This is a genomic window from Leptospira mtsangambouensis (genome assembly GCF_004770475.1).
GTDB classification, from domain to species: Bacteria; Spirochaetota; Leptospiria; order Leptospirales; family Leptospiraceae; genus Leptospira_A; species Leptospira_A mtsangambouensis.
Map to the genome: position 1 here is coordinate 1 of NZ_RQHK01000008.1, position 57,671 is coordinate 57,671.

The following is a 57,671-nucleotide window of genomic DNA, read 5'->3' on the forward strand; positions in this document are numbered from 1 at the left end:
TACACTTGTTTTGTTTGTCAAACCTTTCAGGGACCTACATCGACTTTTTGAAAGAAGCGGCTGGGCATTCTGATTCAGAGTTAAACGTTCATATCTACCAATTTCATAATGGCAAAACCATTGGAAAAAATCCGGAGAAAACAAAAAACTTTTTATCTAAATTTTCCAAACCACAATCTTTTTTGGCAAAAGAATTTTCAAAAGAAATTTATAACAAACAAAAATCAAAATTTGTGAGCGGAGGAATGCTTTCCAAATTAAAAGCCATTTTGTTAGAAGAATCTTTGAAAGAAGAGAACTATTTGGAAGACCAAACCGTCCGCGTATGGAACGCACCTTCTGTATATCGAGAAATTGAATCAATAGTTCACGACATTTTAAATAAAATTAATTCAAACAAAGGAAATCTGAACTTACTTGATTTTGCAATTTTAGTTCCCAACATGAATGAATATCGATCTGCCGTTGAATGGGTGTTTGATGGCGGAATTTATACAACGGATAAAGAAAAAAACCTACCTAATCTCATCAAAATACCATATTCTATTACTGATTTAGTGGCAAAAGACACTTCGCAACTTTATTTAGCATTATCAACATTGTTCCGCTGCATCAAAAACGATCGATTCGAAAAAGAAGACATTCATACTTTATTTAAAAATCCACTCATCACCGGGCCAAACGATTTAAATGAAGATGAAACTTCTATAAAAGTTCTGGAATTGATTGATTCGTTAGGTTCAATTTATGAAGAAGAAAACGAATACAATCCATATACAATTTCTTTTGGTCTCAAAAGAGCAGTTGTCTCTATGGTTGCTGATGAAGAATCTGCTTGGACTGAAACACAAATTGTAACAAAACAAATATCCTCAGAAAAAACAATCATTCAATTTGTGGAAATATGGAATCGAATCAAAGAAATTCGCATTGAACTAAAAGAAAAAATATTAAAGGCGCCAAAAGAAAAACGTTATTCCATACTTGAGAACTTATTCCAAAAATTATTTTTTTTCGAAGCAGGATGGGAAAGAGAAAGAATTTATTTTAACCAATGGTTACGTTCCATCCAATCCTGGTGTGAATCGGATTGGGAAGAAACAAACGATTTTTTAGAAATGATCTCCTTATTGACGGAAGAAATTTTTTCTGATATCCCCATGCAACGTGGTAATTATTTAACAGAAGGAGTCACCGTTTCTCTTTTACAACCAATGCGACCTATTCCTTTTTTGCATGTTTACATTGCAGGCCTTGGAGAAGGAAAGTTCCCTGGTTCGATTGATCGATCTCGATTTAACTTAAGAAGGTATGATTCCAAACCATGGGATCTTAATCGAAGGGAAATCCAAGAATCACTTTTTTGGGAATCAATCTTATCAGCTGAAGAAAGTATCACTTTTTCTTATGTTGGTAAAAATACGTTGGAAGATAAAGAATTTGAGCCTTGTTCTACTCTTTTTGAAGTAATGAGTGCAATGAAGATCAAAGAAGCAGTGGAATTACCACTAACATCCTACAGTCGGTTCTATGATGAAAATCCTTTCCCTTCATTTGATTATATTAGAAACTTAGAAAGGTTTATAGGAGAAGGTTACGAATTTCCAAATCCTAATTTTACAAACCCAAAAGATTTAATCTTCGAAGAAACCTCTTCTAGAATAACAAATGAACTTTCTATTCAACAACTTACGAATGGATTGAAGAATCCCATCTTAGGATCCTTATCAGAAAACATGGGAAAAATTTCGGACGACGAAGAAGATTCCAAAGAAGAACCTTTCCGACTCAACCAGTTAGAAATTTTTACCATCAAGTCCATCTTCATCCCGATTTTTACAGAATCTTTAGTCTCCGAAAAAGAATGGACCTGGAATAGAAATAAAATTCAAACCCATCTCCAAGAGTTCACTCTCAAAGCGGAACAAAATGCAGAGTTTCCTTATGGCGCATTTTATATCGTTTCATCAGAAAAACTTTTAGACGAACTAGAAATCGTTGCAGAAAGATTTTCTGTCATCAAAGAATCACTTTTCCACACTGAAGATCGGTTAGTTTACCATAGTGCTGTTTCTATTGGTGATACAGGGCTAAGAGATTGTAAAAAACTGAGCTCCTACCAAGTTTCGGAAACACATACACTTGTTGGGGAATGGGAAAATATAATTGAAAAAGATGGAGTTTACTATTGGTTTTATTCAGGTAGTATCTATGATAAACCAAAACATCCTAACGAGTATTTAAAAGATTATTTCGGAAAAATGGCCTATGTATTGATGAGTGCTTGTTTGTTTCGAGTGACAGGAAATCGTTTGGTCATCATTCCCGCCAATTCTAAAGACTTCAAAAATAATGTTTGGATCGACATGACTCGGCTTTCAGAAGCTGATTGCAAGATGTATTTGGAATCGATATTCCAATTGGTCACAGATAAAAATCCAAAATATATACCCATTTCTGGGCTCAATTTATTTTTCGCCAAACATAGTTTAGAAGAAATTGAAACAGACTTAACGAAGATTGAACAACTCTGGAATGATTTTTTAAATGAGGAGTCAGAAACGATCCTTGAATTTGAAAACCGGTTGATGAAACTTTCTCCATACACGCAAGTATTGCTTAATGAATTTTCGATCCAGACAGTGATTCATATTTTTTTACCACTATTAAGGAAGGGGTTTTCGTAAATGGATCATCCCCTACTTCATAAACCAAAATTCATAGAAGCTTCTGCTGGAACGGGCAAAACTTACCTCATCATGGAAATGTTAGGCGACATCATGAAATATGATGTAGAGAACAATATCCAAGAAAATAGAATCTTAAATACATTGATTCTCACTTTTACGGAAAAGGCAGCGGGAGAGCTAAAAGCAAGACTCAAAGCAAAAATATTAGAATTATCAGATAATGGCAACAAACCTGGCTTTTATCGGTATTTACGTGACTTAGACCAAGTAACAATCTCAACCATTCACGGATTTTGTAATATGGTATTAAAGGAATACCCAATTGAAACCCAAAACAATCCAAATGTTCGTTTGGTGAGTACAGATGAATTAATAAACAAAAATTTTTATCTTTTGAAACGAAATCATTGGGGTGGAAAAGAATCAGACTTATTGGCAAAAGATCTAATTGAATCTAAAACTTTAGAGAACGAACAGAGTATTACGATCGCAGTATCAAAAATTCTTTCCAATACAAAAAATTATCACTTCCCGAAAGCGATAACAATAGATTCTATCCTTGGTTCATCAAAAATTGAAACAATTGTCACTTCCCTAACCCAAATCATTGTCTCCTTGCGAGGTTCTGTCGGTCAATCCATCCAAACCCAAGGTAACAAAGTTACCATTGAAAAATGGATGGAAAACTGGCTTTTATTTGAAAGTTTTCTCTCTGCTATCAAATCAAAGGATCCTGAACTTCTCAAAATAGAATTACAACGAATTGTTGGATTAAAAAGAAGTTCCGAGGGAGCAACCTACCAAGGATTCGCCTATTTTTTATTAGTCGGCAAAACAGTTGCAAAAAATTTGGATGCGAAAGCTTTACAACTCCAATCTAACATAGAATCTGTAGTTTCTCTGTTAGAAGAAACATTCCCTATCGATCAAATTGATATGAATGGAGTGTGGTTTCTGCAAGAAACAGCGCTCCAATTAGTTGAAGACACAAAACAACAATTAAAAACGGGGGAATCTTTAACATATGATCAAATGATATTAAAAGTTCATGAGACTCTTGTGAAAGTCCCAAACCATACTTTAATCCAATCATTAAAAGAACGATACCAAGTTTGTATTCTGGATGAATTCCAAGACACCGACAAAAACCAATACCAAATTTTTAAATCTCTTTTTGTAGACCCCAAAGACAAAACAAGAATGTTATTTTGTATTGGAGATCCAAAACAAAGTATCTATGGGTTTCGTGGCGCTGATATTGGGATTTACTTAGAAGCAGCATCGGACTTTAACAATTCCAGAGGGAGTCTAACTACAAATTATCGATCCACCAAAGAAATCATCAATGGCTTAAATCTACTCTTCCATAACCAAGAGAAAGATTTGGGAGAAACTAACTTTTTCCCAATTGAAGAACCAGGGTCAAAAAAAGAAGATTACCAATACCATCCTGTATCTTATCCCGAACCTTCAGAAATAAAATACCAGTATATTGATCCGAATGAATTTGGAATCCATGTGATCCAATACGAAGAAAACATCCAGAACGTTAGCTCAGCAAAAAATATTTGGGCTGAGTCAATCAAAAACGAAATCCTATCCTTCCAGCAAAATGAACAAACTCTATCCTATAGAAAAAAAGGAGCTGTCCCTGCTCAAAAAGTTAAATTAAAAGACATAGCAGTGTTATGTGGCAGTAAAAAAGACACAGAATTAATTGAAAGAACTCTTTCGAAAGCTGGAATCCCCTGCTCTATTTACAAACAAAGAGGAATTTTCCAATCAAGAGAAGCGGAACAAATTGAAAATCTATTAGAGTGTTTAGAAGAATCAAATAGTTCCCGCTCTTATAAACGAATTTTATTCTCCGATCTTTTTGGTGTAAAACCAGAAGACTTACCACGATACAACGAACATTCAATTGATTCTTATGAAAAATCCCTAATGGATGTTTGGTTAAAACTCATTCGGGACAACCGTTATGCAGCTTTTTTTCGTTCTGTGATGGATGAAACAAAAGTTCTTTGGAACCATGATTTAAAGAACTTAGAATGGGAAAGAAAACGAACCAATTACAGACAAATTTTTCAAAGATTATTAGAATATCAAATTAGATCTAACGCAAATCTAACTGAATTACTTGCTGAACTAAGAAAACTCAAACAAACCAAATCTTCACCAGAGGAAGAACCACTATATGACCGCGAAACAGAAGACGATGCCGTTCAAATCCTAACCATTCACGCCTCCAAAGGATTGGAATGGCCTATTGTTTTTTTATATTATTTTGGAACCAGAGCACAAAGTATTTCAAATTACGAATACCCTACCCTAATCGAAGAAAACAAAAAAAACGAAAGAAAGTGGATACTAAGCCTCTGGGATTCAAAAATTGGAAAACAAAATGAATTCAAACATTTTCTAAACGAACAAAAACGATTACTTTACGTTGCCTTAACAAGGCCTAACCTTAGATTGTATCTACCAAAGTTATCTTGGGGAAAAGATTCTTTTCAAAAATCAGGATATGGAAATATTTTATTCAACGAACTGCAAAGGATTCAGGATTCGCTTTCAGAACATCCTAACTCTCAATATAGTTTTCAATTCCGAAATCAAGCTCACACCGATTTTATTAAAAATAAAAATACGACTAAAGAAATAATTGAAAACAAAAAAAAGAAAACAAAGCCAGTTGTCCTTCCGATTGAAGTCAAAGCAGGAAGAATTTTATTGCAACATAGTTATACAAGCTTACAAAGCTCTCAAATTCATCCGATAAAACAGAACAATGAAACACCAAAAGAGATCGAAGAACCTCTTGAATCGGAACCTTATCAAACAAAATCGAAACTCCCTTCCAGCTCCAAAGTTGGAAATTTTTTACATCGTATACTTGAGTTATGTGAATTTTCAATTTTTGATTTAGAAGTAGAAAAAATTTCAAAACACCCTTCATGGATTTGGGCATACTCACAATCCTTTCGCCAGTATCCGATTAAATTACAACAAACATCGGCTGAATCTTTAGAGAAAAATGTTTTGGATCTTTTAAAACAAGCAATGACTGCAGAAATCACTTTGGCGGATGGATCCACTTTTTGTTTGAGTCACTTAGAACCAGAAGAAAAATCTTCCGAATTAAAATTTCATCTGTATGTACAAAAAATGTTAGAAAAATCCGGCACTCCGCTGTCTCCGGGATTTGAGAATTACCTCAAAGGAGCCATCGACTTAGTATTTTGTAAAAATGGGAAGTACTACATTGCCGATTATAAATCAAATCTTTTGCCAAATGATCTTTATGATACCACTGCGGTCACTGCAGCCGTCGTTGAAAAAGGATACATGATCCAAAAATCGGTTTACGCCCTCATCCTTTTTGACTACTTAGCTTCTCTTTATGGAGAGGAGTTGGCTTTAGACCGTTTTGGTGGCGTTTACTATTTATTTTTACGCGGTATGGGTACTTTTCAAAATGCAGGAATCTATTCTGATCTAAAAACATCAGAAGACCAATGGACTTTAGAAACATTCGGAGAAATTCGAAAAGAAATTTTGTCTTATATCCAAGAAGCTTCCGTTAGTTTGGAGAGACACTATTTATGAAACAAACTGACTCATCCTATTTGGAAATGGCAAAAGAGATCATCCATTGTTTTCCACATCTCTCGGTGGAACATACAGAACTAATAACAAACTTAATCGAAGCAACACAAAATGGAGATCTTTATCTTTCGATTACAAACCAAAAATCCATAACAAATTTCGAAAATAGATTTCCTTTTTATTTAGAATCTTTCGGAAATGAATCTAGGTTATTCTTTCAAAAAACATATAAAGAAAAAAAACAATTTGAAAAAAATATTACCGCCTTAGTTTCAAACCTATCAAATGAGGAAATAACATCCCAAAAACAATCAACAGAAATTGAATCCATAATCTCCCATTTAGAAACGAACTTTCAAAATCCACTCGCAAGAGAACAAAAACAAGCTGTAATCGAATCAGTCACTTCTTCTTTTCGAATAGTTGCGGGTGGGCCAGGGACAGGAAAAACAACTGTGGTTTCCTTCATCTTAAAGGTGTTAGATGAAATCAAGAGTCTACCAAATCCGAACCGGATTGCACTTGTAGCACCCACGGGGCGAGCCGCACAAAGGCTTACCGAATCTATTCAAAAAAATTTAAGTTTTTTCCCAAATACAAAAGAACTTGTTTCTTCGCTTCGAGGACAAACTATCCATAACCTATTAAAAATCTTCCCCAATATAACCAAACCTTATTACGGAGAAAAAAGATACTTACCCTACGATTTAATCATTATGGATGAAACTTCTATGGTGGACATAGAAGTAATGAATTTACTTCTACAATCAATCGGGGAATCAACCAAATTAATTTTGTTAGGTGATCCGAACCAATTACCTTCAGTTGGACAAGGAGAAGTATTATCAGACCTTTTGACTGAATTCAAAAAACAAGGAAAATTTGTTTCAGAATTAAAGGCTAATCATAGATCATCTAATACTTCCATGTTCAGTCAGTTTGCAGAATTGGTAAAAAATTCATTTGATCATACAGACAAAAAACAAAATTTCCCAAACCCAATTGCGCTAGAGTACAACCAAATCGCAGATGAAGCTGATTTTATTTGGTTACAAAAAGAAAAATCGAACCAAGAAGAAGACTTTTCATTTAAAGATTGGAAACAAAATGACCTCATCCATTTTTTATGGACAGACTACTTTTTACCGACTGCCATCAAGGCCACTGCCTTAGATTGGAAAAAAGAAGACTTAACCTTAAAACTAAACAAGGAAATACTAGATGGACTAATTTCGGAATATCGGTGTTTGACAATTTTAAGAAACGGTTTTTTTGGGATCGAATCGATTCACAACCGAATCCTTGATTTAGCAAAAAAACATTTAACTTCCTTTCATTCTAATTCACAAAAGATCGAATACCGCCACTTAGCAAAATCCTTTTACTTCGAAGGAATGCCAATCATCATCAAAAGAAATGATCAGATTCGAAAACTTTTTAATGGAGACATTGGGCTCGTATTAAGAATTGATTCTGAATTAAGGGCGGTCTTCCCCATTGAAAACCGTCTGTATTCTTTTGCATTGGACACTCTACCCGAACATGAACCTGCTTTTTTTCTGACAATTCATAAAAGCCAAGGTTCAGAATACAATACCATCCTACTCTACTTGCCACCTATTTCCTCTTATCAATCAGAAGATCTAAATGAAGTTCCTATTCTCAACCGAAGAATTTTATACACAGCAGTAACAAGAGCAAAAAAGAAGGTAATCCTAATGGGAGATCATTCTACTTGGAACTTAGGTTTAGAAACATTTCGAAAACGAAACACAGGTTTTACTTTAGCCTAAAGTTTGGATTAATTTCAACACAGTCTCCAAATTCCCAAGAACCAAACTTCCGCCTGAATCCAAGATAGAGAATTCTAACATTAAGTTTATACTGTTGCCAAAGTCTTCGTTTAATAAATATCCGTCTTGATCAATCGCATAACCAGAATCATGTTTATTGGTTGAAATATTGGACATTACTATTTCCGGCAAACTTCGATTATCCTTTAGGTAACCAAAAACCCGTTTCCCTTTTCCATATGCGTATCCAATTTCAAAAGCAGTCCCATCATCAACGCAAGCTCCTCGAAATGGGTTACAATTGGCGATTATAATATCCGATCTCTGGATCAGTAAAATATTTTCTTTAAAAATTTGATTTGCTTTGGCAAGTTTGACTTGATCTGTCACTGCACCATCAAAAGGAGTGAGAGCATCAAATCCAAATTTCTCACAAAGTTTTTTTGCATCGGCAAGAACCTCCAAAGCATTTGGTAAAAAAACTTCGGGTCCCGCAAGATAGATTGTTTGCATACTGAATTCTAGCGGGAACCAAGAAAAGATTGAAAGGATTTTTTAATTCACTTGAGGTTCTACCGGAGTCATTTTCACTTCGCTAAAAGCAAATTTGCCATCCAATCCAAAATAATAGAAGCGAGGCCTTTGTGGATTATACTGTAAATCCCAAGCATCCAATGCATTATCAACACCTACAAACCACTGGAAGTGTCCAAAAAATCTTTGAGACAAACGTAAGTTTAGATTTGTATGAGGATTCACCATTCGATAACCATAAGTTGGGTTTGTTGTGCAATAAGACAAATTATTTTCCGAACAATAATCCGATACTGCTGCAGGAAGGGCACTGAGCGAATTGCTTATGTTAGTTTGTGCTTGGTTATTTAACAACGCCTCCAATCCATCAAAGTTGGATGGAAGATCAGGATTACACCAAAAAGGATTTTTTACACAATAGTATGGTTGTTTTCCGAATACTACAGCAAATACAGACAAAGACAATCCACTTGATTTTTCATCCAATCGAACGCTGAAGTTCCAACGATGTGGGCCTCTGCCTTCTAGTGGAAGATTTGTTAATTCATCTTTTGTATTTGTATAGGTGTATCCGACACTTGTGGTAACTATTTCGGAAATTCTAATGTTGAGAGAAGACTCAATTCCTTGTGTTGTTGCCTTCTGATAATTTGATGTTTGGTAAACCATCAGTCCAGAAGAATCTCTTATCGGATTGGTTCTAAATCCAATTAAATTGTCTACGTTGTTATGAAACAAATTGGAGCTATACCAAATCCTTTTTGTGATATCCCACTCCCAACCAAAATTATAACTTCTCGAAAGTTCTGGTTTTAAATTTGAACTCCCAACAACTCGATACCCTACTCCAGGATTTAAAAAATTAAAATATAAATCTTGGAAACTTGGTGCTCTATATCCAAGTCCATTGGCTGCTCTAAATCGAAACTGATCCGTGACATCGTAGCGAACTGCAAGTTTAGGAAGCCATTCCCCACCATAAATTGAATCATGATCATAACGAACTCCAGGAACAATTTGTATTCTTGGTTTATCTGATACTCGCCATTCATCTTGTACATAAAATGCATTTCGGAAACGATAGGCATTCCCATTGATTGTCTGTCCCTTGGTTAACTCTGGATTAAAATCTTCATAACAGACATTAGGATAAGTTCTTCGACAATCTGGCGCAATTCGGGCAGATGAAATTTGATCTTGTAGGTTCTCTGCTCCAACTGAAGTCACATGATTTTCAGAAATTTTATAATCAACTCTTGACCGAAACTCAGTGACTGCATTGTCAGTCCGTTGTTGTGAATCTAAATCGTCCGCTTTTCTTTGGTCCGTTGTATATAAATCCTGAAACCTTGAATAGTTAGCATTAAGATTTACATTTATCTTTTTGTTTGCAACCCAATCTACATTAAATGCACCCATAAAATCATGAGTTTTATTTCTGCGATCATATACAGTTCGAGGTGGTGATGCATCCACCGCCGACTGGTCTAAATGTCGATAATAAAACTGACTTGTCAAAGTTAAGTTATCCGTTGCATGATAAACAGTTTTATTCGATAGGTTCATATCATTAAAGGCACTGCCAGATGTAGATTCAAGAGGAGGAGTATAACCAGGTAATCTTGTAGCAAATAAATAGGAATTAACAATAGACGTATTTGCAGGATACGGATTGTAACCTAGGGCTAGTGAGGCATACCGACCGTTCCTTGGTCCCGGAGTAGCATCAGGTGTTAAATCATATCCTTCCCCTTTATGCCAACCCACTGTAATCAAAGTTGATAGTTTCTCAGTTTTTGCACCAACAGATGCATAATTTCGAAATTCCGTATAGGGACCATAGTACTTTTCACTGCCAGATCCACCTAAAGTTCGGAACTCCGCATACAATGGATCTTGCGCTTCCTTAGTGATGATATTAATAACTCCAGCAATCGCATCGGACCCATATATCGCCGAAGAAGCTCCTTTTACAATTTCAATACGTTCGATGTCCTCTGCTTTAAATCTTGTTAAATCAATTGATCCACTAAACCTTCCCGTTGTTCTTTGTCCATCCACCAGTATCAATACGTTTTGCGCAGATAATCCTTGCAACCGAACAGTTTGTCCCCTTTCTCCTGTTTGCGCTGGCCTTACTTCAATTCCAGGAACATTCCCTAAAGTTTGAGATAGATCTCTTGCTCCCATCGCATCAATATCTTTTCGAGTAATCACTTCTGTTGTGATCGTTGAATCTTTAAGCAAATTCCTACGCCTTGTTCCAGTGACTGTGATTATATTAGATCGATCCCCGTTAACCTCATTTGGTTGAACCCCAGACTCTCCATGTTTTTGTTGTTTGGTAGTTTCCTTGTTGTTTGTTGGCCCAGGATTTTCTGCATCTTCCTTGGGCGAAACGGTTTGTGAGAATAAATGAAACGGCACGATCATAAATAAAAAAATTACCCAACAAAAATACATGAAACCTTTTTTGTTGGACTTTTGGTTACAGATAAATTGAGACATCATTAGCACCAAACAGCAATTCGCAAGGAAGGATCATAACTTCTTCCAACGAAATTTTGGATACCCAGAGGTGCCAGCTACACTATAATAATCCAACATTTGTATTGCATATTTAGAACCCTCACTACCTGTAACGATATATACATTCAATTTTGCCGTCAAAATTGTATCTGCATACGTATACCAAGTACCATAACCAGCAGGCATTGGAGTTAAATCAAGCGGTGCAGCCATAACCGGGTTGATACTTTCCGAAGAAGCAGACACAGGACCTCCTCCTGCTGAGGATAACTTTACATCTACCACTGCCGTACATTCAGAACCATCAAAGGTAGCGGAAAAATTTGTTGATCCTGAATTACAAGCTCCCCCACTTCCTGAGCCACTTGTGCCGCTATTGGTTTCTATATTATATCTTTTGAAAGCAAGGTCCCATTGTGCAGAAGAATCGACAAGCGCTCCATCTAACTTTAAGCTAACATATACCCAAGCACATGCGGAAGATGCATTCACAATAGTATTATAAGATCCTGTAGTATTCACAGCGTTTGCCGGGATGCTACAAGGTAAGTTGTTTGAATTCCCACCTGTAAGAAGAAACAAAAGTGCAGCAGAATCATCTTCTGCCTTCGGTTTCATCGAACAATTTATTAAAAAAATATTAAAAAAGACAAAGTACCCAAAAACCGTAACTCGTTTCACCGATTGTATTATTTGATTCATAAAAACTCACTTTTTGTTAGTTGCCGAATCATCTTCGGCAACCAGTTCTTTTCGTTATAAGATGCTTTCCGAAGAAACAACAATTTTAGCTCCAGTTAACAATGTAACATTTGAGAAACGGAAGTAAGCTTGGGTTCCAGAAGGAATGACGTTCCCAGAAGAAGGCCATGCAGAATAATTTATAACTGCATTTTCTTTCTGAAGTGTATTTGTTAGTTTACAGTTTGCACCACTGACACCAGTTACCCAAAGGTAAGTTGTGGGAGCAGTCGTTGTTCCGGAAAAACTTACACATAGTTCTTGGTCAGTCGATAAGCTAAAGTTAGTTGGATTTGCACCACTTGCCGCCTGTCCACCTTGGTAGTTTCCATATTCTAAATTTCGAAACCAAACATAGGGATTAGGACTTGATACCGACTTCCCTGCAACAAATGAGTATTGGCCTGTTGCCGCAGGAGTTGCACTTGTTGGTGCTGCTGAGTAACCGAGAAACAAATAAAAATACCCATTATCTCCTAAAGCTTTCATTCCTTCGATACGGAAGAAACGTCCCTGCCCAGCTGTTGGTGTACACAAAGCAGCATAAGTACCAGAAATGTAATTACCATCAATCGTAGTCTCACAGCGCTTAGTTGCATCTGTCATTGCTTGTGAAACTGTTAAGAGTCCCAAAAAGGTAGTATTGTTATCAGCATTCTCTTCTTGTTCGCAGGAAATGAAGGTCATAGCAAGGCAAGAGGCCAAGGTGAAGGTAAGGAATTTTTTGAGCTTGTTCATAGGTGCTCTCCCATTTTTAATTGATTCTGATTCTCAAATTCTTTTTAGTCCGATTCTTGTCAATTCTTATATTGAGACTCATTATCGTTTATGGTTGACAGATGGCTCTTCCCTCCAATCCTGGGCCCATGAATCAATTCCAAACAGCCATCACGAAGGGATCTCTTGTCTTGTTGTCCCTCTCCCTTTTCACTTTATCTCTGTTTGCAGAGACAAACAGTCGTATCATCTCTGTCAACGGGACAGTGACTGAAATTCTTTACGCACTGAAATTAGAAAGTCAGTTGGTTGCCGTTGACACTACCTCCTACTTTCCTAAACAAGCCACTTCCCTTCCCAGTGTCGGATACCAACGGACTTTAACTACAGAAGGAATTTTAAACTTAAAACCAACTCAAATCATCGGATTGGAATCAGCAGGCCCTCCAACAACAATCCAAAATTTAAAAGATGCAGGTATCCCTCTTCATCTTTTCCCTGATGAATTTACTTTGGAAACTCCAGCCAAACGTGTATTAGAAATTGGAAAACTTTTTGGAAAAGAAAAAGAAGCAGACGTTTTAGCCAAAAACATTAAAGACCAAATTCAGAAACTAAAAATTAATAAAACAAAAGCAAAGGTTCTCTTTATTTATTCAAGAAATCCGAGTTCTATTTTTATTTCAGGGACAGGAACTGCTGCGGACGCAATGATTCATCTTTCTGGTGCAACAAATGTTATCCATGAATTTTCCGAATACAAACCTCTCACTAGTGAAGCTCTTGCAAAAGCAAATCCAGACATCATTCTTATGCCAGAAAAATCAGCTCTAGGTTTTGGAGGAGAAAAAGCAATTTGGGAAATTAGCGGAATGGAATTTACAAGAGCGGGAAAAGAAAAGAACCTCATAGTTGTAGACGACCTCCTTTTATTAGGTTTTGGGCCAAGGTTACCTTTAACATTAAAAACATTAAATGAGAAATGGAAACAAATGGAATGAAGAAAAAATTTATCTTCATCCTTGGTTGTGCCATTTTTACAATTCTTTCAGCTATTTCATCTTCATTACTTGGAGCAATGAGTATCAGCTGGGAGAATCTATTTCAAAAAGAAAGTTTAGAATCAAGAGTTTTTTTTGAACTAAGAATTCCGCGGATCCTACTTGGTCTGATGGTCGGAGGGTCCTTGGCTTGGTCTGGTTCTTTAGCACAAGGGCTCTTTCGAAACCCAATCATAGATCCTGGCCTCATTGGAATCACAGCTGGATGTTCTTTGTTTGCTGCGATCGCAATTGTCCTTGGAGCATCTATTCCATTTTTACATTCTATATGGAGCGTGGTTTTATTTTCTTTTATCGGCGGGATTCTTTCTTCTTTTTTAATTTTCTTTTTTGCAAAATCAAAAGGAAGAACCGATATTTTTTCCTTACTTTTGTCAGGTATCGCAGTAAATGCGATTTGTTATTCTGCCATCGGAATTTTAAGTTACATCGCAAATGAATCCCAACTAAGAAACCTATCACTTTGGAATATGGGAAGTCTTGGTGGAGGTTCTTGGCCCAACTTAAAATCTTTTTCCATTTTCTTAATTTTCCCAATCTTTGTCAGTCCATTCATAGCAAACCAGTTAAACGTCTTCATATTAGGCGAAAGGGAAGCAAGTCACCTTGGAGTATCTACTGAACTGCTAAAAACAATCGCAATTCTTTTTGTAGGGGTGAGCACAGGAGCCTGCATTTCACTAGTAGGAAACATCGGGTTTGTTGGCCTCGCTGTTCCGCATATAGTCCGACTCGCAATAGGCCAGGATTATCGATACTTACTTGTCACCTCGTATCTATTAGGTGGTGGATTGTTATGTTTTGCAGATGGAATTTGTAGAGTCATCATCGCTCCTTCCGAAATTCCTGTCGGGATCGCTACCGCCCTCCTCGGATCTCCATTTTTCCTTAGTCTGATTCGCAAAAGGATGCCCCATGTATGACAATTGAAGCAATTGACTTAGACTATCAGATTGGTTCCAAACAAATTCTCTCTAAAATTGAATTAGAAATCAAACCGGGAGAACTACATGTTCTTATTGGAAGAAATGGTGCTGGGAAATCAACCCTCTTCCATGCGTTATGTGGTGACCTAGTCCTAAAAAACGGGAATGTTTATTTGGATGGAATCGATTTAAAAAATTATCCCAAAAGTGAGCTGGCAAAAAAAAGAGCAGTCCTTACCCAAGAAACGGCAATTACTTTTCCCATTACCTCAGAAGAAGTCATCGAACTTGGACGACACCCTCATGAAAAAAACACAAAAAGAGACAAAGAAATTGTTCAAACTTGTTTAAAGATCACAAATTCCTTGGACAAAAAAGAACAAAACTACTCTACTCTGTCTGGTGGCGAACGACAAAAAATCAACTTTGGAAGAATCTTAGCACAGGTCTGGGAAACACCTCCTCGGTATATTTTTCTTGATGAACCTGTTTCCGCTTTAGACATTCCCAATCAATATAAAACCTTAAACGTCTGTCGCCACATGGCAAATCAAGGTTATGCGATCTTCATGATTCTACACGATTTGAATTTAGCAGCTCTTTATGCAGATACCATCACCTTACTTCACAAAGGAACAATCATAAAGTCTGGCAAACCCAATGAGGTTCTTACTTTAGAAAATTTAGAAACAGCATTTGGCATGAAAGCAAGGATCTTAACATCACCAGAAGGAAATTTTATCATTCCAGAAATCATAGGAGAAGCAATATGAATGAAAACTTAAAACAAGAATGGGAAAATCTTACCAAAGAAATGCCCAAACTGAGAATTCGAGATGCCGCCAAACATTTAAAAGTAAGCGAAGCGGAACTTCTTGCTACAAAGCTTGGCCCATCAGTCAAACTTATGAAGCCGGATTGGGCAAATTTTTTGCTGAATACACCAAACCTAGGCTATGTGATGGCTCTGACCAGGAACGAATCTTGTGTACATGAAAGAAAAGGAATCTACAAAAATGTTTCCGTCAATGGGCAAACAGCTCTCGCAGTAGGAGAAGATATCGATTTAAGAATTTTCTTAAAAGATTGGAAGTATGGGTTTTATGTAGAAGAACCAAGAGAAAACAATCTAATGCGTAGTTTCCAGTTTTTTGACTCGAAAGGTGAAGCAGTTCATAAAATTTATCAAACAGAAAAATCAGAACTCGATGGCTGGAAATTCATAATGACTCAATTCGTAGATGAAACACAAACCTTTACCAAACCATCTGCCGAAACAATCATCAAACTAGAGACCAACGATCCAAAAGACATACCCGAGTTTCTGAAAGCTTGGAGCCAACTTGAAGACACACATGATTTTTTTTCTTTACTCCGCAGATTTAGCTACTCAAGAGAATTTTCTCTAAAAGCCGCAAATGGGAAATTTGCTTTTCAAATCCTAACGAATGATTTCCTAAACCTAATGGAAAAAACAAGCAAACTGGAATTGGACATTATGATTTTTGTTGGAAATCCCGGAATGATTCAAATCCACACAGGTAAAATACAAAAACTAGAGCCCATGGGACCTTGGTTCAATGTTCTTGATCCTGAATTTAACCTTCACTTAAGAACGGATCAAATAGAATCAGTTTGGATTGTTGACAAACCTACCAAAGATGGACTTGTCACTTCAGTGGAAGTCTTTGGCAATGAAGGCAATTTGATTCTACAAATGTTTGGAAAAAGAAAACCTGGCATTCCACAATCAGAAACCTGGTTCCAACTAACTCGAGAATATCTAAATCATACTACCGAGGAGTTAGACCCTTCTCTTGTATAAATCACTTGGGAAGTTAAGTTTCAATTGAAAACCTTGGGTACCATCGATACTCAAGGTTCCTCCCATTTGTTTTTCCGCAATAATCTTTGCCAAACTCAAACCCAATTTCTTTTGTTTTTCTAAATTAAATCCATCTGGTAACCCAACACCATTGTCTCTATATTCGAAATGACAAACATTCCCTTCAAAAGAAAAACGAACCAAAACTTCACCTAACTTTTGATTTCGGAATGCATATTTAAAACTATTGGATAATATCTCTGTAAAAATTAGCCCAAGCGGAACAGCTGTGTCCAAAAGCAAGGCCCCTTCTACAACCTGAAAATTAATTTTAACATCTGTTCCGACGGGGGGATAGGCTTGTTTGACCATCTCAGCCAATGACTCTAAATAAGCAGACACTTTGATCTCACTTAAATCCTGATTTGCATACAAGTGATCATGAACCAAGGACATGGTTTGGATTTTGATCGAAGTGTCTTCCACTATAGATTGGATATTCTTATCATCCGGAAAATCAGAAGCTTGGATCATTAAAATCGAACGTACCAGCTGAATGGAATTTTTCGTTCTGTGAAAAATTTCTGCGATTAAGTTTTCCTTTTCTCGCAAAGATTTTTTAATCATTTCCGAATACGTTTTATTTTCTTCGATTTCCTCAGAAAGGAGTTGGTTCGTTTCTATTAATTTCTCATAAGGATCATTGATTGCTGCAATAAAAACAGCTTTGTATATTAGATAAAAGGCAACTATTTTATAGAGATGCCCAACAACATTATAAACATCATATACACTTGTATAAAAAGCAAAAACCATTTCACTAAAAATACAAACAATGAACGCAGATAAATAATACTGTAGCTGTCTCTTGGAAGTATAGAAACTAGCCCTACGGTAAAGCAGAAGAGAGAGAAATAAAATTCCAATGATAACAAACTCTGTATTTTTTTTGAATGGAGTTAAACCCTTCCCTTGTACATAAGTATCCGGAATCCATTCATTGAAAAAAATAACCAAAAGAAAAATAACTCCGACAATGAAGAAGGCAAATAAGACAAGAACCCTTTCCTTTACTAATTTGTACTTCGTATTTGGCTGTATGTATATGGCACAAAGCAATACAATTGCCGTAACCATCCGAGAAAAAATCCAAAACTGAGAAGATTTGTTTCCCGAGTTTGGAGTCACAAAATCAGGCATCCCTTTATAACCTAAGGTATGCATAAAATCAACAAGTCCCACTGCAAGAAATCCAACTCCGAGAAACAAAGTATGAGCATTACGACTTTGAGAATAAGAATAATAACCTAGACCAAAAATAGAAAATGAAACGATAACGCTAAATATTTCCGTAACATTATGGAATACTAAAAAAAACCCAATTTCGAACTCACGATAAAAGTATTCAGGAAAAGTACCAACAAGAGCCAAAGGCAAAAAACAAAAAAATAAAACCAATAAGTAGAAACGATTCTTCTTTATTGTATTGAAATAAAAATCGGATGTAGACATTCGTTAGCAGGCAATTGCACAAAAAATAACAATTTATGCAAGAATTATTTAAATGGGAAGAAAATGTATCGTCAATAAAGGCATTATTTTCGAGTGATATCGAGAGAAATGAGAGTGATGTCGTCTCTAGAAACTTGCCTCATCCGAGAAAGGCGATTTAAAAGATTTTGATGAAACAACTCTTGAGAATAGCCTACAATCGGTATGATTTCAGGAAACAAAATAGCCTCAGGTTCTTCATCAGGTTTTAAATTTTCGTACAATCCGTCCGTAAAAACCAAAATTCGATCGCCCTCCTGCAATTTAATTTCTCGTTCCTCATATTGATAATTTGGACGAACACCGAGCAACAGGCCAGGACATTCGAATGATTCTATTTCTCCATTTCGAATGATTACAAATGGAGGGTTCCCTGCAGAACTAAAACTCAATTTCTTTTTTTCATAATCGATATAGAGATAAGCGGCGCTGACAAAACGAGCATGAAGGCTTGTACATAAAAACCGATTCATTGCTCCGATTAATTCTTTGGGAGACTTGTTATATTCTTTGGCGTTTCGAAATGCGATTTTGACAGTAGATGAATCCAAAGCTGCACTTACACCATGACCAGTCACATCTGCAATGAATAAACCCAAACCATCATTGAACTCAAAAAAATCGTAAAAATCTCCACCTACATCATAAAGTGGGGAATAGGAAACAACCACGGAAAGATTTTCATTCTCTGGCAATTGGTCAGGAAGGATCCGCATTTGAATTTTTCTTGCTGTTTCTAAATCTTTTTTAATCGTTGTTAGCTCATTTTTTGCCAAAAGATTTTCTTCTAATAAAAAACGTAGGCGACGACCCAAAGCTAAAGAGAATAAAATCACTTCAAAAGCAGTCCCAATTTGAACTCCATACCTACCAAAAGTAGAAAACGGAATCAGCGAAGCCTTTGTTAAAGAATCAACAATGACTCCGACAAACAAAGTAAACCATGCCAAAAGAAAAAACAAAGACGACTTTACTCCTTTTTTATAGGAATAAGCTCCTGCAGACATAAGTAGTAAAAACATATAAGGAAACGTATATATAAAAGAAACTTCCATCCAATTATGCGGGAGAAAAAATGCAAGGACCGACATAAATCCGAAGGCCAGCACACTCAAACGTATGACCCGGTCCAACCAAGGATTGACCTTTTTTAGGTTCAGAAAGGAGAGAGAAAACAAACCAACAAAGGTCAAAGAAGCATTCACGGATACATAAAGATAAGGTTTGATGGATATACCTAAGTCAGGCACCAACAACTGTTTAAAAAAACCGCCTAGTAAGGAATAATTAATTCCTAAAGTTGTCAGATAAAAACAGTAATAAACATAGGCTCTTTCTCTTACGCTAACATAAATTAATAGATTATATAATAGAAGTGCAAATATAATCCCAAAATAAATTCCATTTGCAACATAATCTCTTTCAATCCTATCAAAAAAAGAATTTATCTTCCAAATACGAAATGGTGCATTGAGTATCCCTGAGTTTTTTATATGAGCATAAATGGTTCTCGTTTCCAAAGGTTCCAAGGCCAATTGGTAAGTTGGATTTCTGTGTTGCAGTTCTCTTGAAGAAAAAGCAGCAGAACCATCAAATCGTTTCTCAATCACTTTTCCATTTTCTTTCCAAACCAATAAAACGGAATCAACCCAAGGAGATTCTAATTCGAGGATATAGTCCTTCGTGGATTCTTCCGGATTCACCAGATCAAATTTTACCCAGACGGATGGTTTCCAATACCCAAAATGATACTTCATTTCGTGAACCTTGGACCAAAGAACCTCCCCCATCAAGATCTGTTCTGTTGTTTTGGATTCGAATGTAAATTGGATAGGAGGGCGTTCCGGGAACTTGTTACCGCAGGAAATAAAAACCAGCAGGAATAGAAATAATTTAATTCTGCAAACGGGGATCATGGGACTGTAACGGTTCTAAGGACAGTGTTTGAAAGGATGACACTAGCTGGAATTCAAAATCGAGTCCAGAAAGAAAACGTATTGCCAAAATCTCCAAACAATCGATAGTTTTGGCAAATCAAGGAGAAAGGTTTATGTCAGCAAAATTTGAAATTTACAAAGACAAAGCAGGAGAATTCCGCTTCCGCCTGAAAGCTGCCAATGGAGAAATCATCGCATCTAGCGAAGGTTATTCTTCAAAACAAGCTTGCGAAAGTGGCATCAATTCTGTTAAGAACAATGCCCCAACTGCGGAAATTGTAGATCAAACGTAAGAGCAACAATAGTCTGTTACAGTTTCAATTTTCAATTTAAACTTGGATCCAGCAGGGACTTCAAACACGGATTGACCGTCGATTTGTAGCCATGTTTCGGATCCTGGTAATAAAACGGAAAGTTTTCCTGATTGGATTTCCATAATTTCTTTTTGGTCGGTTCCAAATTCATAATCACCAGGCATCATGATTCCCAAGGTTTTCTTTTCCCCATTAGGAAAAAGGACCGTCCGACTGGTAACGTTTCCATTGAAATAGATATTGGCTGGTTTTAGTACTGTTACGGATGCAAATGAACTCATACAGACCAAAAACTGGATGGCCTCGAGTCTTCCAAGTGAATTCTAACCCCCCTTTCTCTTCGAATTGGGATTAAAAAGTGTTTGCGAAATTCGAAAGAACCAGAACGGTGAAGTCAGTGCCCATTAAGACATCTCAAAAATCGGAGAACAAAAAGCAGCAAGCAAGGGAGAAGTCCATAGAAAGGATTCTTGCCTCGGCGATTGTTTTGTTCGCAAAACATGGGTTCTCTCAAACCACCATGGAAATGATCGCAAACCATGCAAAAATTTCCAAGGGTCTTGCTTATAACTATTTTAAGAGCAAAAACCAGATTTTTGAACAAATCATCGATTCCCACCTCGCAAAACAGGAAAAATTTTACAGCAATATCCCCCCTAATCTTTCCGCAAAAGAATATGTCAGGGAATTTTTTAATCGTTCGATCCAATTTGCAAAAGAAGAAAGAAAAACCATGGTTTTGATTTCTGTATGTCTTTTCCAACCTGGATCAGTCTCACTTTCGAAAAAGATGTTGGAAAATGTGGAAAGACGTTTTGCTCCATTCAAAGAGGCGATGCGAGAACGTTTCCGGTCCTATGGAGTCAAAGAACCGGATAAAGAAATGATCCTAATTAAAACCTTTCTTCATGGCGTCATCATGAGCCAACATTTCAATGATACCACTACATGCACACCAACGATCATTGAAATGGTTTTAGAAAGATACGACTACAAAGATTAACTATTCCCCTCCTCCCGGAATTTTAAGAATCAACAGATTGGTTGTTGCCGTGGCTAAAAGTTTGTCTTTTTCTGTGCGCATCTCTCCTATCATATGAATGGTTGAAAATCCTTTTGCTTCAACTGATGCTTTTACAATGACACGTTGGTCCACTGCAACTCCGCGAATGTATTGAATATTCATATCAATTGTTGTTGTCGGACGTTTTGCCACTAAATAACTCAATGGTCCAAATGCATTGTCAAAAGCTGCTGCGATGACTCCACCCTGCATCATTCCCATTGGATTGGTTTGGTCTAGGGAAACAGGAAAGGCAACCGTTATACTTTTTCCTTTTGTATAGGAAAGGATTTCCGCTTTCATGGCGAGAAATATCGGCGGTGGAACTGTAATTTTTCTTCCGCCATGGTTGAAATTAACAGTCATGTCTTCTAAAATTTTTTGGGTTTCTTCGGTTGTAAGTGTTTGCATAAAACAACCTCCATATGTTACCACTAGTAACATTTCTCTGCAATATTTCAATAAAAATGTTGCCACTGGTAACTTATTTTTCAAAATTAGACTGTGCGCCGATCTTCCTATCACCATGGAGATTTAAAAAATTCTATTATAAAATCCTGCCATAAATTGTTACAAAAGAAGGGAGCTTCTGACTTTTCTCTCCGGGAGGTTGCCACTCTTTCTGGAGTTTCCCATGCAGCTGTTTATAGGCATTTTCAACACAAAGAAGAAGTTTTAGAAATTTTGTCTTCGATTGGATTTGATCGACTTGGTTCCTTACAAAAAAAAGTTCCTCAAGCTTCAGGAAATCCTGATGATTATTTTGTAAAATTGGGATTGGTATACATTCAATTTGCGGTAAAAAATCCAAATTACTATCGGCTTATGTTTCAAACAAAAAGAACGAGTGAATCTAAAATTCTGAAACAATCTAAATTAAAATCATATGCCATCCTTGTCAGAGGTTGTCGATTTTATTTGAAAGAGAAACGTAGAAAAGAAAACCATAGAAGTTTTGCCCTAATGGCCTGGTCCCTTGTACATGGATATAGCAATTTATGTATTGAAACTGACTTCCCCGAAACAGAAAGTAAAAACCTCAAAAAAACAAAAATGGAAATGGCAGAAGACATCTTACGATTCTCGATTTAGAATTTAAGTTTTTATGAAAGTTCTATCACCTTAAACTTCTCTAAAAATTCCTTTTTATCTCTCACAAATTTCATTGGATTTTCTTTACCATATTCGCAATAGAATACCATCTGTTGTCCGTCGTTGGCATTTGTACAATTTTTTGCTTCGTCTAACTTGAGATAAAAATTTCCTGTTTTGATGTGTTGATAAACTTCCATTTGTATTTCCTTAAAGGTAAAATCTAAAAAGACGGGCCATATTGTATTTGAATGTGTTGTAAGGATTTTTGTTTTTCCATCCAATTCTTCCAAATCAAACGAGATGCCCCTTGTAAAAAATCAGGAGATTGAATACTTGCAATTTGGAAATAGGTGGACTTTGACAAAGATCTTTCGCTCCAAATTTTAAATTCTTCCCACGAACTCTTCTTTTGTACTTCTTTTTGTACCTTTAATGTACTTACTAAGGGGAACGCAGTTTTTTCCCATCCTGCATTGGATTTTTTTAAGGACCTGACTTGGTGTTTTTTTACGGGTCGATCTTCTTCTTGTTTTGTTAGCATTGGATTTTTCTCCAAAGCTTCTTTTGATTCTAGTCCCGTTTGGTTTTGTTTTGCAAAGCGGGGTTTTAAGAAACGTCTTCTTCCGTCAAATCCTGTTTGTTCGAGAAGGCCTAGTTTTTTTAAAGAAGTAATCAGTCTAGAAACTGTGTCCATTTTGAGACCAAGAACTTCCCCGAAGTAACGATTGGATGCAAAACACCCACCTTTGTCATGTAAAGAGACAATCTCAGCATATAATTTTGTTTGGCTATGAGATAAGTTTAAGTTCTCAATCCAAACGGGAATCCAAATTCCTGTTCGATTTGTTTTCATTTTAGGTTCCTTTTCCCAAACGAACACATCTCCGGCTACGAGCGTTTGGTTGTCTTTTGCCAATATACCTTTTGGATATACCTCCCCTACTCCCGTGAATGAGTTTGATTTTTTTAAAAAACAAACCTTCGGTCCAACAAGAGAAGAGAAAATTTGGAAGTTCTTACGAACGTCCTTTCGGAACTTTTTTTAGAAATTCCGGTTTGAACAATAACGGCGTTGTGGTAGAGCCGTGTCCGGTTGTGTGACCCGAACGTTCCCTATATGTACAAATTTAAAAATTTCGTCAAGAGAAAAATGTGACATAATTCGGAGCATGTCTCATTAGGGGAAGAAGGATGAAAAGTGGAAAAGGTGGGGGAAATGGCCCCGGGTCGCTACCACACTTCCCAGGGCTTTATTGTTCAACCCGGTTAAGGATCTAAATACAATCTTGATTGTTTCGAAAAGAAGTACAAGTTTTTTTCTCTTCACACTGCAAAAAAAAAGAGGGGAAAGTCGTAACGGAGGTTTCAGACCTTTTTTAAGTTTATTTTTTATATTTGCGAATGGTTTCCTCTAAAATGGTTTTTTCATTTTGAAGTTGAGATATTTTTTCTTTTATTTTGGACAATTTGCTTTTTAGATCCTTTAGATCTAAGTTTCCTAGTTTGGTTTTTGTTGGTTTAGGTTTATTTGGTTTTAGGGGGCGAACAAACTCTCTTAAATCGTTTCTGGATGGGAAATCACCTTTTTTTTCTAGCCCTTTGATCAGGTAGTCGATTGCTCTTTTCCGATTTGGAACATCAAGTGGTGCAATTTCTGTAAACAAACTTGTTGGTATTTGGAAGATTGGATGGGTTTTATCTACAGAAGAATTTGGCGCTGTTTCTTTTAAGATTTCTGCATGAGCAATTTTTGATTTTACCCATTGTGCTGATTTGTTGATACGTTTTGCCAATTGTTCATTGGTTTCTTTATGCCTACTTTTTAATTCCTGTAAAGATAGGGCAAGGTCGGATTCTGACAAATCTTCTCTTTGTAAGTTCTCTACTAGTTTGATTTCGGGCAACTTGGAGATATCGATTTGTTCTACGTTTTTAACAATCGCTAAAATGGTTTTCCTTTTTAGAAGTTTGTGGGCGCGAAATCTTCTTTCTCCATTGATGAGTTCATATTTCCCTGCTTTTTTTCTAACCACGATTGGTTGTAAAAGTCCATATTGAGAAATTGATTCTGCGAGTTCCCTGATGGTGGACTCGTTAAATGTTTTTCTAGGGTTGTTTTCAGTTAAGATCTGGTCGATCGGGATATCACTTGCGTTATGATTTTCTGTGTTCTCTTCTTTTAGGAATGGATTTAAAGAAGATGTTCTTTGAGTGGCTCTAGAAAGTATATCTGCCGGGTTATAGTTTGCTTTGTTTTTCATAAAATTTCCCAGGTACGCCGGCGTACCTTACTTTAATTTCTCCGCTAAAGTTTCGAAAGCTTTCCAAGGAGCGCTTCCTTCTTGTAGAGGTTTCCCAGTTTCGGTTCGGTCCCGAATACTGTCATTTTTTGGGATAGGTTCTAAAATTTTTAATGTTTTGATCGTGTTGAGTTTTTCAAGTAGATCCATTTGTTTTTGAGAAGTGCCCCATTGAGAGGGGAGGATCATAACGGATTTTTTCTTTGATTGTTCATCAAATCTTTCCGCTTCATCTACTTTTTTTAGGACTTGGGCCACAGTTCGTACTGCCCATTTGGATGGTGTGACAGGAACCAAGATAACGGAGGCTGGCAAGTAAGACGCAATGTTTTCTGAGGAACCAGATCCGGGGGTGTCAATTACTACGTAATCATATTTTGCTTTGAGTAAGATATTTTTGAGGCGAGGGATCATGGAAAAGTCTTTTGAGGCTAAATAACTTAAATCCGAAAGTTCGATGATGGATGGCAACACATCTATATCGTTGGAAGCTTTGACAGATTCGCTCAAAGTTGTTTCTGCATTTAGAACAGAAAGGGTATTTCCTGAATCGAAAAACTCAACTGGTTCTTCGGGGAAAAAGAAGTCGGATAAGTCGGCTTGTGGGTCCATGTCGATTGCTAAAGTTTTCCCTCTTTTGGAAAGAGCTAAGGCTAGATGGATGGCTGTGGTGGATTTTGAAGTCCCGCCTTTGATGTTGGCAACTGTGATGATCTTCATTGCAAAATTAGATTGTGAAAGCTTCTTCTTTGTGCAATGAAAATTCCGAAAAACGGATTATTTTTGGAAAGTACGCCGGCGTACTTTCTTCTTTTGTGGTGATATGGGATTTTGAATTTTTATCTTGGGTGCCACGCGCAAAGGATCGCAGCGGAAATCCTTTCGTGAAACGAAAGATTGGAGCGAAGAGCCTGGTCGTTTTTCTTATCTGTTTGGAATTGAAGGGATTCGATGCGCCCGAGTAGCTGGAGGTTTTTTTTGAGTTTTGGAATAGAAAAATCCTTGTACTATTTTTGTAATCTTGTTAGATTGTTTGTAACCCCTTTAACCGGGTGATGTAAACTCTCTGAATTGTGTGGAAGCAGTTCAGAGAGACTTCTCTCCTCTCTTTTGTTCCCTACCCCGTTCCAACAAATCCTCTTTTTTGTTACCAAATTCGGCTTGGGATTATGTCACATTAATACTTGACAAAAATCGGAATCGAATGTTAATAGAGGCTTGGGTAGGGGAGGTGTCCCTAAATCCCAAAGCGGTCTTCCACAATTTATTCCGCTTATATACATCACCTGGAATTCAAATGAATTCCAAAAATGGACGTTGTTAAAACTTCCAAAGCGTATGTTACAGTGCCGAAGGTTTATCTTTCTTCTGTAACGAATCCAAAAAAAATTTTGGACGCCGAAGGCCTGTGTTGGATAGCAGGGGTCGTTATGAATGGATCAAAAAGAACGGGCGTTTGGGTCGCCAAGTGGATGGAGGATTTGGGTCTTACTCCAAATCAAACCAAGTTATATGCAGAGATTGTGTCTTTGGATGCTTGTGGTGGATGTTTTGCATCTAACGAGTATTTGGGGACAGTTTTGCGGTTGAAAAAAGATACAATTTCTCGACTGGTATCTGAGCTCAAAAAAAAAGGGTTATTGAAACAAACCGGATTTGATGGAAGAAAAAGATTTTTAAAACCAATCTTTTTACGGACAGGCCTTGAATCGGATTTGAAAACAAAAGAGACACGTGGCGATGGATTGTTTGTCCAAGTGGGATTCGGAGTTTCATCCAAGTCTGGGTCCACAGAGGATACGAGGCCTTCTTATAAATACCAATTAAATAAAAAAGTACATAAAGGAATTGAGGCAAACGTAAGGAAAACAGATTGGAAAGAGTTTCTGAATTGGTGCGAAAGGGAACTTTCTTTTTCGACAAGGATGTCTCTTGCAGATCTGAGTGGCCCAGAGGCACTGAGTGGGTTGCAGTTGGTCTATTGGAAACGTTGGAAGGCAAATCCAGGATAAGGATTGGTTTGCCTTCCTTGTGTGTTTAGTTATTTTATTTGTGTTAGATCCTGTCTGAATTGTTTTCTCCCACCTGGGTACTCGATGGTGTAGAGGCATTGGCAGTTTTCCCATGCGGGACTTGCGAAAAAATAACCGCTATTTTCCGATTGGCACGAGTCTTGTTTGGGTTTGATTTTATGAGCAGAGATAAGGCGACCTAAGTCCTTTGTTTCTACTTCATCTAGTTGGACAGACTCTTGTTCTAAGAGGATGGAGGTAAGTCTTGGGGAAGTGGAGAGGAGATTTGTTGCATTCAAGCAAGTGCTCCTTCTCATGGCTAGGCTACCCGATTCAATGGCTTGTTGGCTTGCTTTTGCAGAAACAGCTGCATAAAACACTTCTGTATCGCCTACGGTTTTCCATTCGGATTTTAGTGGCGTGTAACTTTGGCAGGCGATGAAACACAAAAGAAGAGAAGAAAGTATAAATCTCATATTGGATCCTAAGTTTTATCGAGGCTTTCTTAATTGGAACAGCTTTTGGCGGGTTCCGTCGAGGATAATTTATTGTAAAAAATTCTAATTCGGCGAAAGTAGGGTGATCCCGCTATGAGTCTTTTTAAACCATTACCTTTTTTTTCCGGAGCTATGATCCAATCATTTCTGGCTTCTTTTAAATCGAAATCAGACAAACGGTATGGCCATTCAGTAAAAGGGGAGTGGAAGTCTGTAAAGGCAAAGGACGGAACTACACTTCTTGCAAAAATTCATGAGGTTCCAAATCCGAAAGGTCTAATTGTGCTCGTACATGGTTGGGAAGGGAGCATTCATTCCAGTTATATTGTTCGGACAACCAGACATTTTTTACAAAAAGGGTTTTCGGTTTACCGACTAAACTTAAGAGATCATGGTGATACTCATCATTTGAACGAAGGAATATTTAACGGAAGTTTGTTGCAGGAGTCTTATGAAGGTGTTTGCGCACTTGTAAAAACTTCTGGTTTTAAGGGGCCAGTGTATTTGGCTGGATTTTCGTTAGGAGGGAATTTTGTTTTGAGGATGGCAGGTAGGCACTCTCTTTCGAGACAGGCAGAACAAATCCCAGGATTAAAACATTGTTTTGCGTTTAGTCCCGCTCTAAATCCCAAGCGGGCCACAGTGAAAATGGATGAACATCCTTTTTTGCGAAAATACTTTCTGAAATCTTGGAAGGTCTCTTTGCAAAAAAAAGCAAATTTATTTCCTCATTTGTATTCGTTTCATGACTTGGATGATTATCAGTCGGTGATGCATCTAACAGAAAAAATGGTGAAAGAGTTTTCGCATTTTTCATCTGTAGATGAGTATTTTGATTCTTATACTTTGAATGAATTGTTTTTTAAGTCTGTTCGTGTTCCGACTACGATTTTGACCTCCATGGATGATCCGGTGATTCCATGGAAAGAGTTCGTTGAGATTCCTCCTTCCTCCTATTTAGAAGTTGTGATTGAATCCAAAGGTGGACATTGCGGATTTATTGAAGATTTAAATCGTTCTTCTTATTATTGGAAATTGATGGAAAAAAAGATGGGTTGATTTCTTCCCAGATGGTAGTCCAATACTCTGCCCAATCTTCTTTTTTCGATGTCCAAAATTTTAAATAAAAAGAATCGAGTAGCTCTCTGTTGGAAAGAATTCGTAAGATGTTTTTTCTATCTAAGGAATTTGGACCCTGTTTTAATAACTGAATAAGATCTTCTTCTGTAGATTTTGGAAGTTTTGACTGATAAGTTTTGTTCCCTTGTAGTTGTTTGTGTTGGTGAAAAAAAACTGGGTGGACAAGTGCAAAGAAGAATTCTCTTCCTTCCAGATAACTGTTCTTATGCGAGTCAAGGGTATTTTCTAGGTTTTTGATTAAGCCGAAGTTTGTTTCCCAAAACTTTGTTTCAAATAATTGATTAAAAGTTTTATGTTCTTTTCCTGTAAAAATAACCAAAGGAATTGAAAGAATCCAGCCAACCCAGATAGGAAATGTCAAAACAAACAACATTGTGGAATGTGAATAACTGATATAAGCAGCGGCTAATCCGAGGACTGTCACTCCAAAAAAGGAAGAGAGTATATAGGTAAGGTTGTATCCTGAGTCAGCATCCCTGTTTTGTGGGCCCCAAGTGATTCGTTTGTTGAGTAAAATTGAAAATACAAAGATACTATGATACACCATATAAATAGGCGCAATCAAAATGGAAAAAAGAGTCTCCATGAGAAATGCCGGAATTTTTTTGAAAATTTGAAGGATTGGTAGACTAAAAAAACTTAGGACTCTTGGTAAAAATAATAAAACCAAGGATAGGGATAATAGTTTTAGATACAATGGATCATAAATTTGCGATTTAAAAAATTCATATTCTTCAGGTAACATGGAGTAATTCAGATATTTGCTGTCTTCTAAATAATTCCATAAACTCAATAAGATATAACACAACCAAATGGGCGAATTGAGATAAGATAAAATTCCGTTTAGAATATGAATTCTATTGATAAATGGTATTTTTTTACCAAATAAAAACCAAAAATGTTGGAGATTTCCTTGGCACCAACGTTGGTCTCGTTTGAGTACGTCGATAATGTTAGGTGGACTTTCTTCGTAACTTCCATCTAATTCATAGGCACAGTAAACGTCATATCCTGCTTTCCGCATCAAGGCAGCTTCCACAGTATCATGACTCAAAATTTTTCCACCAATTCCTCCGTATTCTGGAAGGTGAGGGAGTGCACAATGTTCCATAAAAGGTTTGACCCTAAGGATGGCATTGTGTCCCCAATAACCGGTTGCATTGATTTGCCAGTAGGTTGCTCCTTTTAGGAAAAAAGGGCTAAATAAATAAGAAGAAAATTCGGTTAGTTTTTGGAATAAAGTTGTGGTGCGAAAAATTTTTGTACTGGATTGGATGATTCCCGCTTTCGGATTTTTTTCCATATTTGCGATTAGTTGGATGATGAGTTCTCCCGAAACGAGGCTATCTGCATCAAGGATGATCATGTATTTATATTTTTTCCCCCATCTTCTGCAGAAGTCGGCAATATTTCCACTTTTCCCATTTAGGTTGCTTTTCCTTCTTCGGTAGTGAAAGTTTTTAAAATTATTTGTAGATTCACATAACTCTATATAGGCGGCTTCTTCTTTGATCCATTTTTCTGGTGTTCGTGTGTCACTTAAGATAAAGTATTCTAACTTGGGAAGTTTGTGGATTTTGGTTGTTGATTCAAAAATTACTTTGATTCTGGAGAAAATCGAAATTTCATTTTCTTCGTAAACTGGCATCACAATGGCAACGGGAATTGATTCTATAGCCGAAAAATCCAATTCTTTGTCGGGGATTTTTGTTGTTTTGAGTAGTGGGTCACCATTTTTTTTAAGTGAGAGTAAAAATCCAAAAAAGGCTGTGTTTGCTCCATAAGATAACATAGGCAAAAGAAAAATTAAGGTGATGAATTGATAGTATTCTGTGATTTCAATTCCTCGAAAGGAAATGATTTCGATGAATAAACTAAATCCCCAAATGACAGGAATGATAAAAGTTAAGAAAAATAAACTGCGTTGGATTTTGATCATAATAACCTGAATATGATGATATAGTAAAGAAGGCTCCATAGGAAGATGGATGCGATAATGAACAATGGTTTTAAGGATCCAACAATGGATTGTTTTGTTTTGTTTGTATCTCGTTTCCAGTCAGAAGAATTTGGGATCATGGATCCAAATTGCCAAGACCGATCAGCAATTGGGATTTTTTGAACCTCTTGGATTTTGTGGGTGGTTAGGTAATTTTGCCAGAGTGTCCAGTCTGATGGGAAAGAAAAACTTAGGTGATTTGATTTGAAAAAATCATTCAGAATTTCAACAATTTCGAATTCATTTTTGGTCCCACCAAGAATCAAAAAGGTGCGAGTCCTTTCGCTAAATTCGTTCAAATAATCTTTGTTATTTGGAAAGTCCATCTCGATACATCCAAGTTTCGGTAATTCTTTGATTTTGATTTTTGAGAAAAACGGTCCAATCTGATTCTTCAGTGGTTGCAGGATACCAGATTTGTAAACGCCATTGGTCTAGTTCCGAAATTTTTTCTATTTTATAACGAATAGAATCGGAAGTGATTTTATTATTCTCAATGATAACTTCAAGTTCGGTTTTTCGATCGAGAGCTTTTAGGTGATCTCCAGTGAAATACAGAGTAAAAACTTTTTCTTTTGGAAAGAGTGGGTCAACTCCTCTATAAAAGGCAGATGCTTTTCCCAAGGTATGTTGTTTGGGAGATCTTTCCGTATAATGAAGTGTGTATCGAAATTCATATCCTTCATTTAAATTAGGTGGTATAGCAGGTTCCCAGAAGGTAGTGACATTGTCATCGGAATCTAAATTTGTCGTGAATTCCAATAAATACAAACTGCCTTTGCCCCAGTCGCCTTTTGGTTCCACCCAAACACTAGGCCTTAAATGGTATTTGAGTTTTTCATCTTGGTAACTTTTGAATTTTCGATCTCTCTGGATGAGTCCATAACCTAAAGGTGAATCTAGTGGTATTCTTGTTAGTTGGGTTTTTTTGGGGTTGATCAGAGGCCTCCATTCCCATTCACCCATTTTGTTTTGTGTTAAAAGTCCATCGGAGTCGTGTACTTCTGGGTGGATGTTTCCTAAAATAGGATTGTCCGCTTCGCCATACAAATACATTGACGTAATGGGTGCAAAACCTAGACGTTTGATTTTTTTGCGAAGATAAATTTTTGTATGAACATCAATGGTAGTCGTTTCGCCTGGATTGACAATAAACTCATAAGATCCTACCACAGATTCGCTATTCATAATCGCATAGATGGTAATGGATGTATCCGTTTTATTCGGTCGTTTGATATAAAAACTTTCAAAGATCGGAAATTCCTCTTTATCTTTTGGTCCAGTGTTGATGGTTAGTCCTCTTCCCGAAAGTCCGTATACTTGGCCTTTGGAAATTGCCCGGAAGTAGGAAGCTCCTTGGAAAACTAAAAACTCTTCCAAAACTTCTTTTTGATTGATTGGGTAATGAACACGAAAACCGGTATAATGAAGTTTTTTAGTTAACTCTGCAAAATCTTCTGCAAGTGGTAAGTCTCCAAAATTAAATCGAGAGGCATCATAGGGAATTTCTATTGGTTTTTCGTTGATCACTTCATAAATTTGAATCCCATTGCTATAGATATGACCTGGATGGAAAAAGTGTAGTTGGTAGGGGAGAGCAAGATTTTTCCAAATGGCTACATCTGGTTTGTATTCAATTTGTCTATAGTCTTCATAACTGATGCCATCCAAACCTGGGATTTTAAATTCGGGAGTAGGAGAAAATTTGGACTTTAATTTTTGTTTTGCGATTGAATCAGCAGCTTGAAAGTCGAATACTTCGGTTGGGGTTGATATCGCAATTAAGGTGGCAATTTTGTTTAGAGTTAAATCATTTTTTCGGATGATGATGATGACACACAATACCAAGGCAATGAGTGCAAGATATATGTTCAATTTCTTCATAGTTGTAATGATAATAATTGAATCTATGGGGTCACGTAAATAATCTATTGTAGCATTTTTGTCTCACTAAACATGGATTTAGCAAGGGGAAAGTTTTTTTCTATTGCATAATTCAAACCTTTCTATAGAATTCCCTCATCTTATGAAACCCATTCCTATCAAATATTACTTTTTGTTAGTTGTCACCTTATTCCTGCAATGTTCTTGTTCCTCAAAAACAGATAAAATTTTCGGTGAGTCAGTGATCACTAATAACAAACCTCAAACGTTCAAAAAGATCGCTCCCTTAACTGCCAATTCGTATGGTTCCAGAAAGAATCTATTGGAGAATGGATGGGCTGTCATTCCTTCGGGAAAAAAGAGTATGGATTTGGTTTATGAGAACGGAGGGATCAGTGCTCGCGTTGCCAAAGCGATGGTCCTTGTCCATATGAAAAAAAGAAGCTCTGATTATCCTGGAAAACTGGGAGACACAATGACATCGGTTGCTTCTTGGGTGAATTCTGGGATCAATGATTCGTCTAGTCGAACAGAAGATATTTACGATGCAGCTTGGCAACTGAGCAAAACGGAATGGAAAACTTCGAAAGATAGTTTTAAAGAAGCGGGATCTCGGTTTGTTCTAGGTTATATTTATTTGGTTCCGAGAGCTGAGTCGGATTTCAGACGATTGAATTCTACTTTAGATGAACTTGGATTGAAACGAGATTCTTCTTCAAAGAAATTAAACGAACTGTTTAGTGCCACTCTGAAACAAAATTCTCAAAATATCATTTCTGCATGGAGTGATTCTTTTTCAAAAGCTTCAGATGAGTTTACAAAAAATTATGAAGCATCAGGTGAACGAGGAAATGCTCTTTTGGCTCTCGTAGATATTTTCCAAGGATATTCTGTGGCACTAAAAGAAGTAATGATCGCGCCTATTGCGAAAACTGGTAAAAATACAGGAGAGATTCTTGTTGTCAATGGAGTGTATGTTCCCCTTTCGCAAACTATGAATTTTTCATCCAATGCTTTGATTTCAACGGGAGTGGTACTTTATTATTCAACGCAAACGGGTTATCGGGTACTTTCACCTACATTGGAAGCTGGTCTTTTTAGTTCTATCGGGATCCTATCTGCATCTTCTACAATACCGACTTATACAGGTGGGACAACGCTTGCTGCATTCAACCAAGTAACTTCTGTTGCTGCCACAACGACTGGAGGAGCCATTGGTGTTGTGGGTGGTGCAACCATAGATACAACAGCCTTCGCTACAGGAATGTTATACGATCTTTCGAAAGGTACAGCTGAGGCAGGTATGTATGCGATGAGTTCCGGGATGGTATTAGGATACGCTGCGATGACCGTTTTACCATCTCAATTGTTACTTACGGCTGTGGATGGGCCAATTTTAATTATGTATGACGGTCCTCGTGTTGTGATCGCTACAATAAAAGGAAATTATTCCCCTTTTGAAGATGCTCCCACTGGATCGGTGATTAATTTAGAAGAAGCTAAAAAAACGGGGAAAGTAAAGATATTAACGGATGATCCAAAGATCATAAAGAAAGTATTGGACGCTGAGATCGAAGAACAAAAAAAACGCGCAAAAACAAAGGTGTCTGAAGAAAAATGAAATCAAAACCATACCAATTTATTTTATTACCTTTCACTCTATTTATTTTACTCTTTCAGTGTTCTGGTTCTGATAAAAAGACCGAGGACCCACTAAAGAATACAAAAAAGTTAGCACTCGAGGGGCATAAGTCTCTTTATTACCAAGGGGCACTTCCGGTAAAAGGGACAAGTATCAAGTTCATTCCTCCCTTTCATGAGTCTACAATCTATGTTATGGACCAAAGGTTTGGGTTCGCAGGAGAAGAATTTTCAAAGTCCGTTTTGAAAGCACGAGAGTCTGTTGTGATTGTCAAAGATGGAACCAAAATGAGTTGGTCAGCCGCGGGTAAGTTGAACTCAGGTGGAGAAGCAGCCATTCAGTATCTGAATGAAAATGCCACCAAACCTGGGTTATTTATTATGTACAGTTCTGTGGCTGAATCATATGGGTTGATTGGTACATCTTGGGAACGAGGCATTGAATCTCACCAAGCGGTGATTAAAAACTCAATCGCCACCCGTAAAGAATGGGATGATTGGGCGAATATGCAATTGAATCAGAAAGAAGAAAAAGACAATTCTCCATCAACTAAAAAAAGGTTCAACGAATACAAAGAAAAATTCCAGAAGGTATATGAATCCACGGTGTATGGCTATGTGGATTTAGATGATGCATTAAAATCTTCATACAATGAATCTTATGATGATTTTAAATCAGGAACTTGGAAACGGAGATTCGCTGAAATTGATGATTATCGATCTTCCGTATCGGAAAAAATTTTTGGGACTTGGAAAGAAACTATTTTTTCTTATGGAAAGGATACTTCGCAAGAACTTGGTCGAGCTAAGGCAGATATCGAATCGATTGCAGATGGTGAAGGTGTTCCTTTGGCCCTTCTTAAGTTTTTTTCACGAACAGTGAAAGCTTTGTTTTATGATAGTGTTATCAAACCAATTGGGAAAATAACAATTCTATCTGTTGGTTATGTTACTTGGAATGGAATCATTTATCCATCTGCATACATTACAACTGCGGCAGGTTCAAGTCTCTATTGTTTGGTAGAAACATTTACTTTGGCAGGAAAAGGTGTTGTTTATATCACTGCACCAAGTGTGGAACTTGCGTTAGGTGCCTTATTGAATAGTACGGAAGTCGTTTTGAAAGAATCGGTTCAGTCTATGGAGAAAGGGGCAAAAGTCACTTCTGCCGTAGCGAGAAAAACATCTGCTTATTCTGTTAAAACAGCTGCCGTTGTGACAGAATCATCGGGGAAATATATTTTAGCGCCCATGAGTCTTGTAGGAGTCACAACAGCACAGACAGTTCTTGGTGGTGGACTTGCTGTTTCCGGTACCGTTACAGGGGCAACATTTACAGGCGCTTCGGCAACGGCACAAGCAGTGACTTATACCTCCACGAAAGTTGCGGCGGGAGCTGTGGGAGTTGTAGGCACCACGGCAGCTTTTGGAACCGGGACAACTTACGGAGTCTACCAGTTAACAAAAGCAGTTGGTGTTCCCAGCGGCATTGTGATTGGTTCAGGAGTTGTACTCAGTTATGAATTTGTTTCGCATATGTCCGCACATTCTGTGTTGGCAGTTGCGGATTGTACGTATTTAGTGTTATCCCTTGAAGGTGGGAAGTGGGTGGTCTATGGTGTGAAGGATGGCTCGAAAAAAGCCGCAGGATTACTGACTGGAGCCGTTGTTGATATGGATCAAATCCGAAAAGAAGGGGGAACTGTAGTAAAAGTTCCTTTAGAAGAGGGTGAAGTTGAAAAAATACTAGGTAAAAAAAAGAAAAAATAAAACCCTAGGAATATGGAGAAAGAAGGAAAAAAAATTCTCATCATAGAAGATTCGGAATTACAACGAAAACTTCTCAATCGATGGATTTCTAACCATGGTTATGTTCCTATTGAAGCGGTCTCTCTTTCTGATGCAAGAGCGATCATTAGTCAGGATCAAATTGATGTGGTTCTTTTGGATTGGGAATTACCGGACGGTTCCGGTATTGAGTTGATTTCTGAAATTTTCTCTTCTTCTCCAGTGGGTTGGCTTCCTATCATTATGGTTACAGGCCATACTGAACCTGAAAACCTAAAACTTGCCATTGAAGCAGGTGCTACCGATTATATCACGAAACCAGCAAAAGAGATTGAGCTTTTGGCGAGAATCTTTAGCGCTCTTCGGATGAAATCTTTACATGATCAACTTAGAGAAACTGCTATCCGTGATGTAATGACCGGTTTGTATAACCGACGTTATATGGAAGAAAGGATAGAGCAAGAGTTTCAACGATGTAAAAGGCATAAACATAACTTATCATTGGCTATGATTGATATCGATTTTTTTAAAAAGGTAAATGATACTTATGGGCATGAGACTGGTGATATTGTTCTAAAGAAAATTGCTTCAGAGTTGAAGTCTTGTTTGCGAAAGTCAGATATTATTTCCAGATTTGGTGGGGAAGAGTTTGTCATCGTTTTTCCTGAAACTGGCGTATCAGATGCGGCGCGTGTTTTGGATAAGATAAGAGAAAAAGTTTCTAACATTGAATTGGAATCAGAGGTTGGTCAGAAATTTAAAGTTTCTTTCAGTGGAGGTGTTGCTGGAGGAGATATTTCTGAAGTCGAAAATCCAATCGAAATTCTTAGAACAGCTGATAAATTATTATATGAAGCAAAGTCCTCAGGTCGGAACAGAATCATCAATTAAATTATCAAATTGAACATTAACCATTCTTTTTACCAACTAACGCCTGATTCCATACTGAGTGCTATGGAGTCATTGGGATATGAAACAACAGGTAGATTTTATCCCTTAAATAGTGTAGAAAATCGTGTTTATGATATTGAAACATCCAATGCAGGAAGAATTGTAGCAAAGTTTTATCGACCAGGTAAATGGACTTACGATGAAATTTTAGAAGAACATCGCTTTTTATTAGAACTTTCCTTAGAAGAAATTCCGGTATTAACTCCAATCACTTTAGAGGGTAAAACTTTATTTGAATGGTCAGGGATTTATTTTGCCATTTGGCCACTACGGAATGGTCGGATCGTGGAAGAAATTTCCGGAGGTGACTTAGAAAGAGTGGGTGCACTTCTCGGTCGAGTCCATGCGTTAGGGAAAAAACTTGGGTCGATTCATAGGCCCACACTTGACATCCCTTCTTATGGGTTAAAATCATTAAACTTTATTTTAGAAAAGGGGCTCATCCCGAACAAAACTTTGGAAGATAGGTATCGGGTAACGGCTCTTAGATCATTTGAAATTTTTGAATCTTTAGTGAAAGAATATCAAATTCCTTTTCAAAGAATTCATGGAGATTGCCATAAAGGGAATCTACTTGTTTCATCTGAAGGATATAGTCTTTTGGATTTTGATGATTTTTTGGTGGGACCCATAGTGCAAGACTTTTGGATGTTGCTTCCGTTAGGTGAATCGGATCGAAAGAAGGATGTATTCGGCTTTTTACAAGGTTACACAATGTTTGCAGAGTTTGATGAAAACTGGTTACAGTTGGTGGAGCCATTACGAATCATTAGATACATTCATTATGCAGCATGGATTGCGAAACGGTGGGAAGATCCTTCGTTTCCATCTTTATTCCCTCATTTTGGTACTGAAGAATATTGGTTAAAAGAAACTTTGGATTTGGAGTCAGCTAAAAAGGATTTAGAAGAACAGTCGATTGAAGTTTCAAATCAAAATGATATAGAACCAGAGATGACAAACAAAGATTTTTTTTGGGATTGGGAAAATTAAGAAGACTCACCAACCAGATGCGATAATGCAACTGCGAAAGCATGAGATACATTTAAAGAATCGATATGATTTTTCATCGGAATATATATTAATTTGTCTGAAAGATTCAGAATGTTTGAATCGATTCCATCTGCTTCGTTACCAAGTACCAATACAAATTTTGTTTGTTTTCCTATCTCATAGATTGATTTAGTTTTTGATAATAAATCTTTCCCTTCTCTAGGAAGGCTAAGAGATAATATTGTGTGTCCTGATTTTTTGAAAGAAGTTAGTGTTTCGGTTGAATTTTGTATACGAACTAATTGGATCTGGAAAAGGGATCCCATGGACACTCTGACACTTCTTCGTAGATATGGTGATGCGGATTTATTGTCAAAGAGAACGGTTTTGATACCAAATGCAGCTGCGGACCGTAAAATTGAGCCAATGTTTTCACTATCGACGATCGAGTTAACAAATAACATTGGTGCAGTTGCTTCGGACAATTCTGTCCATTTTTGAAAACCAACAGCCATAAACCCTTGGTGTACGGAAAATCCAATTGTATCTTCAAACACTTGTTTGTTGGCAATAAAACAGCTGTTTACATCTGGCAACCTGGATAGGATTAAATCTTTATGTTTTTCCCAGTATTTGGGCATACAAAAAACAGATTCCACAGTAAGAGAGGAATTTAAGAGGCGGACTGCCGTTTTTTCATGGTCAGCGATGAATTTATCGGAAGGTTCTTCCTTGGCTTTGAGGAGTTGGTATGCCGCGAGTCTGGGGTCTTGGGGGGATTGGATGTATTGCATTATGTCTCATTAGCCTGGGGAAGCCCCCGCCCTGAATAGGGTGGTGGAGGCGGGCTTGTGGGTTTGTCCTAAAATCTCTAACACAAATTCCACTTTCTTTCAATCAAAGATTGAATTTCCAAAAGTTTTCTTTCAGAAAGTTCATGTTACTTCAGATGATAAGTGGATTGAACAAATCCGTTGGGATAAGTCAAAGTTCGTATGTGTTTTAGTTTTTGGTCTTGGGCAGAATCACCGAAAAGAGGAAGGCCAGAGCCAAGTAAAATTGGTGTACGTGTGATTGTGATTTCATCTAGCGCCTGTTCGTTGATAAAATGCTGAATCAGTTTCCCTCCATCTACATAGGCGGCTTTGATCTGCTTTTTTACTAAAGTAGCCGTTAAATTTTTAATTGTTCCATTAAAAATAAAAATTGGATGTTGGGTCTCAAATTTGTAATCGGGGTTATGAGTAAAAACGTAAACAGGGATAGAATCAAAAGGATATGGTTCAAAGCCAAGAACAGTCTCGAAGGTAACCCTGCCCATAACAATACAATCAATTCCTTTCATAAAGGATGAATATCCAAAGTCATCGTTATCTAACTTAAATTCATCGGAAGTGAGCCAATCGAGTGTCCCATTTTTTCTTGCGATAAAACCATCTAAACTGCTTGCAATAAATGCTTTATATTTTATCATTATATGAATTATTCTACGGTGTAGACCTTTGTTTCTACACCGTAGAATATACTTTCAAAAAATGAAACAAAAAATAATTCAAACTGGTCTGAAAATATGTGAAAAAGACGGATACGAATCTTTTAGTATGCGGAAATTAGCTACAAAATTAGGTGTGGACCCGATGGCTGTATACCATTACTTCGAAAATAAAGATGCATTAACTCATGCCATGGTAGAACAAATCTTTAATCGGTTCCAGGACCGAGTTGCTGTTGCTGACAAACCATCTAAAACAACATTAAAAATAATTTTATATGAATATTGGAATCTATTTCTCGACTACCCAGGATTGTCTCTATACCTTATTAAAAATTCTTATAATGGTTTTCCTTCTGTTGTGACATTTAATCAAACGTTAAAATATTTAATCGAAAAGAATTTTCCTAAAGCCGATATTGGAAAAACCTTAAACATCATAATCGATTTTATCCATGGCAATGCACTTGCGTTCTCATTTGTATCTCCTAAAAAACAAAAAGCAAAACTGAATCCTGCTAATCAAAAGGAATTTGAATCTTTATTGTCATATCTTTTGGATTCTCTTTGATCACCTAATTTTTGTTTAGTTAAGATTGTGCTTTTGAAAGCTTAGCAAAATTCACCTATCATCCCTCATTTGTAGTTGATAAAATTACAGACTTAAAAAACATTTATTTGAAATCTCGGGTTTCTCCTAACTTCAATGAACATAGACCCTCGCACAGTTGTATTTATAAACATCGTTGGGTGTTTGCTAATGTCTGGGGGACTTTGGTTTGCTGCGAGAGGTTATTTCCAAAGACTTCGCTTTGTTAAAGATTGGTCAATTGCCACTTTATTACAGGCCCTAGGATGGGTAGTAATGGGAGCTCTTCGCGGTGTTATCCCGGACTGGATTTCTATCAGCGCAGGGAACTCGCTAATACTTTTATCACTCGTTTATTCTAATAACATCATACTATCAATGTTTGATAGAAAGACAATGTGGAAGTCAGGACTTTTCTCAGTTGTTTTAGTATTTGTTTTGTTGGTATTACACCATTTTTCTGATCTTGCACCAAAATATCGAATTTCATTAATATCTTTTGCAGCTTCCATTCAACTCATATTGTCTTCTAAAACCATCTTAGCAGCAAATAGAAAAGCAAGACTATCAAGTCATTTTGCAGCCTTTTTCTATTTAGCCTGTGGCATCTTTTTATTTTTTCGTTTTTTGTATTATACTTTTGCTGATGTTTCTGTTTCGCAAATAGCATTTGGAAAAGGACCCATTCAAGACATCACTTATTTGTTTTTTTATGTAACTTCTGTCATGATGACATTTGGGTTTTTGATGATGTGCATCGATATCTTCATTAAAGGCCAAGAGGAAAGTGAACAGAAATACCGTTTGCTTGCTGAAAATACTTCAGATGTCATTTGGGTATTAAATTATGACGACCAAAAGTATGTATATGTCAGTCCTTCGGTACTTAACATTACAGGCTTTACATCGGAAGAAGCAGTTCTTCATTCAGTACAAGATTCGTTCACACCAACATCTTTCAAATATATCATGGATGTATTGCCGTCGAGAATCCAAGAATTTAGAGAAACAGGAGAGAGAAAACCGTTCAGCGACGAAGTGGAACAATACTGTAAAGATGGCTCAACAATTTGGATCGAAGCAAATACAGTCTTTCAATGGAACCCAAATGGTTCGATTAGTATATTAGGTGTCTCAAGAAACATTGATAAAAGAAAAAAAGCTGAAATAGAAAAGAATAAGTTTTTTTCCGAATTACAGTTATTGAATCATACTAAGGATAAATTTTTTTCGATCATTGCACATGATTTAAAAGGCCCGATTGGCGGGATGAATACCTTTGCTGGTATGATTTTAGAAGATTTAGATTCAAGACCCTTAAAACGAACAAAAAATGATTTGAGTATTCTTTTTCAATCTTCTGGTGAAATTTATAATCTTTTAGAAAACTTACTCACTTGGGCAAGATCGCAAACCGGAGAAATTGCTTTTTTTCCAGAGAGTATTTCTTTATATCGCTCCATAGAATCAGCAATAGCTTCTGTTTCATTTTCGATTCAAAACAAATCCATAATAGTAAAGAACTCTGTTGATCCTAATACAACTGCCTATGCGGACGAAAAAATGATAGAAACTATACTTAGAAATCTAATTTCCAATGCGGTTAAGTATTCTCAACCTAATGCTGAAGTTAGGATTTCAGCTGAATCTATAGAAAATGACATTCAAATTTGTATCACTGATTTTGGAATTGGTATCAACGAGGAGATTCAGAAAAAGTTATTTCGTATTGATGCCAAACAAACGAGTATGCCAGGTACAATTGGAGAAAGAGGTACTGCTCTTGGTTTGATTTTGTGCAAAGAATTTATCGAAAAACATGGTGGCAGTATTCGTGTGGAAAGTGAATTAGGTAAGGGTTCAAGGTTCTTTTTCACCTTACCTAAAGAATCAAGTGTTCCTATTCGGGAACGACTTTAGTTCCGTTGACCACTGTATCACCGGGGTAAAGTATCACTGATTCCCCAACTGAAAGACCATTTTTAATCATACTAATTCCTTCACTTTGGTGTTCAACCTCAACAAATCGAAGTTTGGCTCTCTTTTTTTCAACAGTAAACACTGCCCATTTTTCATCTTCACGAAACAATGCAGAAGTCGGTATGACAATTGAATTTGGTTTTTCAAATAGAATGATTTTACATTCTAATTCATAACCATCACCAATTCCGTGTGGCGGATTAAATTCAATGAATATGGGAACTCGTTGTTCTTCCACACCTAAGGATGAAATTTTAGTTACCGCAGAAGGTTCTATGATAGACACTCGCCCTTCTAAAGTTTGATCTCCGAATCCAGTAAGTAAAACTTTATCATTAAGGTCTAAGTCAGGCATATCTTCCGATAGGACAAAAGCAGATACATCAATTTTGGTAATGTCTCCGTAGTCCAAAATCCGCTCACCCATAGCGACCGGACCCGCACTTTCGCGATATACTTTTAATATTTGACCGTTTGCAGTTGCTTTTACTACTTTGATGATGTCCCAGTCAACAGTGACTAAGGTCATTCCCTTTGAAACTTTATCTCCAGCATGTAATTCCACCCTCCGCATAACACCGTTTACCGGGGAATAGGCTGTATAAAGTTCTTTTATTTTTGTTTTACCTTGAACTGAGAGTATTTGTTTGTAAACACCTTGAGCGACAACCGAAACTTCTACAGGTTTTGGATCTTTTTTTAAAATCAAAAAAGAAATAACTAAAAAAAGTACCACACCAATGGCGATCTTAGCGTTTTTTGTTTTAACTAATTCTAAAATTTTTTCTTTTGTCATATTATTCTCTTACCTTGAGTACACTTAATAAATCCATTGTTTTTAACTTTCGATAAACGATTACAAAACTAATTGCTGCAGTAAATAATGCCAGAAGGATCGAATAATAGTAGGTTGATGGGAAAATTACTACAGGAACTTTAAATCCTTCTGTTTCGTTGCTGTTTAATATTAAATTGGCAACTTTGTTTCCTAAAAAACATCCGATAGGGATCGCCACCAAAATTTGCCAAGTGAGTTCCCAAACAATGATTTCAAAAACTTCTTTCAAACTAAATCCCAGAATTCGCAAACTTCCTAGTTCATAAATTCGTTCAGATAGAGTGATCATTGCTGTATTATATATTACGCCAATCGAAATGATAATTGTAAATATTAAAATAACAACAGACGTTGATTGGAGAGATCTTTGCATCACGTCCTTAAATGCAGTGAGGATTGCTGACTTTGAAAACAAACCTATCACTAATGGATTGTCTTTAAATTCTTCAATTAAATTTTTATCTTCTATTGGATCTGTTTTTAACAAAGCTACATTGATTAAACTACCCTCGTCTAACATCCGATTGAGATTATTTCGAGTGATAAACACGCCTTGGCCTAAAATTTCATTTGCGAAAGCAGAAACAGTTACGGGAATTTTTCTTTTTTCTCCATCCAAAGTTTCGATAACAATCGTTTCTCCCTTTTGAATCCCAAGTTTGTTTGCAAGTTCAGTATTCATCATAATTCCATAAACAGGAATACTAATGGGATGAAGGTCATGGTTTAGAATTCGTCTTAAATCGGAATTATCGGAAATACCCGTCAAAACTGTATCTTTGGATTTTCTATTTTTAGTAATTTTGATGGGAATGGAACGTTGTCCCTCCGCTATAAAAACACCTTTTTTTTCTTTTAAGTCGAACAATATAGAATCTTCTACGGGAACTCTAAAAACTAAAGTAAGTGTTTCCCTTTGGATTGTATTAAATTGTAAATCGAGTAATGTGCCAACGGTATCTTGGATAAAATTCCCAATGATCATAATCATGATCGAAGTTGATAAACCTAAGATAGTAAGGATAGTTCGAGTTGGTCTTTTAAATAGATTTCTAAAAACCATTCTTTGGATGGTTCTTAGATCTGTGATCCAACTTTCCCAAAAAGAAATTGTATATGTTCCTGGAGGTGCAGGTCGCATCGCTTGTGCCGGATCAAGTTTTATGATGGTACGTAAGGAAAAGATGGTACCAATTCCTCCAATTAGAATCCCAAAACTAACACTGAATAAAGCGAGTAGGGGAGGGAAAATTGGCACCAATTGTGGGAATTTATAAAATCTTCCATAAAGGCCAGTCATCGCATTTCCTAAATAATAACCAATGATCACTCCAAGTAAACTACTCAATGCTGTGATAAAGGTGATTAACTTCAAGTAATGGAAAACGATGTCTTGGGAAGTATAACCAAGCGCTCGTAACGTGGCGATTTGTTCTCTTTCTTTTGAAATAAGTCGATTTGATATGATGTGCAATAAAAAAGCAGCGATTGCTAAAAAAATCCCAGGTAAAAATACAGCTGTTGTTCGAAGTTGTCTAAATTCATCACTTAAAAAGGAATCAGAAGGTAAAAGTTTTCTTTCCTTTGCACCTAAACCTCCGTATTCGTCCAAAAGAACATCCAGGTCTCGCATCGTACGTAACCTTTCTTCTCCTTCAGCAGCAAAGTGGAAAATAATTTGGTTAAAAGCACCTTCGAAGTTAAAGTTTGCTTCCATTGCTTCTCGTTTCATCCAAATGATTCCATAATGTTTATCATCCGGCATAGGAATTCCAGGCCTAAAGACATATACAAATTCAGGTGATAACCCAACTCCTGTTACTTGAAGAAAAACTCGTTTCCCTCCAATAATGGAAGAAAGAATCGAGCCAGGTTCTAATTGATTTGCATTGGCGAAATTTTCGCTAATCACTATATCTTGGTTTTGTTTTGGTAAAAACCCTTTTTTTAAGTATAATGTATTTGTATGTTCGGGTAGCGAAATTAATTGCGCTGCAGAAGGATACGTCTCACCTGGAAAATCTAAAACAATTTCTTTTGAAATTCTTGTTTCAAAGTCGGAGATCCCTGGGAGTGCCCGTATTTTGGACTCAAGATAAGAAGGGGCCCTGTTTAAATAAACAAATCCTTCGCAAAGATTTTGTTTGCTGTAAAAGTTTAATTTGGCATCTAACAACGAAAAGTAAGCCGCCCAAGAAGCGGAAAAATAACTAATTCCAGCTGCAATCACCAATCCGACAGTGAGTCCTTGCATGGTCATCGCCTTTAAATCTCTTAGAAGTTTTAGATTTAAGGTTCTGCCGATCACCAACTAACCTCGGATACAGGTTTTTTATGACGATTGATTGAGTCAGATACAATTGTTCCATCTTTTACTAAAATAATCCTGTCAGCGATTTGAGCAATAGACTCATTGTGTGTGATCACAACAGTAGTTGTTCCTAGTTCTTGGTTGATCCCAGTGATGGCTTCTAATACAATTCTTCCTGTTTTAAAATCCAATGCACCCGTTGGTTCATCACATAACAAAAGTTCTGGTCTTTTGGCAATGGCGCGAGCTATTGCAACTCGTTGTTGTTCCCCGCCAGAAAGTTGAGCCGGGAAGTGATTTTTTCTATCTGCAAGTTTTACAAGTGTTAATGCCTCTAGAGGTGTCATAGAATGGTTTGATAGATCTGTCACCAAACGAACATTCTCTTCTGCTGTAAGACTTGGGATTAAATTATAAAATTGAAACACAAAACCAACGTAATTTCTTCTATATTGTGTGAGTCCCTCATCATTTTCGAGAGCCAAAGTTTTCCCATGAAAAAAAACTTCACCGGTGGTGGCTGTATCAAGTCCCCCCAAAATATTGAGGAGTGTCGATTTTCCTGAACCAGATGCACCTAACATGACTGTTAGTTCACCTTCATTGAATTTAAGATTGACTGAATGAAGGGCGACTAGTGGCACCTCACCTACTTGGTAGGTTTTTCCAAGATTTTTTGTTTCTAGAAGGGTGTTCGATTTCTTCATTAAATACTGCGAGTGCAAAAAGAACTCTTAATTTTACAAATTTAGTAATTTACTTAGATTCTGTGAACAGAAAAATTAATGGATTTTTAGTATGAATGGTTGATGTTTCTCAATCTTTTGGAAGGATAGAAACTAATTTTGATTTGGAAGAAAGTCCAGACAGAATAGAGATATTCTTTTTCGGAACATGAAAGTGTTTCGAAAGTGCTTCGATTAATTCCTCATTCGCCTTCCCATCCACTGGTGGTGACTTCAAACGCGCAATACATTCCGTTTCGGATAAAAATTCTAATCCTGGTTGTTTGTTATTTGGTTTTACCTTTACGGTCAGTTTCATATATTTTTAGTTTGGAGTTTCTTGATTTTGTACCAGTTCAGTTCCATCGTTCATAAACAAATAGAAAAGGATATAACTTTGATGAAAGTTTCTAAATCATCTTTCTCTTTTGCTACTTATTTTTTCTTTTGTTGATGGTTGTATTTACGGCAACCTTTTCGACTCTTCTTGTCATCAATTCTTCAGATGATTGGGAATATCTACGTGTTTTCTGTGACGAAACCTTTAGAAATTCCAAAGAATCCAGTCTTGTTTCTGGTATTGTTTCTAACAAAAATATCGTCGATCCAGAATCCGGCTTTGTCATTTATAATGTTGAATACCAATCAAAACGTAACCACTGGAGTTTCGGCTAGTGCTGTTTATGCAGGTTCTGCAATTGATCTCTGTCATGAAGAAACTTTAAACGCCTTTATCGAATTAGGTGAGGTATTTGTTTTTTCATTTATTGCGATTGGTCTTACTTGCATTTTTTGGAAAGAATCTCTTTATTTATTAAAAAAATATAAAATAAAAAAGTAATTTTTCTTTTTTTGTGTGGCGCCTCGATTCTGTTTGGTGACAAACATTTTATTGAAACGCGAACCCGCTCTTTGTTCCATTTTTTCCTTCGGGAAAGGATTTCCGCTTCGTTCGGCACTTCGTCACACTCAGCGTAAATGGTGTAGGGACAAATAACAAGCAAGTTGCTTATATTATAAACAAAATATATATTCTTAGAACGACTCGTTTGTTTTTTAAAATGATTGTTAGGTGAGATTGCTTAGAATTCGACTTGCCGATCTAAAAAAAATAGTCACCATCTCATAGAATCAGGTCCATTTCAGTCTTTCAAAAAAATGGAATAGAATTCGAGGGTAGGGATGTCGGTTCAAAAAAGTCTATTGGATATTTTGTGGGTACTTGTCTGTTCGGGTCTTGTGTTGATGATGCAAGGAGGGTTTTTGGTATTGGAGTCTGGATTGACTCGAGCAAAAAACTCAATCAACGTTGCGATAAAAAACATAGCAGATTTCGGTGTTGCAACTCTTCTATTTTATCTTTTCGGATTTGGAATCATGTTTGGGTCATCCTTTTATGGCTTGTTAGGTACTGATTTATTTTTGCCTAACTTTCCTAAGGACAATGCCTGGCCTCCCACTTTCTTTTTGTTCCAGTTGATGTTTTGCGGAACAGCATCGACGATTGTTTCTGGTGCTGTTGCAGAACGTTTGAAGTTTCCATCCTATTTACTCGCCACTGCTCTTATCTCCGGTATCATCTATCCAATTGTTGGGCATTGGGTTTGGGGTGGGACATTTACAGAAACATCCAAAGGTTGGTTGGAACAATTAGGGTTTCATGACTTTGCTGGATCCACTCAAGTACATAGTGTGGGTGGTTGGGTTTCTTTAGCTCTCCTTCTTGTAGTGGGTCCAAGGCTTGGAAGATTCAAAGACGGTGAACCTTCCAAAGCTGTGACAGGAAGTAATCTCCCTTTGGCAATGTTAGGTGGAATAATTCTTTGGTTTGGGTGGATGGGATTTAATGGCGGAAGCACACTGGCTTTTAACGGATCTGTCCCAATCGTAATTTTAAATACCATTATAGCCTCAGGTTTTTCGATGATGGTGGCTTTGTTTTTGACTTGGTTTGTAAAAGGATATCCAGAGGCTATTTCTCCACTTAACGGATCTTTGGCGGGGCTTGTTTCCATCACAGCCAGTGCCGATTGTGTAGAACCAGCTCAAGCTGCGTTGATTGGTATGATAGCTGGAGCACTTACGATTCCTGCTGAAAAATTACTCGAAAAATGGAAAATTGACGATGCAGTTGGTGCGGTTCCTGTTCATCTTGTTGGTGGGCTTTGGGGAACTTTTGCAGTGGGAATTTTTGGAGATTTAGAAAAGTTAGGTGCAACAAGTGGAAGAGGGGATTTTTTACTCATCCAAGTTTTGGGTGCATTTGTGATTGGTTTATTTGCTTTTTGTGTTTCCTATTTTATTTTCAAAAGTATCAATCGATTTTACCATCTAAGAGTGGATGAAACAGAAGAAAGGATGGGTTTAAATATTTCTGAACACAAAGCCACAACAGAACTCATTGATCTTTTTTTATCAATGGATTACCAACATAAAACGGGAGATTTAACTCTTGATGTTCCTGTAGAACCTTTTACTGAAGTGGGCCAAATTGCAGAGAGATATAACCTAGTTCTTGGCAAAGTTCGATCCACTCTAAAAGAAAATGAAGACTCACGAATTGAAATTGCAAATGCATATGAAAAGGTACGAAATGAACAAGAGCGAGCCGAAAAACTTCTGTTAAATGTTTTACCAAAGTCAATTGCAGAAGAGTTAAAAGAAAAACAAGGATTAATTGCCAACAGTTATCCAGAGGTGTCTGTTCTATTCGCAGATATTGTCGGTTTTACTCAAATTTCTTCAGGAATGAAACCGGAAGCAGTGGTTCGCATTTTAAATGAAATTTTTTCTTATTTTGATGTCCTCGCGGAAAAGTATCGTTTGGAAAAAATCAAAACCATTGGAGATGCTTATATGGCAGTAGCCGGTTTACCTGCGCCTGATCAATTCCATTCTTTACTTGCGACTCATATGGCCTGGGATATGAAATCTCTTCTTTCAAGGTTGCGGCTTGGAAAAAGTGGAACCAAACTTAGTATGAGGATTGGAATTAACACTGGTCCGGTAGTTGCTGGTGTGATTGGGACCAAAAAATTTATTTATGATATTTGGGGTGATGCGGTCAATCTTGCTTCCCGGATGGAGTCACATGGTCTACCAAACGAAATCCAAATTACGGAATCTACGGCAGATCTAATCCGATCCGATTTTGAATTGGAAGAAAGAGGTGAAATTGAAGTCAAGGGAAAAGGAAAAATCAAAACCTTCCTCGTCAAACAAAGGATACGTGAACCAGAAGTCAGTTTGCCTTATTTTCAGTTTGCAACATAGTTTACTCTGTTTCGCAAAATCGGACTTCAGTGGATCTTAAATGACCGAAGAAGAGTGAGGGAACAAACCCAAAATTTTCTTTGAATGTTCTTGTGAAGTGTGCCGAATCTGAGAAACCAGCGGCATGCGCTACTTCCGTGAGGCTGATACCATTTTTTAAAAGATAACTGGCTTTTAATAGTTTCACCCACAAAAGATATCTTCTCAGTGGGATGCCCATTGATTCTTTAAATAAACGTACGAGTCTATCATCGGATATTGAAAATTCTTTTCCAATTTCTTTCATTCGAATTGTATTAGGTAACTCAGTTCGAACTTTATGGGCAATCCTTAGTATCCTTTCATCTATTTTTTTAGGTAATACTTCAAAAGGGAAAATAGATCTTAATAACTCTTGTTGTAATTCCCATGCTTGTTCGTTGGAAAGATTCCCATAATACAAGTCCCAAAGTTTGGATTTTAATGGAACGAAAGGGGAAATCTCAAATTCTTTAACAAATCCGTTTTTTGTGCGATCTGCAATGGAACCATACTCGTAAGTTTCAGGATCAATGATCAACGCAATCATTTCTACTCCAGGCGCTACCGTTCTATGAAAAGTATTTGGTCCAACGAGAGCCACTCGGTAATCACCTGAGTTAGTTTCTGTTTCAATATGGATTTTTTTTTCAAGAGAAATGGAGATAGCCAAAGTTGCTGCATAATGTTCGTGGAAATCTGTCTGCATTGCATTCGTTGCATACATAACCCGACTATTCCAGAGATACATAATCCCAGTTTGATCTAAATCCATAAAAGGGTTCCCTATGCCAAATCAACGTAAATGGGATCTAGCAGGAATGTAGGATTGAATTAGATTTTTAAAATGCAATGTAAATTTTTTTTCGGGGTCAAAGAATTTGATAAAAAGAACAATGTACTAAATGGGATCCTTTTTTTCCTTTTTGGAAAGCGAGTCAAGCCATATAAAGATTCCGGGTGGGACGAGAAACCCTGCAAACATCAAATAAGCGTGCATTAAATGTGCATAAGGTTCTGATAATGTAGCTGCAAACTTCATTGGGGAAAGCCAAGGAGAGAGTTGGGATGCTAATAGACAAAGGAAAATAATTTGCCATTTTAAATTATTTCGATAGGTCGTCGACTTTTGCCATGCATAAATTAGCAAGATACCACTAAAGAAAATTTCTCCAACCCAAGCCCAAATCCCCATTTTACCCCATAGTCCTAATCCGAAATGAAGATGAGAATTTGGGTAAAGAGCCAGATCTGAATTATGCATAGGCCAATCGATAAGGAAGTGGGAAAAGGCAGCAAGAAATGCGATCAATGCAATTTTTTTATCTTTAAGAAATGAAGCACCCCAAAGAAAAGACCATACCAACGCCATTGTTAGTGAATGATCCCAATCAATATAATCTAAATTATAAAATAAATACGGTAATGCTTCTAAGTTGGGGCTCACTCGACTAATACCAATTAAGATAAAGAATGCATTTAAAATATCAAGGAAACAAACACCAATGAATATAGGTAAGGTGGGAACTTTTGGTTCTTTTGCCTTGATGGCAACTGCTACTGCGAAATGTCCAAAATACATTTAGTTTATATTTCCTAAAATAAAATCAATTTATCCAATGATATATCATTGATTGATAGATTGCTTGAATGATTTCGGCATTTAGTTTTTTTTAAGTTTTTTGGGAGTCATCCCGAATTCATTCAAGCCACCTCAAAACCTATATGTTATTCTGATCATCTACTCTACTGTTTCTATAAAAAATAGAATAATGGAAAGGAAATTTAATGAGAAGAATTGTCACTCGAAAGAAAGGTGGCTTGGAAGTATTGAAGATTGAAGAGGTGCGAGACCTATTACCTACTTCAGGTGAAGTTCGAATTGCAGTAAAGGCAGCGGGAATTAACTTCGCAGATGTCATGATTCGTATGGGTTCCTATCCAAATCCACCAGTATACCCATGCACGGTTGGATATGAAGTATCTGGGATAATTGATAAAGTTTCATCTGACGTTGATTCGTCTTGGTTAGGTAAAGAAGTTGTGGCGATTACAAAATTTAATGGTCAAGCAGAACAGGTAAATGTTCCGATCGACCAAGTCTACGAAAAACCACCTAATATGTCTTTCGAACAAGGTGCCGCTTTTTTGGTAAATTACATTACTGCATATCAAATACTGATCGCTATGGGGGGATTACAATCCAACGAATCAGTGTTAATACACAATGTAGGTGGTGGTGTGGGACTTGCAGCATTAGAAATTGCGAAACACATAGGTGCAAAAACTTTTGGTACTGCAAGTGGTCACAAACATGCTTTTTTAACAAAGCAGGGATTAGATCATGCCATCGACTACACAAAACAGAACTGGAAAGAAGAAGTAATGAAGCTTACAGGTGGTCGCGGTCTAGATTTTGTAATGGATCCAATTGGTGGGAAAAATTTGAAATTGAGTTTTTTATCTTTAAGCAGCACAGGTAGAGTTGCTCTATTTGGGCTTTCATCTGCTGCTGTACCTGGTATTAGAGGGAAATTTGAAAAGTTAAAAATGTTAATTCAAACACCAGTTTTTCATGCAATCCAACTATTAGTTTCTAATAAAGGAATATTTGGTGTGAATACTTCTAGGTTATGGCATGAGAAGAAAAAAATAAATCACTGGGTTGAAGCATTAGTTAATGGTCAGAAAGAGGGTTGGATCAATCCTTATGTAGATAGAATATTTACTTTTGATCAAATTGCAGAAGCTCATCAATACATTGAATCAAGAAAAAATATCGGCAAAGTCGTATTAGTCCCATAAACTTTCATTAAATAAGAAGGAATCAAATGATTAACAAATATTATATTTTTGGAGTCGTCACAATTTTTGTAGTATTGTCTTGGCTGTTGACAACTCCCCCAAGTTATAATGAAGTCTCAAAAGCTCGTTTGGTAGAAGAAATGCCTATGGAGTTGAAAAATGCCGACATAGGTGATCTAATTTCCACAGACATTGTAGACTTAGGAAAAGAAATACCTGGCCATGATGAAATCATTGGGATTCCAGGAACCAATAAAGTTTTAGTGAGTGCAAGAGATGAATGGATTTGGTTAGTCGATCTTGATACAAATACTGCTGAAAAATTTGCAGAATCTCCAGTTTCACCTACTGGTGCTACCTTGGTCCCAGGGAAAAAAGATCAACTTTATTTCTGTATGGCTCGACTTGATTATAATAAATATCAAAAAAATCCTGGTTTGTATGTATTGGATCTCAATTCTAAAAAATTCGAGGAAATTGTTACGCGCGTCCCTATAACAGGGAATATGCGAGAGGACGGATTGGAAATTCCAAATCAAAAATCTGAAGATCAGGTTGTCGTATATTCGAATCCACTTAAAAATACAAAAGTTTCTGATTTATATGGAGAGGGCAGCCGACCTTTGCAATTTTGTAATGATTTAGCTGTCTCTAAAGATGGACGTCATGTTTATATCACAGAGCCTTTCAGTCATCCGAAAGCTTCCTCAGGACTTGGTGCATTTGCTGAAGGGATCACCTTGGCTCACAATGGTCGTGTTTGGCGATATGATACAGAGAAAAAAACAATCGGTCTAGTCATAGAGAACATTGTATTCGCCGATGGAATATTAATCGAATACAATAAAAATGGTGAAGAAGAAAGTTTACTCATTAGCGAAACTGTCAATTTCCGAATGGGTCGCGCTTCTTTGTTTGGGCCAAACCAAGGAAAATATACAGTTTTATGGGATAATCTTCCCGGTTTACCAGATGGTCTTGATAGAGATAAGGATGGAAGAGTTTTGGTTGCTCTTATCAAAGACCGAACAGGTCTAATGAATTGGCTGCATAGAAATCCTTGGATCAAACCTTTGATACTTCGTATCCCACCTACCTGGTTACCAAAATCAAAAGGAACAGGGATTCTTGTTTTGTCACCTGATGCTAGTGAGGTGATAGCATATAGCCACCATAATGGAACTAAAATTTTAGATGTTTCTGTGGTAGCTCCTGTAGGTGATAAATTTTTTCTCCCTAGTTTTTATAAAGATAATACAGGAATTCACTATATACCAATGAATTCTCTTTTATTAAAATCAAAAGATAAAATTTTGAGTCGGGACAAATAATGAAAAAAACTTTATCCGTTTTTGGGGTTTTACTCGCAGGTATTTTGATTTGGTCAATAGGATCTGATTCAAAAAGCAATTATAGAAAATTAGATAATTCTGATTTTCTATATGCGACTGTGATAATGAATAGCAAAAATCCAGAAAAACTTTTTTTGTTTTACCAAAACACTTTTGGTGCAATCCTTTTAGAAAATGTAACTGATTGGAATCTAACAGAAAATAAAGAAGTGTATACGTTACGTACTTCTGGATATGCAGAAGAAGGACCCAGTCTAACTATTTTTAAATCCAAACAAACAAAGCCGGATGTTTCTTTCGCTAATGATTTAGGGTATGCTCATATTTGTTTTGAAAGTGATAATGTTCCTGGTCTGATTAAAAGGATTCGAAGTAACGGCGGTAAAATCATTAGTACATTTGATGATTTGGAAAAAGTCCCGGCTGTGTATGCAGCTGATCCAGATGGAAATATTTTTGAGGTTCATTTGCCTTTCCCAACCCCTGTGACTCCGAAAACCATTTATAGAACCTTAAATTCACTGATAAGAACCAATTTAAAATTATCACCTCCAGAAAACGATTCAATTCGGTTTCTACATGTTAATATTAACTCGAAAGATTGGGTGAAAACCATTGAGTTCTATAACCAAGTTTTAAACACACAGACTACAGGCTTTGAAAGAGATTACAGTGGCGATTTTATCAAAAACCTAACAGGAGTCAATGGTGCTATTGTAAAAGGAAAACATGTTGTTTTGCCAGGATATAGCGACGGTGGACCAACTTTTGAGGTGTTTACTTACAATGAGTCATCATCAAAAAAAATTCCTAATCAATTTGATCTTGGACGTGTGGCCACAGGGTTCTATGTTCAAAATCTTAACAATGCGTTGGAAATGTTTACAAAAGCCGGAGGTTCTATTCTGAACCAAAAAAATAACGAATGGGCCCTCCTTAAAGATTTGGATGGGAACTTAATAGTGTACGTAGAACGAAAAACAATTAAAAGAGACTAACTAATGTTATACAAAATACCAAAAAAAATGAAGGCCCTAAAACAAATAGGACCTTTACCAGAAGAGTTCCTTTCTAATCCGAATGAGATCAAAAAGTGTTTAGAACTAATTGAGGTGGATGTTCCAAAGCCAGGACCTGGACAAGTACTCGTAAAGGTAAATCGGGGCTCCATGAACCCTAATGATTTATACCACATCCGTGGAGTTTACAGCTCCACTTTAAACTACCCTTATCCACGTGGGGTTGGATTCGAAGGTGCTGGAGTTGTGGTTGCGAGTGGTGGCGGAATCATTGGTCGACTTAGATTGGGGAAACGTGTTTCGCTTTATAATAAAAATGGAATGTTTGCCGAATATGTGTTAGCTGATGCATTGAAGCTGATAGTTCTTCCTGATGATGTTCATTTCCAAGATGCTGCATCATCAGTTGCAAATCCAATTACTGGTGTAGGAATGGCAAAGTGGGCAAAGGCATCTGGTTCTAAATATTTTTTTATCACAGCTGCGGCAGGTGCAGTCGCACGGATGACAATGCGAGTGGCTCATAGTTATGGGTTAAAGAGTATCGCAATTGTTCGCAGAGAGGAACAGATTCAGCTATGTAAAGAAGAGGGTGCTTCTTATGTTTTAAATCAATCAGATCCAAATTTTGAGGAGAATCTTACTGCTTTATGTAAAGAAGTAAATTGTACTTATGGATTTGATTGTATTGGTGGAGAAATGCCACTTACTCTAATTCGTGCGTTACCACAAGGTTCTACACTTTGTATGTATGGGTATTTTAATACAGGGCCTATGTCATTCCAACCGCAAAAATTATTTAACGGATGGAAAATCGCATTCTTTGAAACAGAATATTACGTCAATTCATTGTCACTTCTTTCCCGATTTCTATTATCTAGAGAGGTAATCAATAATGTAAATGGAATGTTTAGGCCAAAAGTTCATAAACAATTTAAATTGGAAAATGCCTTCGAAGCCTATGCCTATTATAGCAACCATATGACTGATGGCAAAATCCAAATTGTTGTTGGAGAAGAAAACTAGTCGTCAATCTTCGTGACACGAAAATCAAAGTCCAAATGTTTTTCGGAAAATGAAATCCTTCCATTTTGTAGGAAGCAATTTCATTAAAAGATAATCGCGCCACCAATTCTGATGGATATCATAACGGTGACTTGGATTCTTCAATGTAGTAGCCCGAATGATTGTATCGGCGACTTTTTCCACAGGTATCCCGTGACGAAATGAATTTTCTGCTTTCGCTAGAAAACGAAGAAGTGGCTCTTCGTAAACTTTGAGTGAAGGTTTTCTCTTTAGATCATTTTGAATTTTTGTTGCCATCGGTGTATTGATCATTGCAGGCGCAACGACAATTACCTTGATCCCCAAACAATAAAATTCAAGGCGCATTGCGGTTGATAATGCCTCTACTCCAAATTTACTCGCCGAATAAACTCCATTAAAGGGAAGAGTTCGTGAACCTCCTTGTGAACTAATATTCACGATTCGTCCTTTGCCTTTTACCAAGAGTGGCAGTACTGACCTACACATATTATGAATACCTATGAGGTTTACATTGATTACATTTTGAAAGTCTGTTGAAGTCATATCGTTAAGAGGACCGTTCGTGACAATGCCGGCAATATTCATTAGTGCACTGAGTCCTTCTCCTTTCAAGAGGTGCTCCAATTTCGATGCAGCGGAGACAGTGTTTGATTCATTGCGAACATCGACAATGATCGGGAAGAATCTTTCACCGAATTTTTTTTGCAAAGTTTTGGCTTCTTTTTCATCTAAGGCAGTTCCAAAAACTCTATTGTTTTTGTTTTGAATCAATCGTTCTACTACAGCAAAACCAAGCCCCGAACCAGCACCTGTTACCAAAATATTTCTCGAATTTTTATTCAATTTCATTGTTCCTTTTGAAAGAATCATATCCGAAAAAAAACATAGATGCTTGAATGATTTCGGTGCATTCCAATAATATACTTCTGGTTTGAGAGACTAACCAGACTCTATTGCCTTTGGCATTATTTCACTTTTTCCCACCATTTAGGGCATTGGGTCTCTGGATGACTGAGATCCAATGCCTCACCGATCATGGGTGTGACTACGTTAATATTTTGATGTATCCCCAAGGAATGAATTCGTTTAAGAGGTTCATCCCATTCATGTAATGCCATTGTGAACTTTGAAGAATGAACCGGGATCAAATACTGGGTTTGTAGATCTTTTGCTGTTTGTATCACTTCCTCTGGAAATGAATGTACGTTTTTCCAAATTTTTCTATATTGCCCATTTTCTAAAATTGCAATTGTAAATGGCCCATATTTTTTCCCATACTCTGAAAAATGCGGACCATAACCTCCATCACCACTGATGTAGATTTTAAGTTTTTCAGAAAGAATTACATAGGAAGTCCATAAGGTTTGATTTTGAAAAATACTACGACCTGAGGAATGTTTTGTAGGTGTCAAAATCAATTTGTCATCATTGGCAAGGATCACTTCATCGAACCAATCTTTTTCGGAAATAACACTTTCAGTAAATCCTAATTCTCTAAAATAATCACCAATGCCAAGCGGTACGACTACATTTCTAATCTTGTCTTTCAATTTTGATATAGTTTTTAAATCGAGATGATCATAATGGTCATGAGTAATCAGCAAATAATCAATGTCTGGAAAATCATCCACAGCGTAAACATCAGTTCCGGGATAAGCAAGGTTACTAAAACTTACAGGAGATGCATATCCACTAAACGCAGGGTCAATTAAAATTGTCTGACCATTTAATTGTAAAAGAAATGAAGAATGACCAAACCATACGTATAGATCCTTATCTTTTGGTAAGTTTTTTAAGTTAGTTTTGATGGTTGGTATGGGGCCACTAGGTTCTCGTACAAACTGCCTACTGATCAAATAGTCATAGACAATGCCGAGTAAACTTGCTCCCTCAGCCATAGTTTTGGAACCATCAAGATTATGAAACGCACCATCCTTATAATTCGGAGAATCCCACCTTTTTTTAGTGACTTCATTAGAAATTAATGCGAAGTTAATCATTGCAATCGAAGTTATTAGAAAACAGTAAAACTTAAAATTCCTTTTCAGATGCATCATCATATCTGTAGTGAATCCATCATTATTTCTGATTAGAAAAACTAATACAAATGATAGACGGTCTTCCCCCCTCAATCGCATAAGACGGAAGGTTAGAACTACTATTACATATCTTTCCTTCTTCAGTAAAAGCAATGTCTCTCATCCAGGTAACACGAGTAGGGAGGGGATATGCCAGAAATTTTTCTGTTTGAGGATTAAATCGAAACAATCTATCGGATGTATTGGATGTAATCCAAACCTCTCCTGTTTTTGGATGGACATTCAGTGCGTATGGTGCTTCCCATTCACCGGGTGCTAATGTAGGCATTTTATAAATATCGAATTTTTCAGTTTCTGTATTAAACTTCATCACTGCCCCATGATCAAATGCGGGGATCCAAAGTATTCCTCTTGCATCAAATCTCGGACGTCGTGGTCCACTTAATGGAACATCGATCTCCTTAATTTGAAGAGTCATTGGATCAATTCTACCGATTTTGTTTGCTAATAACTTTGCATACCAAATGCTTCCATCAATCGGATGTACGTCGATTCCATATGGGAGATTCATTACATCTTTTCCATGACTTGCC

At 36.9% G+C, this 57,671-nt stretch carries 51 protein-coding genes (1 of these 51 running past the window's edge); 24 read left to right on the plus strand and 27 right to left on the minus strand.

Translation table 11 applies throughout. From position 1 onward, the window contains the following. The 3 genes from EHR01_RS10155 to recD all read left to right on the plus strand — a co-directional run. The coding region (locus tag EHR01_RS10155) for an exodeoxyribonuclease V subunit gamma (protein ID WP_135694683.1) at positions 1-2,687 on the plus strand (2,687 nt) is incomplete at its 5' end. Continuing rightward, the gene (locus EHR01_RS10160) at positions 2,688-6,299 is read left to right on the plus strand and encodes a UvrD-helicase domain-containing protein (protein ID WP_135694684.1); all 3,612 of its coding nucleotides are present in this window, start codon (positions 2,688-2,690) and stop codon (positions 6,297-6,299) included. It begins immediately after the preceding gene. Further along, positions 6,296-8,092 carry an exodeoxyribonuclease V subunit alpha gene (gene recD, locus EHR01_RS10165; RefSeq protein ID WP_135694685.1) on the plus strand — a complete coding sequence of 599 codons (1,797 nt, stop codon included), beginning with the start codon at positions 6,296-6,298 and terminating at the stop codon, positions 8,090-8,092. Before EHR01_RS10160 ends, recD begins: the two co-directional genes overlap by 4 nt. Here recD and EHR01_RS10170 read toward each other — a convergent pair. The 4 genes from EHR01_RS10170 to EHR01_RS10185 form a co-directional block, all read right to left on the minus strand. Further along, the gene (locus EHR01_RS10170; RefSeq protein WP_135694686.1) at positions 8,084-8,605 is read right to left on the minus strand and encodes a nucleoside 2-deoxyribosyltransferase; all 522 of its coding nucleotides are present in this window, start codon (positions 8,603-8,605) and stop codon (positions 8,084-8,086) included. The genes recD and EHR01_RS10170 overlap by 9 nt on opposite strands. Before the next feature lie 42 nt (positions 8,606-8,647). Further along, on the minus strand, positions 8,648-11,059 hold the full coding sequence (locus tag EHR01_RS10175) for a TonB-dependent receptor plug domain-containing protein (protein ID WP_135694687.1): 2,412 nt from the start codon (positions 11,057-11,059) through the stop codon (positions 8,648-8,650). 108 nt (positions 11,060-11,167) lie between these two features. Further along, positions 11,168-11,857, minus strand: coding sequence for an HmuY family protein (locus tag EHR01_RS10180; RefSeq protein ID WP_135694688.1), 690 nt, complete (start codon positions 11,855-11,857; stop codon positions 11,168-11,170). A gap of 54 nt (positions 11,858-11,911) precedes the next feature. Beyond that, on the minus strand, positions 11,912-12,634 hold the full coding sequence (locus EHR01_RS10185; RefSeq protein ID WP_135694689.1) for a hypothetical protein: 723 nt from the start codon (positions 12,632-12,634) through the stop codon (positions 11,912-11,914). Positions 12,635-12,762: 128 nt separating this feature from the next. Between EHR01_RS10185 and EHR01_RS10190 the strand changes: the two genes are divergently transcribed. Genes EHR01_RS10190 through EHR01_RS10205 form a run of 4 tightly spaced genes read left to right on the plus strand, consistent with a single transcriptional unit; the run spans position 12,763 to position 16,425 of the window. Next, positions 12,763-13,614 carry a heme/hemin ABC transporter substrate-binding protein gene (locus EHR01_RS10190; RefSeq protein WP_135694690.1) on the plus strand — a complete coding sequence of 284 codons (852 nt, stop codon included), beginning with the start codon at positions 12,763-12,765 and terminating at the stop codon, positions 13,612-13,614. Further along, positions 13,611-14,597 (plus strand): FecCD family ABC transporter permease, encoded by a 987-nt coding sequence (locus tag EHR01_RS10195; protein ID WP_135694691.1) that lies wholly within the window; start codon positions 13,611-13,613, stop codon positions 14,595-14,597. The genes EHR01_RS10190 and EHR01_RS10195 overlap by 4 nt, the downstream gene beginning before the upstream one ends. Beyond that, positions 14,594-15,373: a heme ABC transporter ATP-binding protein gene (locus tag EHR01_RS10200; RefSeq protein ID WP_135694692.1), complete on the plus strand. Its 780-nt coding sequence runs from the start codon at positions 14,594-14,596 to the stop codon at positions 15,371-15,373. The genes EHR01_RS10195 and EHR01_RS10200 overlap by 4 nt, the downstream gene beginning before the upstream one ends. Further along, positions 15,370-16,425: a hemin-degrading factor gene (locus EHR01_RS10205; protein WP_135694693.1), complete on the plus strand. Its 1,056-nt coding sequence runs from the start codon at positions 15,370-15,372 to the stop codon at positions 16,423-16,425. The genes EHR01_RS10200 and EHR01_RS10205 overlap by 4 nt, the downstream gene beginning before the upstream one ends. Here EHR01_RS10205 and EHR01_RS10210 read toward each other — a convergent pair. Both EHR01_RS10210 and EHR01_RS10215 read right to left on the minus strand, forming a co-directional pair. Next, on the minus strand, positions 16,405-17,883 hold the full coding sequence (locus EHR01_RS10210; protein WP_244310063.1) for an MASE3 domain-containing protein: 1,479 nt from the start codon (positions 17,881-17,883) through the stop codon (positions 16,405-16,407). The two genes, EHR01_RS10205 and EHR01_RS10210, sit on opposite strands and share 21 nt — an antisense overlap. 137 nt (positions 17,884-18,020) lie before the next feature. Next, positions 18,021-19,892 carry a 7TM diverse intracellular signaling domain-containing protein gene (locus EHR01_RS10215; protein ID WP_135694695.1) on the minus strand — a complete coding sequence of 624 codons (1,872 nt, stop codon included), beginning with the start codon at positions 19,890-19,892 and terminating at the stop codon, positions 18,021-18,023. Between the two features lie 134 nt (positions 19,893-20,026). On the opposite strand from EHR01_RS10215, the gene EHR01_RS10220 reads away from it, so the two are divergent. After that, on the plus strand, positions 20,027-20,206 hold the full coding sequence (locus tag EHR01_RS10220; protein WP_004788220.1) for a YegP family protein: 180 nt from the start codon (positions 20,027-20,029) through the stop codon (positions 20,204-20,206). Here the strand turns inward: EHR01_RS10220 and ppnP are convergent. Continuing rightward, entirely contained in the window at positions 20,197-20,508 is a 312-nt protein-coding gene (ppnP, locus tag EHR01_RS10225; RefSeq protein WP_035984072.1) for a pyrimidine/purine nucleoside phosphorylase, read from the minus strand. The two genes, EHR01_RS10220 and ppnP, sit on opposite strands and share 10 nt — an antisense overlap. A gap of 116 nt (positions 20,509-20,624) precedes the next feature. Between ppnP and EHR01_RS10230 the strand changes: the two genes are divergently transcribed. Beyond that, positions 20,625-21,230 carry a TetR/AcrR family transcriptional regulator gene (locus EHR01_RS10230; protein ID WP_135694734.1) on the plus strand — a complete coding sequence of 202 codons (606 nt, stop codon included), beginning with the start codon at positions 20,625-20,627 and terminating at the stop codon, positions 21,228-21,230. Here the strand turns inward: EHR01_RS10230 and EHR01_RS10235 are convergent, their stop codons facing one another. Next, positions 21,231-21,701, minus strand: a complete 471-nt coding sequence (locus EHR01_RS10235) for a PaaI family thioesterase (protein ID WP_135694696.1) — start codon at positions 21,699-21,701, stop codon at positions 21,231-21,233. A gap of 93 nt (positions 21,702-21,794) precedes the next feature. Here EHR01_RS10235 and EHR01_RS10240 point away from each other — a divergent pair, with 93 nt between their 5' ends. Next, positions 21,795-22,382, plus strand: coding sequence for a TetR/AcrR family transcriptional regulator (locus EHR01_RS10240; protein ID WP_135694697.1), 588 nt, complete (start codon positions 21,795-21,797; stop codon positions 22,380-22,382). An 11-nt stretch (positions 22,383-22,393) separates the two neighbouring features. On the opposite strand, the gene EHR01_RS10245 is transcribed toward EHR01_RS10240, so the two are convergent. The 4 genes from EHR01_RS10245 to EHR01_RS10265 all read right to left on the minus strand — a co-directional run bounded on the left by EHR01_RS10245 (position 22,394) and on the right by EHR01_RS10265 (position 25,405). After that, positions 22,394-22,582, minus strand: a complete 189-nt coding sequence (locus tag EHR01_RS10245) for a hypothetical protein (RefSeq protein WP_135694698.1) — start codon at positions 22,580-22,582, stop codon at positions 22,394-22,396. 23 nt (positions 22,583-22,605) lie between these two features. Continuing rightward, positions 22,606-23,238: a helix-turn-helix domain-containing protein gene (locus EHR01_RS10250; protein WP_135694699.1), complete on the minus strand. Its 633-nt coding sequence runs from the start codon at positions 23,236-23,238 to the stop codon at positions 22,606-22,608. A gap of 529 nt (positions 23,239-23,767) precedes the next feature. Continuing rightward, positions 23,768-24,646 (minus strand): ParB/RepB/Spo0J family partition protein, encoded by an 879-nt coding sequence (locus tag EHR01_RS10260; protein ID WP_135694700.1) that lies wholly within the window; start codon positions 24,644-24,646, stop codon positions 23,768-23,770. A gap of 27 nt (positions 24,647-24,673) precedes the next feature. After that, the gene (locus EHR01_RS10265) at positions 24,674-25,405 is read right to left on the minus strand and encodes a ParA family protein (RefSeq protein WP_135694701.1); all 732 of its coding nucleotides are present in this window, start codon (positions 25,403-25,405) and stop codon (positions 24,674-24,676) included. A gap of 710 nt (positions 25,406-26,115) precedes the next feature. On the opposite strand from EHR01_RS10265, the gene EHR01_RS10270 reads away from it, so the two are divergent. Then, positions 26,116-26,697 carry a helix-turn-helix domain-containing protein gene (locus EHR01_RS10270; protein ID WP_135694702.1) on the plus strand — a complete coding sequence of 194 codons (582 nt, stop codon included), beginning with the start codon at positions 26,116-26,118 and terminating at the stop codon, positions 26,695-26,697. A gap of 29 nt (positions 26,698-26,726) precedes the next feature. Here EHR01_RS10270 and EHR01_RS10275 read toward each other — a convergent pair whose 3' ends face one another. Then, positions 26,727-27,173 carry a hypothetical protein gene (locus tag EHR01_RS10275; RefSeq protein ID WP_135694703.1) on the minus strand — a complete coding sequence of 149 codons (447 nt, stop codon included), beginning with the start codon at positions 27,171-27,173 and terminating at the stop codon, positions 26,727-26,729. 153 nt (positions 27,174-27,326) lie between these two features. On the opposite strand from EHR01_RS10275, the gene EHR01_RS10280 reads away from it, so the two are divergent. Further along, positions 27,327-28,253: a YheT family hydrolase gene (locus EHR01_RS10280; protein ID WP_244310065.1), complete on the plus strand. Its 927-nt coding sequence runs from the start codon at positions 27,327-27,329 to the stop codon at positions 28,251-28,253. Here the strand turns inward: EHR01_RS10280 and mdoH are convergent. The 3 genes from mdoH to EHR01_RS10295 are packed head-to-tail and all read right to left on the minus strand — an operon-like array spanning position 28,192 to position 32,217. Continuing rightward, positions 28,192-30,273, minus strand: a complete 2,082-nt coding sequence (gene mdoH, locus EHR01_RS10285) for a glucans biosynthesis glucosyltransferase MdoH (RefSeq protein ID WP_135694705.1) — start codon at positions 30,271-30,273, stop codon at positions 28,192-28,194. The genes EHR01_RS10280 and mdoH overlap by 62 nt on opposite strands. Next, entirely contained in the window at positions 30,270-30,659 is a 390-nt protein-coding gene (locus tag EHR01_RS10290) for a hypothetical protein (protein ID WP_135694706.1), read from the minus strand. The genes mdoH and EHR01_RS10290 overlap by 4 nt, the downstream gene beginning before the upstream one ends. After that, positions 30,643-32,217, minus strand: a complete 1,575-nt coding sequence (locus EHR01_RS10295) for an OpgD/OpgG family glucan biosynthesis protein (protein ID WP_135694707.1) — start codon at positions 32,215-32,217, stop codon at positions 30,643-30,645. Before EHR01_RS10295 ends, EHR01_RS10290 begins: the two co-directional genes overlap by 17 nt. Positions 32,218-32,359: 142 nt before the next feature. On the opposite strand from EHR01_RS10295, the gene EHR01_RS10300 reads away from it, so the two are divergent. The 4 genes from EHR01_RS10300 to EHR01_RS10315 are packed head-to-tail and all read left to right on the plus strand — an operon-like array spanning position 32,360 to position 37,590. Then, a complete protein-coding gene (locus tag EHR01_RS10300) occupies positions 32,360-33,838 on the plus strand; it encodes a hypothetical protein (RefSeq protein ID WP_135694708.1) in 1,479 nt (492 codons plus the stop codon). After that, a complete protein-coding gene (locus tag EHR01_RS10305) occupies positions 33,835-35,628 on the plus strand; it encodes a hypothetical protein (RefSeq protein ID WP_135694709.1) in 1,794 nt (597 codons plus the stop codon). Before EHR01_RS10300 ends, EHR01_RS10305 begins: the two co-directional genes overlap by 4 nt. Positions 35,629-35,640: 12 nt before the next feature. Beyond that, entirely contained in the window at positions 35,641-36,537 is an 897-nt protein-coding gene (gene dgcR, locus EHR01_RS10310) for a diguanylate cyclase DgcR (RefSeq protein ID WP_135694710.1), read from the plus strand. A 9-nt stretch (positions 36,538-36,546) separates the two neighbouring features. Next, complete coding sequence (locus EHR01_RS10315) at positions 36,547-37,590, plus strand: serine/threonine protein kinase (protein WP_135694711.1); 1,044 nt, start codon at positions 36,547-36,549, stop codon at positions 37,588-37,590. Here the strand turns inward: EHR01_RS10315 and EHR01_RS10320 are convergent. Together EHR01_RS10320 and EHR01_RS10325 are read right to left on the minus strand one after the other, a co-directional pair. Further along, complete coding sequence (locus EHR01_RS10320; RefSeq protein ID WP_135694712.1) at positions 37,587-38,384, minus strand: TrmH family RNA methyltransferase; 798 nt, start codon at positions 38,382-38,384, stop codon at positions 37,587-37,589. The genes EHR01_RS10315 and EHR01_RS10320 overlap by 4 nt on opposite strands. Before the next feature lie 146 nt (positions 38,385-38,530). Beyond that, positions 38,531-39,064: a dihydrofolate reductase family protein gene (locus tag EHR01_RS10325; RefSeq protein ID WP_135694713.1), complete on the minus strand. Its 534-nt coding sequence runs from the start codon at positions 39,062-39,064 to the stop codon at positions 38,531-38,533. Between the two features lie 61 nt (positions 39,065-39,125). On the opposite strand from EHR01_RS10325, the gene EHR01_RS10330 reads away from it, so the two are divergent. Both EHR01_RS10330 and EHR01_RS10335 read left to right on the plus strand, forming a co-directional pair. Continuing rightward, complete coding sequence (locus EHR01_RS10330) at positions 39,126-39,653, plus strand: TetR/AcrR family transcriptional regulator (protein WP_135694714.1); 528 nt, start codon at positions 39,126-39,128, stop codon at positions 39,651-39,653. A gap of 189 nt (positions 39,654-39,842) precedes the next feature. After that, positions 39,843-41,591: a PAS domain-containing sensor histidine kinase gene (locus EHR01_RS10335; RefSeq protein ID WP_135694735.1), complete on the plus strand. Its 1,749-nt coding sequence runs from the start codon at positions 39,843-39,845 to the stop codon at positions 41,589-41,591. On the opposite strand, the gene EHR01_RS10340 is transcribed toward EHR01_RS10335, so the two are convergent. The 4 genes from EHR01_RS10340 to EHR01_RS10355 form a co-directional block, all read right to left on the minus strand. Then, a complete protein-coding gene (locus tag EHR01_RS10340) occupies positions 41,572-42,447 on the minus strand; it encodes an efflux RND transporter periplasmic adaptor subunit (RefSeq protein ID WP_135694715.1) in 876 nt (291 codons plus the stop codon). The two genes, EHR01_RS10335 and EHR01_RS10340, sit on opposite strands and share 20 nt — an antisense overlap. A 1-nt stretch (position 42,448) precedes the next feature. Then, positions 42,449-44,749 carry an ABC transporter permease gene (locus tag EHR01_RS10345; RefSeq protein WP_208721762.1) on the minus strand — a complete coding sequence of 767 codons (2,301 nt, stop codon included), beginning with the start codon at positions 44,747-44,749 and terminating at the stop codon, positions 42,449-42,451. Positions 44,750-44,793: 44 nt separating this feature from the next. Further along, positions 44,794-45,507: an ABC transporter ATP-binding protein gene (locus EHR01_RS10350; RefSeq protein WP_135694716.1), complete on the minus strand. Its 714-nt coding sequence runs from the start codon at positions 45,505-45,507 to the stop codon at positions 44,794-44,796. Between the two features lie 109 nt (positions 45,508-45,616). After that, positions 45,617-45,844: a DUF167 domain-containing protein gene (locus tag EHR01_RS10355; RefSeq protein ID WP_135694717.1), complete on the minus strand. Its 228-nt coding sequence runs from the start codon at positions 45,842-45,844 to the stop codon at positions 45,617-45,619. Positions 45,845-46,144: 300 nt separating this feature from the next. Between EHR01_RS10355 and EHR01_RS19310 the strand changes: the two genes are divergently transcribed. Further along, entirely contained in the window at positions 46,145-46,366 is a 222-nt protein-coding gene (locus EHR01_RS19310; protein WP_244310068.1) for a hypothetical protein, read from the plus strand. Positions 46,367-46,707: 341 nt separating this feature from the next. Further along, positions 46,708-48,798, plus strand: coding sequence for an ammonium transporter (gene amt, locus EHR01_RS10365; RefSeq protein WP_135694718.1), 2,091 nt, complete (start codon positions 46,708-46,710; stop codon positions 48,796-48,798). A gap of 1 nt (position 48,799) precedes the next feature. Here amt and EHR01_RS10370 read toward each other — a convergent pair whose 3' ends face one another. Both EHR01_RS10370 and EHR01_RS10375 read right to left on the minus strand, forming a co-directional pair. After that, the gene (locus EHR01_RS10370) at positions 48,800-49,591 is read right to left on the minus strand and encodes a helix-turn-helix transcriptional regulator (protein ID WP_244310069.1); all 792 of its coding nucleotides are present in this window, start codon (positions 49,589-49,591) and stop codon (positions 48,800-48,802) included. A 126-nt stretch (positions 49,592-49,717) separates the two neighbouring features. After that, on the minus strand, positions 49,718-50,398 hold the full coding sequence (locus tag EHR01_RS10375; protein WP_135694719.1) for a hypothetical protein: 681 nt from the start codon (positions 50,396-50,398) through the stop codon (positions 49,718-49,720). Between the two features lie 206 nt (positions 50,399-50,604). On the opposite strand from EHR01_RS10375, the gene EHR01_RS10380 reads away from it, so the two are divergent. Genes EHR01_RS10380 through EHR01_RS10395 form a run of 4 tightly spaced genes read left to right on the plus strand, consistent with a single transcriptional unit; the run spans position 50,605 to position 55,018 of the window. After that, on the plus strand, positions 50,605-51,621 hold the full coding sequence (locus EHR01_RS10380) for a zinc-binding dehydrogenase (RefSeq protein WP_135694720.1): 1,017 nt from the start codon (positions 50,605-50,607) through the stop codon (positions 51,619-51,621). A gap of 26 nt (positions 51,622-51,647) precedes the next feature. Next, positions 51,648-52,952, plus strand: coding sequence for an SMP-30/gluconolactonase/LRE family protein (locus EHR01_RS10385; protein WP_135694721.1), 1,305 nt, complete (start codon positions 51,648-51,650; stop codon positions 52,950-52,952). Next, positions 52,952-53,971, plus strand: coding sequence for a VOC family protein (locus EHR01_RS10390; RefSeq protein ID WP_135694722.1), 1,020 nt, complete (start codon positions 52,952-52,954; stop codon positions 53,969-53,971). The genes EHR01_RS10385 and EHR01_RS10390 overlap by 1 nt, the downstream gene beginning before the upstream one ends. Positions 53,972-53,974: 3 nt before the next feature. After that, the gene (locus EHR01_RS10395) at positions 53,975-55,018 is read left to right on the plus strand and encodes an alcohol dehydrogenase catalytic domain-containing protein (protein WP_135694723.1); all 1,044 of its coding nucleotides are present in this window, start codon (positions 53,975-53,977) and stop codon (positions 55,016-55,018) included. Positions 55,019-55,042: 24 nt separating this feature from the next. On the opposite strand, the gene EHR01_RS10400 is transcribed toward EHR01_RS10395, so the two are convergent. The 3 genes from EHR01_RS10400 to EHR01_RS10410 form a co-directional block, all read right to left on the minus strand. Beyond that, entirely contained in the window at positions 55,043-55,888 is an 846-nt protein-coding gene (locus EHR01_RS10400; RefSeq protein ID WP_167482944.1) for an SDR family NAD(P)-dependent oxidoreductase, read from the minus strand. Between the two features lie 116 nt (positions 55,889-56,004). Next, the gene (locus EHR01_RS10405) at positions 56,005-57,039 is read right to left on the minus strand and encodes an MBL fold metallo-hydrolase (RefSeq protein WP_167482945.1); all 1,035 of its coding nucleotides are present in this window, start codon (positions 57,037-57,039) and stop codon (positions 56,005-56,007) included. Positions 57,040-57,118: 79 nt separating this feature from the next. Further along, positions 57,119-57,671 carry the end of a carboxypeptidase regulatory-like domain-containing protein gene (locus tag EHR01_RS10410; RefSeq protein ID WP_135694726.1) on the minus strand. 1,217 nt of this gene lie beyond the right edge of the window, so 553 of the gene's 1,770 nt are visible here — the last part of the coding sequence; its start codon lies beyond the right edge, outside the window; its stop codon occupies positions 57,119-57,121.

Excerpts from the sequence above, each read along its gene's own strand:
- EHR01_RS10170 (WP_135694686.1), bottom strand. The coding sequence starts at position 8,605 with ATGCAAACAATCTATCTTGCGGGACCCGAAGTTTTTTTACCAAATGCT.
- EHR01_RS10320 (WP_135694712.1), bottom strand. The coding sequence starts at position 38,384 with ATGCAATACATCCAATCCCCCCAAGACCCCAGACTCGCGGCATACCAA.
- EHR01_RS10385 (WP_135694721.1), top strand. The coding sequence starts at position 51,648 with ATGATTAACAAATATTATATTTTTGGAGTCGTCACAATTTTTGTAGTA.
- EHR01_RS10245 (WP_135694698.1), bottom strand. The coding sequence starts at position 22,582 with ATGGAAGTTTATCAACACATCAAAACAGGAAATTTTTATCTCAAGTTA.
- EHR01_RS10290 (WP_135694706.1), bottom strand. The coding sequence starts at position 30,659 with ATGGACTTTCCAAATAACAAAGATTATTTGAACGAATTTAGCGAAAGG.
- EHR01_RS10270 (WP_135694702.1), top strand. The coding sequence starts at position 26,116 with ATGAATGGATCAAAAAGAACGGGCGTTTGGGTCGCCAAGTGGATGGAG.
- EHR01_RS10265 (WP_135694701.1), bottom strand. The coding sequence starts at position 25,405 with ATGAAGATCATCACAGTTGCCAACATCAAAGGCGGGACTTCAAAATCC.
- EHR01_RS10300 (WP_135694708.1), top strand. The coding sequence starts at position 32,360 with ATGAAACCCATTCCTATCAAATATTACTTTTTGTTAGTTGTCACCTTA.
- EHR01_RS10235 (WP_135694696.1), bottom strand. The coding sequence starts at position 21,701 with ATGCAAACACTTACAACCGAAGAAACCCAAAAAATTTTAGAAGACATG.
- EHR01_RS10330 (WP_135694714.1), top strand. The coding sequence starts at position 39,126 with ATGAAACAAAAAATAATTCAAACTGGTCTGAAAATATGTGAAAAAGAC.
- recD (WP_135694685.1), top strand. The coding sequence starts at position 6,296 with ATGAAACAAACTGACTCATCCTATTTGGAAATGGCAAAAGAGATCATC.
- EHR01_RS10380 (WP_135694720.1), top strand. The coding sequence starts at position 50,605 with ATGAGAAGAATTGTCACTCGAAAGAAAGGTGGCTTGGAAGTATTGAAG.
- EHR01_RS10280 (WP_244310065.1), top strand. The coding sequence starts at position 27,327 with ATGATCCAATCATTTCTGGCTTCTTTTAAATCGAAATCAGACAAACGG.
- EHR01_RS10190 (WP_135694690.1), top strand. The coding sequence starts at position 12,763 with ATGAATCAATTCCAAACAGCCATCACGAAGGGATCTCTTGTCTTGTTG.
- EHR01_RS10250 (WP_135694699.1), bottom strand. The coding sequence starts at position 23,238 with ATGAAAACAAATCGAACAGGAATTTGGATTCCCGTTTGGATTGAGAAC.
- EHR01_RS10405 (WP_167482945.1), bottom strand. The coding sequence starts at position 57,039 with ATGATTAACTTCGCATTAATTTCTAATGAAGTCACTAAAAAAAGGTGG.
- EHR01_RS10325 (WP_135694713.1), bottom strand. The coding sequence starts at position 39,064 with ATGATAAAATATAAAGCATTTATTGCAAGCAGTTTAGATGGTTTTATC.
- mdoH (WP_135694705.1), bottom strand. The coding sequence starts at position 30,273 with ATGATCAAAATCCAACGCAGTTTATTTTTCTTAACTTTTATCATTCCT.
- EHR01_RS10180 (WP_135694688.1), bottom strand. The coding sequence starts at position 11,857 with ATGAATCAAATAATACAATCGGTGAAACGAGTTACGGTTTTTGGGTAC.
- EHR01_RS10160 (WP_135694684.1), top strand. The coding sequence starts at position 2,688 with ATGGATCATCCCCTACTTCATAAACCAAAATTCATAGAAGCTTCTGCT.
- EHR01_RS10390 (WP_135694722.1), top strand. The coding sequence starts at position 52,952 with ATGAAAAAAACTTTATCCGTTTTTGGGGTTTTACTCGCAGGTATTTTG.
- EHR01_RS10395 (WP_135694723.1), top strand. The coding sequence starts at position 53,975 with ATGTTATACAAAATACCAAAAAAAATGAAGGCCCTAAAACAAATAGGA.
- EHR01_RS10175 (WP_135694687.1), bottom strand. The coding sequence starts at position 11,059 with ATGATCGTGCCGTTTCATTTATTCTCACAAACCGTTTCGCCCAAGGAA.
- EHR01_RS10295 (WP_135694707.1), bottom strand. The coding sequence starts at position 32,217 with ATGAAGAAATTGAACATATATCTTGCACTCATTGCCTTGGTATTGTGT.
- EHR01_RS10215 (WP_135694695.1), bottom strand. The coding sequence starts at position 19,892 with ATGATCCCCGTTTGCAGAATTAAATTATTTCTATTCCTGCTGGTTTTT.
- EHR01_RS10195 (WP_135694691.1), top strand. The coding sequence starts at position 13,611 with ATGAAGAAAAAATTTATCTTCATCCTTGGTTGTGCCATTTTTACAATT.
- EHR01_RS10205 (WP_135694693.1), top strand. The coding sequence starts at position 15,370 with ATGAATGAAAACTTAAAACAAGAATGGGAAAATCTTACCAAAGAAATG.
- EHR01_RS10260 (WP_135694700.1), bottom strand. The coding sequence starts at position 24,646 with ATGAAAAACAAAGCAAACTATAACCCGGCAGATATACTTTCTAGAGCC.
- amt (WP_135694718.1), top strand. The coding sequence starts at position 46,708 with ATGTCGGTTCAAAAAAGTCTATTGGATATTTTGTGGGTACTTGTCTGT.
- ppnP (WP_035984072.1), bottom strand. The coding sequence starts at position 20,508 with ATGAGTTCATTTGCATCCGTAACAGTACTAAAACCAGCCAATATCTAT.
- EHR01_RS10185 (WP_135694689.1), bottom strand. The coding sequence starts at position 12,634 with ATGAACAAGCTCAAAAAATTCCTTACCTTCACCTTGGCCTCTTGCCTT.
- EHR01_RS10340 (WP_135694715.1), bottom strand. The coding sequence starts at position 42,447 with ATGACAAAAGAAAAAATTTTAGAATTAGTTAAAACAAAAAACGCTAAG.
- EHR01_RS10370 (WP_244310069.1), bottom strand. The coding sequence starts at position 49,591 with ATGGATTTAGATCAAACTGGGATTATGTATCTCTGGAATAGTCGGGTT.
- EHR01_RS10200 (WP_135694692.1), top strand. The coding sequence starts at position 14,594 with ATGACAATTGAAGCAATTGACTTAGACTATCAGATTGGTTCCAAACAA.
- EHR01_RS10305 (WP_135694709.1), top strand. The coding sequence starts at position 33,835 with ATGAAATCAAAACCATACCAATTTATTTTATTACCTTTCACTCTATTT.
- EHR01_RS10345 (WP_208721762.1), bottom strand. The coding sequence starts at position 44,749 with ATGACCATGCAAGGACTCACTGTCGGATTGGTGATTGCAGCTGGAATT.
- EHR01_RS10400 (WP_167482944.1), bottom strand. The coding sequence starts at position 55,888 with ATGAAATTGAATAAAAATTCGAGAAATATTTTGGTAACAGGTGCTGGT.
- EHR01_RS10350 (WP_135694716.1), bottom strand. The coding sequence starts at position 45,507 with ATGAAGAAATCGAACACCCTTCTAGAAACAAAAAATCTTGGAAAAACC.
- EHR01_RS10335 (WP_135694735.1), top strand. The coding sequence starts at position 39,843 with ATGTCTGGGGGACTTTGGTTTGCTGCGAGAGGTTATTTCCAAAGACTT.
- EHR01_RS10220 (WP_004788220.1), top strand. The coding sequence starts at position 20,027 with ATGTCAGCAAAATTTGAAATTTACAAAGACAAAGCAGGAGAATTCCGC.
- EHR01_RS10275 (WP_135694703.1), bottom strand. The coding sequence starts at position 27,173 with ATGAGATTTATACTTTCTTCTCTTCTTTTGTGTTTCATCGCCTGCCAA.
- EHR01_RS10375 (WP_135694719.1), bottom strand. The coding sequence starts at position 50,398 with ATGTATTTTGGACATTTCGCAGTAGCAGTTGCCATCAAGGCAAAAGAA.
- EHR01_RS10355 (WP_135694717.1), bottom strand. The coding sequence starts at position 45,844 with ATGAAACTGACCGTAAAGGTAAAACCAAATAACAAACAACCAGGATTA.
- dgcR (WP_135694710.1), top strand. The coding sequence starts at position 35,641 with ATGGAGAAAGAAGGAAAAAAAATTCTCATCATAGAAGATTCGGAATTA.